A 43,265-nucleotide genomic window follows, 5' to 3' on the forward strand; every position below is an offset into this window, starting at 1 on the left:
TGCCAAAGCTTGTTTTGTGTTGGGGTCTAAATCCCCATTACAAAACGTAATTGCGAATTGCGAATTGCGAATTGCGAATTGTTTAACATAGTAACTTTTTGAAGGGCTGCTCATTTCACTCCCTTACACATCTGACTTACCAAGTGAGTGAGTTCAGGCAAAATCAGTTTTTCCATTGCCAGACGCACAGCATTACTGGAACCAGGAAGCGAGAAGATTAATTTATCTTGATAAACACCAGCAACAGCGCGAGAAGCGATCGCCCGCGAACCAATTTCTTGATAACTTAAAAAACGAAATAACTCACCAAATCCTGGTAAGGTTTTCTCCAGTAATTTCTCAATAGCATCGTAGGTGGTATCTCTTGGTGCAATACCTGTACCACCATTGAAAATTACAGCATCCAAATTTGAGCTTTCACCCAGATTTTTTATTTGCCCTTGAATTTGTGTTGGTTCATCTTTGATAATCGTGTAGGCTCCTACAGCATGGTTAGCATCAAGGAGTAACTGCTGAATTAGTTGGCCACTTTTGTCTGTTTCCAAAGTGCGTGTATCGCTGACAGTAACCACAGCACAAATTACCGTAATCCCAAGCGAGTCTGGGTGGGGTTGTAGCATTATAGGTAAGTCATGAACTTTTGATCATAGATAATTGGGCATGGCGAATGACGCATTGGGCATGACAATAATTACCGATGGCTCCATGCCCAATGCCCAATGCCCTATGCCCTATGCCCTATGCCTCATTTTTACTCAGTCCCAGATCGTTTTCTTCAGCATACCGCTCCATGAAGCGCATAAAGCGATCCCATTCCTGAGCAGATTTCATCACGTAAAGTGCTTCTAATGCTTCTGGTTTCCCGTTGATAAATTTAGCTTTAACTTCACGGGTAATTATCTCTCCTTCTTCGTCAATCAGGTACATCCCGGTAATATCTTCGGTGCTACCTTGATCTAAAATCTTAGGATTTGTAAAAATAAATGTCGCTGTGCCACTGTCACCAGTGCGCGATCGCGTCAAGCGCACCTCTGGAGTTACTTCTTCGTCAAGACCTTTAGAAAACTGGATTTTCGCCATGATGACTGAATTTAAACTTTTGTGATGGTTAATTTAATATTCTCTCATCAATTAGAACACCAAGGTCTAGAGGCTACTGTTATTCCTTTTTTAGTGTATGTACTTAAATCGCTTCTTTTTCAAGTAACAAAGTGACAGGGCCATCATTTTCAATTGTGACTTGCATCATTGCACCAAATTGGCCTGTTTCCACCTGCAAACCGCTAGCTTTTAACTTGGTAACAAAACGATTATACAAATCTTCTGCTGATTGGGGAGCGGCTGAACGGTCAAAAGAAGGACGGCGGCCTTTGCGACAGTCACCATAAAGGGTAAACTGACTGACTACTAACAAATCACCACCGATTTCTTGTACAGATTTTTGCCAGCGATCGTCTCCTTCCTCGTCAGGAAACAGGCGTAATTCCAAGCACTTACGCACCATCCAGTCGATTTCAGCATAAGTATCGGTATTGGCTACGCCTACAAGCAAATTTAGCCCCCGCCCAATTTTGCCGACAATTTCAACATTAACTGTAACTTGAGATGATTTCACTCGCTGGATAACAACGCGCATTTTAACTAATTCGTAATTCGTAATTCGTAATTATTGGTGAAACACTCCCGCGTAAATGTAGGGGAGTAAAGAAGCGATGTCTACGAAGAGCTACGCCTACGCTATTATCTTATTTCTCATTGTTCAAATCTATGGCGGAGCCATTGGGAATGCATTCCCAGGTCGAACCTGGGAACGATTACGAATATTAAACTCTTAACTTTTGTACAGACGCGATTAATCGCGTCTCTAATTATTTGCCAAAGCCTTTACCGCGAGAGGTTGAAGGTAGACAAATGCAATTTTCGAGTTGACTAATTAAAGCCTCACGATCCAAATTTTGACCAATCAGCACTAGCTGGTTCTTCAATTTACCTTGCCATTCATCATCATCCAAGGTAAAGCGTTTACCGCAAAGGTGGAAAATATGACGCTTCGGACTTTCATCAAACCACATAATCCCTTTCGCTCGGAAGATATTTGAGGGCAGCTGGTTATCTAAGAAATACTGAAACTTCCTAATAGAAAAAGGCTTGTCGCTTTGGAAAGAGATGGAAGTAAAACCATCATTTTCTAAATGGTCAGAATGATGGTGATGATCGTGGTGATCGTGATCATGGTCGTGATGATCGTGACCGCATGTTGAGTGATCGTGATCATCATGGTCGTGATGCTCATGATCATGATCGTGGTGTTCATCCACCACTGTGTCAAAATATTTATCAGACTCAAACAGACCAACACTGAGAATTAACGGAAGTGGCACTTGCGATCGCGTGGTGCGGAGAATTCTCGCTCCTTCCTTAACTTCGTTAATTTTGGTTTCTAACTCATTTAAAGTGGCTTCATCAACCAAATCAGTCTTGTTCAGCACAATTACATCGCCATAGGCAATCTGGCTGTATGCCGCCTGAGAGTTAAATAAATCTAGGCTGTAATTTGCCGCGTCTACTACGGTAATAATCGAATCCAAGCGAGTTAAATCTCGCAATTCTGTGCCCAAAAATGTTAGAGCTACTGGTAGCGGATCTGCTAATCCAGTTGTTTCCACTACTAAATAATCTAGATTTTCTTGGCGTTCTAAAACTTTGTAAACTGCATCTACCAAATCATTATTAATAGTGCAGCAGATACAACCATTATTTAGCTCCACCATGTTCTCACCAGTGGAAACAATTAGCTCGTTGTCGATGCCAATTTCGCCAAATTCATTTACTAGAACAGCGGTTTTTAAACCCTGTTGGTTGTTGAGGATATGATTGAGTAAAGTCGTCTTGCCGCTACCGAGAAAACCCGTAATAATTGTTACAGGCATTCCTTGTTTGGGCGTATCCATTGCCGAAGATTCGGATGTAACTGCTGATTGCATAGCGCTGTTATCAAATAGTCAAAAAATAGTACTGTAGCGCAGATAGTCCAGAAAACACTAGCGCCGCAAGACGGAAGTCAAAAGTTAACACTGAGCGAAGTCGAAGTGTCAAAAGTCAAAAACCCTTGATTTCTAAGCTTTCGAGATTTTGTCCAATAGTATGTTGATTTCCGCCGTGACGTACTAGCATAGGGATGCTGGACTGTCATCCCAGCTGCTTTACCCTATTATTACGTATCTCCTTATTTCAGCATTACTCTGTTATGACCCTAACCCTTTACAATAGCCTCACCCGTCGTCAAGAACCGTTTGAAACAGTCGAACCAGGCAAGGTTAAGATGTATTACTGCGGCGTGACGGTGTACGATTACTGCCATTTGGGTCATGCCAGAGCTTGCATCGTTTGGGACGTTGTGCGCCGATACCTCCAGTTTATCGGCTATGAAGTCCGATATATCCAAAATTTTACTGATATTGATGACAAGATTCTCAATCGAGCTTGTGTTGAACATTCATCAATGGAAGCTGTAGCCGATCGCTTTATCAAAGCATATTTTGAGGATATGGCACGGCTGGGAATCAAAGAAGCTGATGAATATCCCCGTGCTACCCATACCATGAATGGCATTCAACGGTTAATTCATGAGTTGGAAAATAAGGGTTTTGCTTACCCTGCTGACGGCGATGTATATTATGCAGTGCGGCAGTTTGCTGAGTATGGCAAACTTTCTGGACGCAAGTTAGAAGATATGCAAGCTGGGAAAAGCGATCGCGTTAACGTAGAAGATCCAGAGTACCAGAAAAAGAAAGACCCCTTTGATTTTGCTTTATGGAAGGCAGCAAAACCGGGAGAACCAGCTTGGGAGTCACCTTGGGGCGCAGGTCGTCCAGGGTGGCATATAGAATGCTCGGCAATGGTACGCGATCGCTTGGGCGATACCATAGATATTCATGCTGGTGGTGCTGACTTAATTTTTCCCCATCACGAAAACGAAATTGCCCAATCTGAGGCTGTAACAGGAAAACCTCTGGCGCGTTACTGGCTTCATAACGGCATGGTAAAAGTAGATGGTGAAAAAATGTCCAAATCTTTGGGCAACTTTATCACTATTCGAGAATTGCTGGATCGAGGAGTTGACCCGATGGCGGTGCGGTTATTTGTGTTGACAGCGCAATATCGCACACCAATTGATTTTACCGACGAAGCGATCGCCGCAGCAACCAACGGTTGGCACACCATTAAAGAAGGTTTACTTTTCGGCTACCAATACGGCAAAAAACTAGGATGGGGAGTGGGGAGTGGGGAGTGGGGAGTAGGAAGTGCCTCACTACTTCCTGAAACTATTGAACGCTTTCAAGAAGTTGTAAATAACGACTTTAATTTTCCTGGTGGATTAGCAGTGCTGTTTGAATTAGCCAAAGAATTGCGCCGTGAGGGAAATATTATTGTGCATGAAGGGCAAACCGAAACTTCCCCTGATGAGTTACAGCGTCAATGGCAAACTCTTGTCACATTGGCTGGAGTTTTAGGTTTAGAAGCCGAGATAGAAGCGGAAATTCCTATGAATGATAGTTTAAGCGATGCAGAAATTGAAGTGAAAATTCAGCAAAGGCAAGAAGCACGTAAAGCCAAGAATTTTGCCGAAAGCGATCGCATCCGTGACGAACTCCAAGCAGAAGGTATTACGCTAATTGATAGCCGTGATGGTACGCGCTGGCATCGGAATTAGGGAGAGTGGGGAGTAGGGGGAAATTCCCCATTCCCCATTCCCCATTCCCCATTCCCCACTTCCCCATTCCCCACTTCCCCATTCCTTAAATTATGTGGTCTGAACTTAAGAAAGCGATCGCTAGTTTCGACATTCCCGCTGATTGGATTGGTATTAGAGCCGTAAAGGAGACTTCTACTACCCGTTCAGTTCGTGACGGCTTACCCCAGCTAAATGGCAAATCCTTCACTGTCGGAGCCATGCTGGAAGTTTTGGTCAATGGCTGTCTGGGTTATGCAGCAACTAACTCTCTCGAACTGTCTTCCCTCCAAGCTGCTGCTGAAACAGCCTATAAACAGGCACTAGCAGCCAGTGAATGGTGGATACACCCCTTCCGTGAAAGTGAGCGTCCTAAAGTCGTTGGTGAATATAAATCTCCATTTCTTGAGCCATTGGATGCTTTGAGTCCGGGAGAAATCAATGATTTACTGATTCAAATTTGCCAAACGCTAAAAGTTGACGACAAGATTGTGCAAACCATAGCCAGTGCTAGCACCATCGAGAGAGAGTCTTGGTTTATTAGCAGCAATGGCTCAGAAGTCTATCAAAAAATTCTATCTATAGCCACTCATTATGGAGCCACCGCTCAAGATGGTGCGATCGTCCAGCAACGCAGCAACAACGGTTCTCAGGCAAACTGTTACCAAGGTGGCTTAGAACTTTTAAAACAAGAAAACTTATGGCATCGGGCGCGGCAAATTGGCGAACAGGCAGTAGAACTATTAACAGCAGAAGAATGCCCAACCACCCGTACCAATTTAGTTTTAGCCCCAGACCAAATGATGCTGCAAATCCATGAAAGTGTCGGGCATCCTCTAGAAATTGACCGAATTTTAGGAGATGAGCGTAACTATGCTGGGGGCAGCTTTGTTAATAAAAGTGATTTTGGCAACCTAGTATATGGTTCGCCACTGATGAATATTACCTTTGATCCCACCGTGCCTGGTGAATTTGCTAGCTATGGCTTTGATGATACTGGTGCTGTAGCAACACGGGAGTATTTGGTTAAAGAAGGTATACTCCAACGAGGTGTAGGCAGCCTAGAGAGTCAAGCAAGAGCAGGTGTAGCAGGAGTAGCCTGTGCCCGTGCTTCTTCATGGAATCGACCAGCGATTGATCGCATGGCAAACTTAAATTTAGAGCCTCTAAACGCTAGCTTTGAAGACATTATTGGCGGGATAGAACACGGCGTTTACATGGAATCTAACCGTTCTTGGTCAATTGACGATCGCCGCTACAAATTTCAATTTGGTTGCGAGTACGCTAAATTAATTGAAAATGGTAAATTCACCAAAACCCTCCGCAATCCTAACTATCGCGCCACAACACCAGAGTTTTGGCATAGTTTAATCCAAGTAGGCGATGCCACAAACTGGCAAATGTATGGTACTCCTTATTGTGGTAAAGGAGAACCAAATCAGGCCATTTGGGTAGGACACGGTTCCCCTGTTTGCGTATTTGCTAATGTCGAAGTTTTTGGTGGAGGAACTTGAAGAGGACACGGGGACACAGAGATATTTTCATTCTCCACGTCCCCACTCCCTACTCCCCACTCCCGATTAATATTTAATATCTATGAAAATTGAGGAATTATCTGCGTTAGAAGTCAGCTTTAATCGACTGATTGAAACTCTGCTGATTAAAAAAGCTGAAAGTGAACAATTCACTGTCAAACTCAGCAGTGAAAGAAGTCAATTTACTCGTTTCAATCATGCGAAAGTGCGGCAAACTGGTTGTGTTGCTGATGGTTGGATCGAACTGACTCTGATGGCAGATCAGCGCAGCAGTGTTCGACAGTTTCCTTTTACTGGAAATTGGGACGTAGATTGGCAGTTAGCATATACTGCTTTGCAAGAACTACGTGACGAACTTATTCTATTACCCATCGATCCGTATCTAGTTTTGCCATCAGGAAATAATACCAGCCGGGAAGTACATTCTGGGAATTTGTTGGCGGCGGAGGCAGTAGTACCAACTGTACTAGAACTAGTTGCTGAATTAGATTTTACTGGTATATATGCTGGAGGAATAGTCATTAAAGCTTATGGTGATTCCAGTGGTCAACAACACTGGTTTGCTACTGATTCTTTTACCTTAGATTATTCTCTATTTTCCGCTTCTGGACAAGCAGTTAAGGGCACATTTGCAGGAAGTGATTGGGATGAATCTGCTTATGTAGCCAAAATTAGCGAAGCCAAAAAGCAACTCGAATTGCTTTGTCGCCCAGCGAAAGAATTGCCACGGGGACAATACAAAACTTATTTTGCACCTGCTGCGGTTGCAGATTTATTAGCAATGCTTTCTTGGGGAGCAGTCAGCGAAGCTGATATCCAACAAGGAAACAGTGCTTTAGCTGCTTTATCGCGTCAAGAAAAACAACTTTCTCCAAGATTTAGTTTGAAAGAAAATTTTCAGCGAGGATTAGTGCCGCGATTTAATGAATTGGGAGAAATGGCAGCACCGGAGTTACCTGTAATAGAAAAAGGGCATTTAGTAAACACCTTGGTGAATTCTCGCACTGCTAAGGAATATCAAAAAATTGCCAACGGTGCTAATGGTTCAGAGACTTTACGAGCGCCAGAAGTGAGTATGGGAAATTTAGTCTTTGAGCAGATTCTTCCAAGTTTAGATACCGGACTATATGTATCTAATTTACATTACTTGAATTGGAGCGATCGCCACACTGGTAGAATCACAGGTATGACCCGTTATGCTTGTTTTTGGGTAGAAAACGGAGAAATTATCGCCCCTATTGAAAACTTACGTTTTGATGAAAGTCTTTATCGCTTTTGGGGAGAAAACTTAATAGATTTAACCAATTTTCAGGAGTTTATTCCCGAAGTAGGTACATACGAAAGCCGCCAACTGGGAGGTAGTTTAGTTCCCGGTATGCTGGTAAAAGATTTTACTTATACTCTGTAATCATTTTTAATTAAAAGCCAAAATTTTAAACCTATTACCAGTTAGGTATAGAAAATCAAGAATTTTCTTAATAAAAATTGTTGGGTTTCGCTATTGCTTAACCCAACTTATAATTTTTGCCCATCTATCGTTAGAATCTCTATTTTTTCTTACCTGGAGGTGAATTGCGCTGAGTGAGGTTATCAATTTGCAATTGTTGCCGTCCGTTGGTAATAATTCGCAACATATCCTTAAGATCCTGCTCAATATTTCCCAGGATGCCATCGGCATATGCATCAGCCCCATCTTCAATTTCTTGAGCCTGAGCGATCGCAGTTTGTCGCATTTGCTCTAACTCTTGCTGACAAGCATACCGCTTGCGGTCAATCTCGGCGAGGGTTTCTTGCATTATTCCCTCGCACTCTTTCTGCACCTGTCGCCGCAGTTGTTCAGCTTCTTGTTCTGCCTGGTGAATAATATCGCTTTCAGCTAAAATTTGCGCTCTTTTTGCTTGGGCAGCCTCAACAACCTGTTGTCCATACTCTTCAGCTTCCAGCAGAATTTCATCCTTTTGGTCGAGGATAGCTGCTGCTTCTTGAAAAAGCGATGGCAAGGCAAGCCGGATGTAATCAAGCTGATCCAGGAGCTTTTCTTCATCTATGAGAGTGCGTCCCGTCAGCGGAATCCTGAGACTAGAGAGAACCATTTCCTCTAGGCGGTTGAGTTCCTGCTGAATATCTACGCTTCCCTCTCCACCGAGATACTCTTGAGGGGGGGGATTGCTTCCGTTGAGATTGGGTTCAACATTGGAGAGTTGTGATTGTAGCATTGGTATATATCTAGGGCAATGTGTGGGGGAACGAGATGATCGATAGAGCCACCAAACCTTGCAATCTCTTTTACCACACTACTACTTAAAAAACTATACTCATTTGAGGTTGCGAGAAAAACTGTTTCTATTTCGGTAGAAAGAGTTTTATTGGTGTGAGCCATTTGCAGTTCCACTTCAAAATCTGATACAGCTCGTAAACCCCGCAGTAAAACTTGGGCTTGTCGCATTTGGGCATAGTTGACGGTAAGACCATCAAAGCTGTCTGCTTCTACATTAGGTAGATGTTGTGTAGAATGACGAATCTGATCTAGCCGTTGCTGCACGCTAAAAAGTGGCATTTTGTTGGGGTTCCGCAGTACAGCGACAATCACCCGCTCAAACAGCCGACTACTGCGCTGGATGAGGTCGAGGTGTCCCAAAGTGATGGGGTCGAAGCTACCAGGATAAATAGCAATCACAATTTTAGATATATCAAAGTTGTTTAGGTGATTATATCGAAACCGTTTTGTGTAACTTACTCAAATCTACCATCTCGCGCTCAGAGTCAGGATGCTAAACTCAATTGTTTTAGTGGCACAAGTATATGCTCAACTAGGCATTAGGAACTAGACTCCTAAATATGGATACTGGTTTTTTACCTATGTCCCTACAATTTTGTGGAGGATTTAAGTGCAGTTCCAGTATTCAAAGCCAAAGAAACTCCGTACTTAGCAAAGTGCGCGGGTAGTTAACGAACTTTTCTAGGTAATTTTTCATGGCACTGGATTTTTCCACCTTGCCCTTGGCGTTTCAATTTACTTCTCCAGGACCGATTCTGGTGAAATTAGGGCCACTAAGTATCCGCTGGTATGGCTTATTGATTGCTACAGCAGTGTTAATTGGCGTCATCCTTTCCCAGGAATTGGCAAAGCGCCGTAATGTTAATCCTGAGTTGTTAGGCGATTTATTCTTTTGGTTGTTGATTGGGGCAATTCCTGGCGCACGGCTATATTACGTTTTCTTTGAGTGGTCAAAATATGCCCCAACTCCAGAAAAAATCTTTGCCATCTGGGAAGGAGGTATTGCCATTCATGGAGCAATTCTTGGTGGCGTTTTGGCTGCCTTAATCTTTGCCAAAATCAAGCAGGTTTCTTTCTGGCAACTGGCAGATTTAGTAGCGCCTTCGCTGATTTTAGGGCAGGCGATCGGACGTTGGGGCAATTTCTTTAATTCTGAAGCTTTTGGCGATCCCACAAATTTACCTTGGAAGCTGTATATTCCACCAGACCATCGCCCTGTAGAGTATGCGAGTTTCGATTACTTCCATCCCACTTTTCTATACGAATCTTTGTGGGATTTAGCGGTGTTTGCAATACTAATAACATTGTTTTTCCGGTCTTTATCCGGTAAGCCACGTTTGAAGGTAGGCACGCTGTTTCTAGTTTACTGGCCAGCCTACAGCTTAGGACGCTTGTGGATTGAAGGTTTTCGCACTGATAGCTTGATGCTGGGGCCGTTACGGATAGCACAAATAGTCAGTAGTCTAGGAATTTTATTTGGATTAGCTGGATTAGCTTGGCTTTACTTACTCAAACGCCCTTTACCCGATGTAGTTCCTACTCCTAAGGGAGATGGGGAGATGAGGGGATGAGGGAGCAGGGGAGGCAGAGGGGGCAGGGGAGGCAGGGGGAGCAGGGGAAGAAAGAATAATAACTAATGCCCAATGCCCAATGCCCAATACCCGATTCCCAAAAAATAAAAAATGCCCCAGAATATTTTCTAGGGCTTAACCAGGGTGCATCTACCATTACTCTCTACTAGGGAAAGAGGGTGAATCCGGAAAGATACTGAGAAAATATCAAAAAAGTTTTTTGAGGAATTGCCGTGTGTTCTTCTGAAAGTGAATATACAGAAAACCTGAGTTATAAAAAAACGCTATATGCGATAGAACCATCTGTGTATATTGTCGGAGCAGGCCCTGGAGATCCTGATTTATTAACGGTAAAGGCACAGAAGCTACTAGCTGTTGCTGATGTGATTCTATTTGCTGATTCTTTAGTACCCGAACAGATTTTAGAACTTTGCCGAAAAGATGCGGAAATCATTAAGACTGCGAATCAGACTTTAGAAGAGATTTTGGCGATCATGATCGATAGGGTGCGATCGCAAAATAAATCTCTAGTCCGTCTCCATTCTGGCGATCCTAGTCTCTACAGCGCCATCCACGAGCAAATGCACCTCCTCGCAGAGGCAAATATTCCTTTTGAAGTCATCCCAGGTATCAGCGCCTTTCAAGCTGCTGCCGCCAAACTCAAAGTAGAATTAACTGTCCCTGGTTTAGTCCAAACCATCATTTTGACACGGATCAGCGGACGTACAGAAGTCCCCGCCACTGAAGAATTAGCTACTCTTGCAGCACATCAGGCTAGCCTCTGCCTGTATTTGAGTGCGCGTCACATCGAAAATGCCCAAGCCAAACTACTCGAACATTACCCAGCCGAAACCCCTATTGCAATCTGCTTTCGCGTCGGATGGCCCGATGAAAAAATCAGGGTTGTTCCCCTGAATGAAATGGCAGACTGCACTCATAAAGAAAAACTAATTCGCACTACACTTTATATAATCAGTCCCGCACTCTCGGCAAATAAAGGGCGATCGCGTTTATATCATCCCGAACATAGTCATCTATTTCGTTCATCTCATTAATAAATAATAAGCAAGAAACAATTAATCTTTCCCTATTGCCTATTGCCTATTGCCTCTTGCCTCTTGCCTCTCTCTACAAATAAATTCACAAATCAAATAGGAACGCTATATGCCATTAATTAAAGTGCAAACTTCTGCATCGGCTCCTCAAAAAGCTGAAATTGAATCAATGCTTTTAAACCTATCAGCCAAGTTAGCGAAACATTTGGGAAAACCAGAATCATACGTCATGACTGCTTTTGAGCCAGAAATTCCTATGACTTTTGCCGGGAATACAGACCCAGTTTGCTACATTGAAATTAAGAGCGTTGGTACGATGAAGCCAGACCAAACCGCAGCAATGAGCCAGGACTTTTGCCAGGAGATTAACCAAACTCTAGGTGTGCCAAAAAATCGAATTTATATAGAGTTTGCAGACGCTAAGGGTGCAATGTGGGGCTGGAACGGTACAACCTTTGGTTAATTCCCCGTCTTCTTCGGTCAAGACTAAGTTAATCTGGCAGGTGTAGGATAGAGATCCTACATCAACTCTTGATTTTTTATGTCTGCTACGCCTTTTGTATCTCAAGTTGAGTTACACAACCCAGTAAAATCAGAATTAATTCCCCCTCTTCTCGGTGCTTCTCTGGCGGAGTTAAGTGCTTGGGTGGAGCAGCAAGGACAACCTACTTACAGAGCAAAGCAGCTGCATGAATGGATCTATGATAAGGGAGTGCGATCGCTAGCTGATATTTCTGTCTTCTCCAAGCAATGGCGGAAAGAAGTAGCAGAAATCCCTATTGGGCGCTCAACTTTACATTATCGCTCTGAAGCACCCGATGGCACAGTCAAATATCTTTTGCGATTAGCAGACGATCAAATTATTGAAACTGTTGGTATCCCTACCTTTGCAGAAAGGGGAGAAGGCCCAAAAGCCCGTTTGACAGTTTGCGTCTCTACTCAGGTAGGTTGCCCAATGGCGTGTGATTTCTGCGCTACTGGTAAGGGAGGCTACAAGCGCAACCTAGCACGGCATGAAATTGTTGATCAGGTGTTAACTGTGCAAGAAGATTTTCGGCAACGGGTTAGCAATGTGGTGTTTATGGGACTGGGTGAACCGTTGTTGAATACTGAGAATGTCCTAGCAGCCCTGAAATCCCTGAATCAAGATATCGGTATTGGGCAGCGATCGCTTACTGTTTCTACAGTGGGAATTCGCGATCGTATCCGTCAGTTCGCGCAAAACAATTTGCAAATCACTCTCGCTGTTAGTCTCCACGCACCCAACCAAGCACTGCGGGAAAAACTCATCCCCAGCGCCCGCGCCTATCCTCTAGAAGATTTGCTGGCTGAATGTCGAGAATATGTAGAAATCACTGGACGCCGCGTTACCTTTGAATATGTTCTCCTGGCTGGTGTTAATGATTTACCAGAACACGCATTAGAACTTTCAAAATGTATGCGAGGATTTCAAAGTCATGTGAATTTGATTCCTTACAATCCCATCCAAGAAGTAGACTACAAACGCCCCAACCGCGATCGCATTCAAGCTTTTGTGAACGTCCTTAAACAGCAAAATACTGCCGTTAGCGTTCGTTATTCCCGTGGTTTAGAAGCTGATGCTGCTTGTGGACAACTCAGAGCAAGTAAGAATTAAACCTCTTGCAGTCAATTTTATGAATAAACATGGAACCACAGATAAACGCAGATGTAACTTGAAAATTATCTCTGTTTATCTATGGTGTAAAACTGTCTGAAATCCTATTTTTAACCTACCCGCCGCAGGTAGATGGATTACGGAAATCCGGCAACCCATGTAAAAATGTGAATGTATAATTTAATGAAGATGAATATCTAAAAAACTGGATTTTTATGCAAAATCAAGATAATGCATCAGATATAACCTTGATTTAGGTAGCCATTCTCAATGCACTGATATTTAGTGAAGGTTATGGACTGGAGGATATAAGTGCGTTGAGGAAGCTCGCCGAAACCATTACGCAAGCCTATATTCAATCCCCTACATTTATATATTGACATTTTTAGGGTTTAGCGATCGCTAAACCTAACCTATAACAATTGAGGAAATAACTGTATGTTGAATCGCTTATTAATTGTTAAAGCATGGCTACTATTGATTGTGCTTGCAAAAGCTTTATCGATTAATTCTCCTGCCTATGCACAAATCCTTCAGACGAATCCTCAGCAACCTGAGTCTTTTGACGAAAGAATGAGACGACAACAAGAGGAGCAAACTCAGCGAACACAAGAGCAATTTAAGGAAACATTGCTTCGGCAACAATTTCAGCAACCACAACTACAACAACAACTGAGACTACAACAGCAACAATTTACACAACAACGGCAAGAACTGATACGCCAGCAACAACTGAGACTACAACAAGAACAATTTACACGACAACGGCAAGAATTTACACGACAGCAACAACTAAGAATACAACAGCAACAATTCAGACAAGATCAACAAATTAGACAACAGCAACAATTAAGATTAGAACAACAGAGACGCCAGCAGGAACTCAGACAGCAAAAGAATAACTTATGAGAGTTTAAAATTATTAATAAATAACCTTTATTATTAAAAATTAGAGAAAACATTCTCCAACTTTTAATTTTTATTATCTAGCGGTGTGCGTGTATGCCAGGGGCATATGCCTCAATGACTTTGCCGGTACGAGTACAACTAATCATTAAATAGTCACAACTTGGGCATTGTGTCCGAGTTAATTGACTATCAGAAATATAATAACGCTCTGCATGGCTGCCACAATTTGGACAGTAAATCTTTTGTACTATCTGCATTTTAAAACCCCTGGTTGTAATTATTTTTTATTTGGGAAAGGTAGAAAGAAGTTAAACCAGTAAAAATTCTGGTTCGACCCAACTTAACAAACTGCTGTAATATTGTCCGATTATTTTAAACAAAATTTCAGATTTGAAAAAATTTTGAAATCTTTGTATATTATCCGAAAATTTAAGTGATTTTACCCTCCTACTTTAGATACATAAATTGTTTTTTAATCAAATGCTGCTTAGAGATTTACTGATCCCTATGAATAATGCCTTGAGAGAGCCTTGTTTTTAGTGATTTTAGACGATTACAAAAAAGCTATTCTTGTATTCAAAAACTAAACCTATAAAAATACTGTATCTTTGGTAACAAAATCTCTACCTTAAGATTTAGTTAATGTTTCCTAGCAAGATTTATGACATTAATTCTGGTGAGGTAATTTCATTAAAACTAGCGAACTTCTCAAGCAACGGCTTTTTTCGCTCGGCTCAGAACTTCAAGAGCCGCTCCAAATCTCTTGGCGTGTGATTTCTGCGCTACTACTAAAGGAGATTACAACCGCAACCTAGAGCATTGAGTCAGTAATTAAAACCTAACTCCCCAACCCTACAAGGGTTCAGGGAGGGTTCTTCCAGGATGGCTGAATTGGTGTTCTAGCAAGGGATGATATTGTCTTATCAGGTTCTGACTGTGCAAGAAGATTTTTAACAACGGGTTAGTAATGTAGTGTTTATAAGTATAACTAACCGTTGTTGAGTACTATCAGATAGCGATTGTTAAGTATTAATACAGTTAGTATTAGCGATCGCCACTCTAAGTTTGTAGGTTAAAAGATGCTTTATTGATGAGGATATCATTTTGAAATCTAAGTGTGAAACTCCAGTATGGATTGATAATATCTGCTCTTTGAGATTTGCGATCGCTCAAATAGACATCTTGATCGTTCCACTGGTAAACCTTCTCATGTATTAGTCCATCAGCAGAATCGATATTGTTTTCATAAATCAAGATACCATCCCACCCTATAATGGAACGAACTTCATCATAAGACATACCTGTAGATATAGAGTTATATAAATTTTCTCTGATTTCAGATGACAAATTTATCTGTTGAATTTGTATAGTCTTAGTTTCATTAGGATTTTCATTAAAGGCTTTGAACATAGAGTTTATAAATAAAGTAGGCATCTGAGTAATAGAAAAACCTCTATGAGAATAAATAAATACAATCCATGCCAATAAAGCAACAGCTAATAATATTGAATATTTCATAAAAAAAAGGGTGGAATAACCACCCTACAATTTTCTCCGATTATATCAAGTAGGGTAACAACTAACGAATACCTGCGCTACTTTCACGGGTAGTGGAGTAGGAATTTACAATACTATTAATTGTACCCCAGACTCTAGTTCTCATCTCTTCATAAAAACTCCCATTTAGTTCAGCACCAGAATTTTGAATAGTAAAATCTTGAAAAAATTCTCCGACTTTACCATTGTCGTATTCGGTTTCAAGCTTACCATCAATGGAAATCTTGCTAGACGAAGTGTTGTAATCTTGAGTGCGAGTTGAGTTGGTTACATTATCGATGTTTAAATCACTCTCTGTTCTGCTTTGCTGAACTGTCCACTGGTTCAAAACAAAAGTTTCACCTGCTAAAGCAGGGCTAGCAAACAAAGTAGCAAGAATAGCTAAACCGAGAACTTTCTTCATTACTTTGCCCTTATTATAAATTAGTTGCCTTTGCCAGAGAAACTAATCTTGCCAAAGGAACTAAAAGAAGTACTAGGTGGGTTAACCACCCTAGAACTTTGTCAAATTGCATCAAGCACTATTAAAAGCTAACGAACACCTGCGGTGGTTTCGTAAGAATTGGTATATGTTTTAGTTGTAGTGTTAATACTACCACTAAGATTAGTCCAATTAGTTTCACTATATGTACCATATAGCTCACTACCTGATGTATAAAGGGAAAATTTTTCAAAGAAAAGTGTTGTACCACCATCAGTTCCATCAATGATATCAATATCACCATTGACGTCAACCTTGTCAGCCCAAGAAGTGTATTCTTCGTCACGTTGTGAAAAAGTCTTAGAATCAAGTCTTAAATCAGTCTTTGTTACGCTGTCACTCCAAGAATCTTCGGTACGCACAAATGTTTCACCAGCAAAAGCAGGAGTAGCTAAGAAGATAGCAAGAATAGCAAAACCAAGAACTTTTTTCATGAGTTTATCCTCTTTGTGAATTAGTTGTTTTTTTCAGCTTCATTTTTAGGTAATTCTTGAGACTGAAACCTAGGAACTTTGTTAGGTTCATTTGTATTAGTTCTGTTTATAGCAACCCCTTTACAGACAGCAGAAATCGTAGGAAAGCTGTCGGAGCTTAGTTGGATACCAGCACTGATTAATTCAGCACAAGCACGAGCATTGATAATCTCTACATCATATTGAGTCTTACGAGAAATAGTTTCAGCCATTTGTTTGCAAGTACTCTCTAGGCTTCCACCCAGAGGGAAAACTATAGCAGCATTCATAGCATAAGAGGCGTTGTTAGAGAAACTAATCCCGTCATAGGAACTCAAAGAAGTTCCTAATATTAAAGATGGCCGCGGACATACAACATTTATTCCAGCTAATCCTTGAATCTTATAAGTAGCCGATTCACCAAGATTGTAAACTCCTGTTTGATTAATTGCAGCAGAGTTCCGTTGTTGATTATCAAGAATCTGCTCTTGATTAGGCTGAGATTGAGAATTAACAGAGTTAGTGACAGATTGCGCTTGGGTTTCGAGATTTATGCTAACTACTCCGAGTAAACATAGTAAGGAATGGTTAGTGAATAGTCGTAGAGCTTTTTTAAACATTTGAAGTTTTTTAGATATTGCAAAGGAAGGATGTTAAGAGTCATGGATTAAGTAACTTGGCAGAATAAAACCAAACTCTGCAAAGAAAGATGAATTCGTAAAAAATTGTCTTTCTTCTTGCCTCCTACCCCCTATCTCCTACTTCCTGTCTTATCCCAACGACAAATTTTTACGCTGACCTACTTGTTTTATTAATTGGGTACTTTACCTCATCAAATAATAACGAGTAACATTGCTTGTAGTATCCACCACTTGATTTACTCTTTAAAGTGTTGAGGGTTATTAAATTTTGCTGTTCGCTATTCATGACAAACTAATATTCTCAACGAACCAAAAAAAATACGAGGGGGGTTTTGTGGGATTAAGTGGGAAGTTGGCAAATTGGCAAAGATTTATATCCATCAAACGAATATAGAATTACAGGTTGATTTCTACTAATATACTGAGACTCTAAGCTTGTTTTAAGTACAGCTTTTCCTAGTGTGGCTTTTCAATAATTACATAACATTCTTATATCAAGCTTTTAGTCAACTTATTAAACTTGGCTCTGTCGTTTCCTAATTAGTACAGCACGGCAGAAATCAAGCTAAAATTAGAAGCAGTCAAAAGGTTCCATCATAAGCATTTTAAATTTTGCGTACTCCTTCCATACTGAACGCTGCGTGAAAAAAGAAGCAAGCGACACGCGCCATCTCAAAGAATTACGGTATTAGCTATTGATTTTAGCTAGAAGAGACAAGATTTTAATAATCTCTTGATATTTGTCTTTTGAGTAACTTTGTTATCCGTGGAATTTACTGCAAGCACTTGCCATTGTCAGCCCCAGAAACACCGATTTAAACTGCTGATCCTACTATCCGTTAGTAGTTGATCATTTTAATTAGGATTGATCTGCTCTAAAGGAGGAGAGAATAAACAAAAATTTTAAAGCAATGATAATAAAACTTTAAAGATAAAATGAAGCTGAAATAAGCTTTTTGGAAAGTTAGTCAATCAAGCAAATTTTTAAAGATCAAATAAACTTTCTCATAAATTATTAATACCATTGTATCATTAGTAATACTTAGATAAACAATAATTGAAATCATATAAAGTTAACAAACTTTATATGATTACTATGTGACTTTTGAAAAACATCCTACTCCTGTACCTTTCTTCTTTCGTGTTCCCTCCTGCATAAGTAAGTTGCTCAATCAAATCAGATTGCTACATCAACTATTAACAATTCAAATTCATTATCTCACGCCTCTTTCTACAACCATGAGAACCGGACGCTTGCTCCTCTCTAAGAGACGCTGCGTGTAGGTTGCTTCTCCATAGGAATTCATTGCAACGCAGTGGTTCTCTTTGGAAGAAGGGGTTTTAACCCTTTAATTTACCATAATTAAGCATCTGCATAAAATTCATTCAGATTAGTTTGACGTATGAACATTCAAGAGTTATTAACTATTGCGGACAAAGTGGTATCGAAATCATCTGGCAGACACTTGACTGATTTACAAAGTGATTTGTTAAAAGCATCTTCTGAAAATCAGACATACGAACAGTTTGCCAACGATCGCGGCTACTGCCTCGATTACATAAAGAAGGATGTAGGTTCTGCGTTATGGCAATTGCTATCTCAAGCATTAGGAGAGAAAGTTACAAAAAAGAACTTTCGGCAAGCATTAGTGCGATATCAACAGGCTGAAAAATTTGGTAATTATAACGAAAAAGAAAAACAACAATATTTTGGCATTTACCTGATGTTCTGGCTTTGTAGGCAAGCACAGAATAATTCGACAACCTTTGAGAGTTCATACTACAGCATAGATGCCGAGTAATACTGACGCCTGGGAATTAAAACTTTATTCATTGAAAATTTCAAATACTTACAAAATATGCTTTTCACCCGTATCAAGAAGGATGAAAATAATCATAAATTTCTTGAGCCAAACGCGGGCCTATTCCTGGAACCTCAGCAAGTTGTGTGGGTGCCGCTTGCCGAATATAATCAACTGAGCGAAAATGCCCTAGTAACTGCTTTTGTCGATGATGTCCTAAGCCAGGAATTTCATCTAAACGCGATCGCTTCAATTTATCACTGCGTTGCTGACGATGAAAAGTCACTGCAAATCGGTGCGCTTCATCTCGCAACCGCCGCAACAACTGCACCCCTGATTGTTCTGAATCAGTTGTTAAAGGTTTAGATTCTCCCGGTAAAAAAATCTCTTCTCGCTGCTTCGCCAGACTTACAACTCGCAAGTCTTCTAATAAATTCATCTCTTGCAAAACGGCGACAACGGATGATAATTGACCTTTACCACCATCGATCATGATTAAATCAGGCCAATCTGGATTACCCAAACGTGACAACTGTGGATCGTCGCCATACTTACGGAACCGTCGCCCAATAACTTCAGCAAGACTAGCAAAATCATCTGAATGTCCCGCCGTCACTGTGGGATTTTTAATTTTATAGTGGCGATAATGCTGTTTGGCGGGTAAACCGTCGATGAACACAACTTGCGAAGCTACTGCATTTGAACCTTGAATGTGGGAAATGTCATAACCTTCGATGCGGTGGGGTACATCTGGTAAATCAAGAATAGCTGCTAAGTCTTGCATTGCTTGGTCGTTGCGATCGCCTAATTTCTGCATTCTTTGCAATTCATACTGGGCATTTCGCTCTACCATCTCAATTAATTCTGCCTTAGTTTGCCGCAAAGGAGTCAAGATTGTGACTTTTTTCCCTTTGCGTTGAGTTAAGACATCCGCCAATATCTCGCTATCTGGTATATCATGCTGTACCAAAATTTCTAAAGGTATTTCCACTGAGTCAGCAGTTTGGTAATGTTCCTCTAAAGCTCGTTGTAAAATAGCTCCCGGTTCTGCGTGAGCATCCGCCACAAAGGCCAAGCGTCCTACCAATTGTCCAGCACGAATCTGGAATAGTTGGATGCAGGCGTGTTGTTCATTTGCTGCCAGTGCGATCGCATCCCGCGAAACTGTATCATCTGGTAAGGAAACTTTTTGATTGGCTGTCAGCGACTTTAACCCAGAAATTTGATCCCGAATCCGCGCTGCTGTCTCAAAATTCAAGTTTTCAGCTGCTGCGTTCATCTGTTGAGTCAAAATATCAATCAGTTCCTGAGTTCGCCCTTGGAAGACCATCGCTATTTTTTGCACAATTTTGCGATATTCTTCTGGTGGAATCATCTGTTGACAAACACCCGGACAACGCCCTAAATCATAATTTAAGCAAGGACGATCTTTAAAAAGTGGTTGAGGTCGTTGTCGCTGTGGGAAGATCCGCTTACACAGGCGGACAATTTCTCGTAAAAGACCAGCATCAGTATAAGGCCCGTAAAATTTATCCTTTTCTTTACCGAATTGACGTTTACGGGTAATAAAAATTCGCGGATAATCTTCTGACCAAGTGATGCAGAGATAAGGATATTTTTTATCATCTTTGAGCAGCACGTTAAAGTATGGCTGGTGCTGCTTGATCAAATTGGCTTCTAGTGCTAACGCTTCAGTTTCAGTATCAGTGACGATAAATTCAATTTCTGTCACCAACTTCACCATCGTGGCGATGCGTTCACTCTTGTTGTAGCCATCCCGAAAATAGGAACGGACACGCGATCGCAACTTACGTGATTTACCTATATATATAATGCGATCGCTACTGTCCCGCATGAAATAAACCCCCGGTTCCGGTGGAATTTCGGCTAGCCGGTTTTCCAGTCGTTCTGGCTCTTTAACCAGTGGTAGTATTTGAGTAGATATTGCCACAATTAAAATTAGGTAATCTTTCTTTATTTTAAGAAAAATTATTTTTTCGTGCCGATTTAACAAGTAAAAATAAAGTAGCCGTCATGAACTGTATACACCAGAACACATAAAAGAGGGGCTAGGGGCTAGTTTTCGACCTAGATGTTTGCCCAAAAACTTGCTGCAAGCATCAGAACTTTCGAGCAGACAGGAGTTGTGATCTTAATCATCGGCTGCTAAGTAGGACGGCGTAAATAATTAAAGGTTTGTAGTGTAACCCTTGAGGGGCCTTGCTCATGGAGAAGACTAAAGTCTCACAAAAGGCTAAAGCCGCTCACTACGAACCTATTTAAACACTTTTACGTTACTCAAATAACATATAGCGGTTCCCACATGGGTAAGGTACAGAAAAAATAATTAACCACAGATGAACACAGATATTCATAGGGAGACGACATTTCCTATTCAAATCAGAATCGCTATAGTTTGGTTTATTCACAATTCACTTACTGTCAGAATAAAAACTTTGCTTTGTGAATCCATAATTAATATTTTTTAATTGAGAATACTTGATTATTCAAAATTTTATATTTTAGATAAAAATATTTTTAATATTGAGTTTTATAACTCTAGTTTTTGATTATATATTGATTATATAAATCCTAGATAAATAATTTATTAATTAGCAATATTTAACTTTTTATAATGAACTTATAATATTAAGCGAATTAACGGATTTACTAAGGTAAATTTAAGATTATGATTGAGAATATAGCTATATATAATGTTTTCCGACAATAGATAAACTATGAATTTGCAAGACTTTGAAGCCCAGTACCGTGAAGCTATGGCTGAAACACTCAATGATCTGCAAACAGCAGTTTTGTTGTTAGCGCAAGTACAACAAAGAATTTCAAAAATTGGCAGTTCTGTGCAACATATTAGTGAACGAGTAGAAGAGTTTATTGCAGAGCAAAAAGCTGAATAAATGCACGCCCCGTAGAAAAGTTTATCTGTGGCGACAAGTCAACTCTTCTTCAATTGTAAAAATGAGATCCTTGAGTTTTAAAGGTTTGACAAAATAGCGACATGCGCCCAAACTTAGAGCTAGTTCTTGATCTGCTTTAAAAGCAAAGGCTGAAACCACAATGATAGGTGTTTTTAACAAATCAGGTTTTTCCTGGACTTGTTTTAAGAGCGAATAACCGTCAATATCTGGCAATTTCAAGTCCAATAAGATTAAATCTGGCTCAAATTTATCTATAGTTGAGAAAAAAGTAGAGCCTTCTGATAAGCTTTGGACATCGTACCCACAGTAACTTAGATAGTCACTCAGCAACATCCGATTGAGATAATGGTCTTCAACTAGCAAAACTCGTCTAACCTTGTGTGACCGCAATGGCTTATTTATATTGAGTAATTGTGCTGTCATTACTACCTATTATCTTAAGTAAAAGCCAAAAATTATTACCATAAACTATAATGGTATTGCATTTAAACGGTGAAATGAATAGAGATTTTACTTATGCAATCTACTGAAAACATTTATAAATTAAATTTACTTGTACTATAATACTTAAATAATATTAAAATTAATGTCATTTTCATGAAAACTTAAGATTTTCTTTACGTTAATTTTATATTTTATAGTATTAAATAAAATGCTGCTTTTAAAAATTGAATAGTCTAATTTTTGTGAGTAGAGGTACTTATACAAATTCTGCATGAAAATGCGCCAAACTATATGAGAAACGTAGACGCAAAGAGGTGAAGCAGCGTGAGGCTTCCGTCAACGCAGAGCGTCTGTCTGCGACACTCTCTGCGTAAGCGTCCCGCAGGGTATGACACAAAGAAAAAGGAAGCCAATAAAATTTTACTTTTAAACCAAGGATGAAAAATTTAAATCCCTAGAAAAACCGAAAAAGTTCAAAAATAATGCCTGTTTTGCTTGTATAGCAGTATTGTAAGCTTTTTAGCGGATTGTTTGAGCATACTAAATATTGAAAAGCCAAAAATTTTAACTTTGAAGTTAAAATCATCTTCTAGCTGGAAGGAAGTATCCATAAAAAAAGGGAGGTGTTAGCTCCCTTACTTAGTTGTAGTCTTGAACCCGCAATCTTAAATAGATGCTTTTTTAAATTTGCGTTGGGTAGCAAACACACCAGCAATACCTAACAGACCCAGTATTACTGATGGTTCTGGGACTGCTGCGGGAGGTACACCTTTGATAGTGACTTCGTAATTACCACTGTGGGATATTTTATCGCTTATTTCAACTAAACCAGACTTGGTAGCTTTAAAGCTATACAAGTAATCAGTTTTGCCGTCATAAGTGTATTTGACAATTTCACTTGCTTGTAATGGAAATAATGGGTTAGACGGCAGCCCTAGAAGGGGTGCGGCATCAAAGTGACCTGCTAAACCAATACTAATTAAACCACTAGTGTCATCTTGATTGACATAGGAAATATTCGGATCACTAAAGCGTTGAAATCCCCCTTTTGTAAGAAAACTGTTAAACAAAGTCTGTTGAGTATAGCCGAACGCACCGAGTAAAGGACTAGTGATACTATTAGAACTTAGAACTTGATTAAACCAGGTGTTGGCTAAGTTATTTAACCCATACGTCGTAGTTGTTTGACCGACTCCAAACCAGTCATCAGAAGTTAGGCTGCTTAGAGTCAGGGTTTTCCCACCGATTGTACCTGTCAAGGTGGTGTTTTTGCTAAAATCAAAACTAGCTTGTTCACTACTAGCAGCTAGCTCCACATTTCCAGTCGGACTGGCGGCGTTACCACTTAGAACTTTTTGTACATTTTCACTAGTATTTGCTACTGTGAAGGTATTTGTAGCATTGGAATCATAGACTAAATAATCACTGGCTGCTGTTCCACCAATAGTAGCACCAGCGAGGGTGCCGGCTTGTGCTGGTACAGTGGCAAGAGCGCTCACACCAATAGCCATTGAGGCACCAATCACAAGCTTCTGAAAAGTCATTTTCATTTTTTCAAGTCTCTATCAGTTTGGAAGTTAAGTTTTAAACTACTGCCGTTTATAGGCTTGGGCTGTTTTGACTACAGGCTTTTTGGCAATACAGGTGCTTAAAAACGCAACTTGCATTGTTAGCCATCTTTGGTAGTTGAGCGTACAAACCCAGTTTAAGAAAGGGGGAGACCTGATTGGGTAAAGTTGCTGCTGATTATCAATGAAAAGATGACAAATGTTTCTAGATTTTTATAAGTTTAATTACTTATTTTTCTGAAATAAGATAGTAATTAAGAATACAGAGAGATAATTTTAAATTCAGTATAATACGGTCATTAGCAGGGGCGCACATCTCATCTATACGCTCCTACCGCATGTTCTATCCATAAACTAAACTTGACTGCAAAAAATGTTTGGTGTTCAGCTTGAAAAGAAATTCAATGAAGGAACTGGGCAATTCTTTCCACAGCAGTTTCTAACAAAGGTGGCTCATGCACCAAAGCAAAACGGACATACCCTTCTCCAGATTTGCCAAAGCCAGCACCTGGGGAAGCGGCTACACCAGTTTGTTTGACTAGCTGTGTACAAAATTCAATGGAGTTTTGACTCCAAGCTGAGGGCAATTTTGCCCAGATGTACATTGTGGCTTTGGGAGTAGGAACGTTCCAGCCAATGCGGTGTAAAGCAGTGATGAAAGCATCACGGCGCTGCTGGAAGGTAGCGACAGTAGATTTTACCCCAGCTTGAGGACCAGTCAGGGCAGCGATCGCACCATTCAAAATTCCCCGATACTGATTAAAATCAACAGCGGCTTTTACCTGGCGTAAAGCCTTAATTAACTGGGCATTACCGATTGCGTAGCCAATACGGAATCCGCCCATATTGTAGGACTTAGAAAGGGTGAAAAATTCAATCGAGACGCTTTTCTCTGGATCAGCTTGCAGAATTGAAGGGACTAGGGATTTTGGATTAAAAGAAGAATCTGCCGACTCTCTAGTTTCCTCAAATACCAAATCTACGTAGGGGAAATCGTGAACCAAGGCGAGATTGTGTTGTTGACAGAAAGCGACAGCTTCTTGGAAGAAAGATAAAGGTGCGATCGCGGAGGTGGGATTATGAGGATAGCTTAATACCATCATCCGCGACTGGGCCAAGACTGGAGCAGGAATATCAGCAAACACTGGTAAAAAACCGTTTTCTGCCAGTAGTGGCATCGGGTAGATTTGACCACTGGCTAGGTAGACTCCCCCCGTATGGGAGGGATAACCTGGATCGAGCAAGAGAGCGAAATCTCCTGGATTGAGTATTGCTAGGGGTAAATGGGCTGTCCCTTCCTGAGAACCAATTAAAGGTAGTACCTCAGTTTGAGGATCGACTTTGATACCAAATTTTTGTTCGTACCAGTTAGCCGCGGCTTGGCGAAATCCTTGGGTACCGTTAAATAACAGATAGCCGTGGGTACTGCGATCGTGGAGTGATTGGGCGATCGCCTCAATGACATGTGCCTCAGCCGGCAAATCAGAAGACCCCAACGACAAATCAATTACTTCTTGTCCAGCTGCCAAAGCGATTGCCTTGGCTCTGTCCATATCAGCAAATACATTAGATTGCAGGGGTTGTAAACGCTTTGCAAATTGCATATTAGTCATTTGTCCTTTGTCACTAGTCATTTGTCCTTTGTCCTTTGTACTTTGTCAAATGACCAATACAACTCTTGGAGAGGCTGCGCCCTAAGCGTAGCTATGCCGCAGGCTTTACGACAACGCGGTAGTTGAGCGCAGTCGAAACTCAGTACAAGTGACCAATGACCAATGACCAATGACTAATTACTATTTAGGTGGGTATCTAAGAGTTCGAGTAATTTATCTTTGCCGATGACTCCCTCAGTCGAAATCAAAACTTCCTGGCCTTGAAATAGTCTGAGGGCTGGTACACCTTCCACTTGGTACTGCTTAACAGTAAGTGGGTTGGGGTCAATTTCCATTTTAACGATTTTGAGGCGATCGCTATATTTGGTAGCAGCTGAGTTAATCAGGGGCGACATCAATTGACAAGGCCCACACCAGGAAGCCCAAAAGTAAACTAATACAGGCTGTTCAGCTTTTAACACTTCTGTTTCAAACTCAGCATCAGTTATGGTGATTACAGCCTTACTCATTGCAGTCTCCATCAGGGGGCGATCAAAGTTGGCACACACAATACTTTATCCCAAAGTAGCCAATAGTTAATAGTCAATAATTCATAGTGATTTTGACTATTGACTATTGACTAATGACGTAAAATCCCACAACCAACAGGTGTGGGACTGGTTCAAATAAGTTTTCTACCAATTTTACAGTTGATCCAATTGCTTGCGTAAGGAATCCAACTCGGCATCAACCACCTCGTTAGACTTAGGAGCAGTGGTTTCTTGTTGCGGTGGTAGTTGCGCTTGAGTTACAGGAGTAGCGGGTGGTAGCATTTGCGCTTTTAAAGCTGCCAATTCATCATCAACATCGCTACCACCTTCCAACTGGGCAAATTGGGTTTCTAAATCTGCACCTGCTAACTCTCCTAGTGCCTGGGCCCGGGATTCTTGCATCAAGACTTTTTCTTCCATCCGCTCGAAGGCAGACATTGCACTGCTGGTATTCATCCCACGCACCATGCCTTGGAGTTGCTCTTGGGCTTTGGCAGTGGTGATCCGAGCTTTAAGCATTTCTTTCTTGGTTTTAGCTTCAGAAATCTTGCTTTCTAACTGGATTAAGTTGCGCTTGAGGGTTTCAACTTGAGTGCTTTGGGTATCCAAGCTAGCTTTGAGGGCGGCGCTGGTGTCAGTATAAGTTTTTTTGCGCTCTAGAGCTTGCCTTGCTAGGTTCTCATCACCTTTTTGTAGTGCTAGTTGGGCATTGCGTTGCCACTTATTGATTTCATTTTGGGCATCATTGTACTGTTTTTCACTGCGTTTTTGGGCAGCGATCGCCTGGGCTACTCCCTGACGCAGCTGAACCAAGTCTTCCTGCATTTCCAGGATGGCTTGTTCTAGCATTTTTTCGGGGTCTTCGGCTTTGTTAACCAAGTCGTTGAGGTTAGAACTAACTACTCGCTTAATGCGATCGAATAATCCCATAACTTTGTTTTTCCTTGTGTGGTTTACGCTTTTTGCTGGACAGTTAGCTTTTTTATTTTTTAATAGCTACCTATTTCAATGTAATCTTTCCGGTTTAAATCAGTACCTTCTAACAGTTCTTAATTGTTAAGATATCTCCAAAGTGGGGTAATTGGCCGAACTTCAACCAAGAGGTAGGGGGCATGGGGCATGGGGCATTGGGCATTGGGCATTGGGCATTGGGCATGGCGCATGGCGCATGGGGCATTAGGCATAGGCAAGAGGACTTTGAGACAAGGGGAAAGACTTGTTTCAAGTTCTCACTTCTTGTCTCCTTGTCCCCCTCATCTTCCTCATCTCCCTCATCTCCCCCTGCCCCCTGCCCCCTGCCCCCTTGCCTGTCTTCAAGAGTCCTCGGTTTTGGGTAACTGCTGTTGCGGAGGTGTCTTCTGATTTTCCTGCGTGAGGAGATTGTTGTGCTGTGTGTTTTCTGCCCCGTTTAAAACCTGTACCTTCATCGCTGCCAATTCGGCATCTACATTATTAGTAGATTCTAAGGAAGTAAATTGTGTTTCCAAGTCATCGCTACCGAGTTGAGCTATTGCTTCTGATTTAGACTCTATCTGCAAAACTTTTTCTTCCATCCGCTCAAAAGCACTCAGACTGCTGGTGGCAGAAACTCCACCAAGCATTTCCTGGAGGCGAGAAGACGCTTCAGCAGAACGGGCGCGAGCAATATACATATCTTTTTTTGTTTTCGCCTCGGAAATTTTTAACTCTAGCGATCGCATATCCTTTTTTAGCCTAGCTACGATATCGTTTTGCTGCTCTATCTGGGAAAAGAGGGCTGTAGCGGTTTCTTTGTAAGCTTGGCGCTTAGTCAAAGCTTCGCGTGCTAGAGGTTCGTTGCCTTGTTGCAGGGCTAATTGAGCGCGGCGATACCATTCTTCTGTTTGAGACTGAGCAGCAGCAGCCTGCCGTTCAGTGCGTTTCTGGGTAGCGATCGCTTGTGCTACACCCTGCCGCAATCGCACTAGATTTTCCTGCATCTCTAGGACAGTTTGCTCTAGAATCTTTTCTGGATCTTCTGCACCACCAATCAAACTATTGAGATTAGCGCGAATCACCCGCAGGATACGCTTGATTAATTCCATGTCGGCTCTCCATTCACGAAATTCAGTGCTGAGTAATGAGTTTTAATAATTACTCATCACCGCATAATGTGGATGCCACATCCCAACTAATTGAGTGCTGAGTGAAGAAAAATTACTGGGTACTAATGTACTTTGTAAGAGCTACGCAGAGCATTGCCTCAAGTGGCGTAGCACTCTTCATCCAGGACTCAGCACTCATGACTCAGGACTGTTATCTCATGGTATCGTAGATTTTTGCAACTTATGGCTGCTGAACCCGTGCCTTGATTCCCTTTCTCTCTAACAATTTCAGATGTTGTTGTACTTGCTCTTTAGTCTTAAAAGCACCCAGATAAATCAATTCTTTGCTGGGTGATAAATAAGCATCAGGAATTATTTCTCGTGCTGAGGCTAAAGCTGCGCCTTTATTATCTATCACTACATGATAGAACCCATCTGTTGCTGGTTTGATTTCTGAATCCGGCTTTGGTGAGGGTGTGATTGCCTGGGGCGATATTTTCGCCGTTGAAGCGGGAGGCAAATTCAAAGGAGGCAAGGGTTGTACCCTTGGTACTCGTGCTAAAGCGATCGGATCTCTAGGTTTTACGGCTGTATTGGTGTCAGGCAATGCCGCTTGAGGATTTGCGGGGTTTTGCGGAACGACTGGATTAGGTACTACTGCCAGGGTTGGTTGGACTTTGGGTTTTAAGCCAACTAAATCATTGGGGCCTCTCACCTCAGGAAATTCTTCAGCAGCTAGATTGGGATACTTGGGTATGGATGTACTTGGTGGCTTGATCTGAGGTTGGACATTACTCGCAACTTGCTCAGTATTTTCTGGTGCAGGAGACGAGTTACCGTTAAATAACTTGCCTAAATTTAATTGTGACAAGCTTTTGGGATTGAAGACTACATAACCCAAGGTAAGACTTGCTACCAATAGGAGCAACATCGAGCCGATACCCAAAGGTGATAGTAGACTGTCGCTAGAATTGCTTGGTTTCTTGGTTTCTAGTTGTTCTTCTGTCAGACTTCGCAGCAGTGCTTCACTAGATTCCAAATAGTCATCTGGGTGCTTAGGGGTGTCATCTGGCTGCAAGAGATTTTCGCTCTTATTATCTTTAACGAGGGCTGGCACTATGCTGCTACTAAAGTTGGGCGGTGGCGGTGGAAGTTGAGTTTGTGTTTTAGCAGCATCATGGGTGGAGGGCAAATTGAGATTATTTAGTTCCTCGGTGTTTGCCGCAGCTGGTGCTGGTTGCTTTTGAGGATTTACGGGTACAGATGCGGGTGGTACGTCAATTTTTGCCGTATCTGGCGCTGGGGTTCCCTGATGATTCACAGTTAAAGCTCCAGGCGGCACGTTGCTTTTAATTTCTGTTACTAATGACTGAGTTGTAACTGATGTTGTAGGGATAGCAGTCAAAGACTGGGATTGACTACTCATGTAGCTTACAACACGGGGCTGCTTCGATGACCCCAAACCAGTTCGCGTGCGTCGGTATCGAGCTAACTCTTGATCGAGAGGTACCTCTAAACTCGCTAGTGCTGCTGCTAGTACTGGTTTCAATCCAGATGTTTTAGACGATTGAGTACCGGAATCGTTCAGGGGGTTTTGAGTCATTGCCTCTGCGCCTCAAACTTAGATTGTTGGAATTAACTTTAGATAGATATATTTGTGACAATAGTAGCGAAAATTATCTAAATAGATAGATTGGGCATGGGGCATTGGGCATAGGGCATTGGGAAGAGGACTTGGGGACAAGGTGACTTGTTCAAGTTCTCACAAGTCACCTTGTCCCCCTGCTCCCCTGCTCCCCACTCCCCACTCCAAACTTTTAACGATGTCGTTGAAATCAATTAATGATATTTTAGGTGTTCTGGAAAAGCAGGCGAAATGGCAAGAACAACCATTTCAACGCCTGCTCAAGTGTTGGGCAGAAGTTGTTGGGCCAGTGGTTGCCGCACATACTCGACCATTGTCGATTCAACGCGATGTTTTGTCGGTAGCAACTTCTAGTGCTGCTTGGGCGCAAAACCTGACTTTTGGCCGCACGTCTCTGCTTTTAAAGTTGAATAAAAAACTGCCAACGCCTTTGGTTGATATTCGCTTCTCTACTGCTGGCTGGCAAAATCCGTCTGTGGAGATAAAACAGCAACAAACGATTTCGCCCCATGAGCATCCCAGTTACCTTGGTGATGAGATTAGCTGCCCTGATATTACACCCACCAAGGATGTGAATGCTGCTTTTGGAAATTGGGCTAAGATCATGCGATCGCGATCGCATGGCTTACCCCTTTGTCCTCAATGTGAATCTCCTACCCCACCCGGTGAACTCCAGCGCTGGACAGTCTGTTCTATCTGTGCTGCTAAACAGTTTTGAAGGGAGTCATACCAATTCACAATTCGCAATTCGCAATTCGCAATTAAAAAACTTAGATGCAGCAAAGCTTTCAGGGGTTACATCTGTATCAGATTTTTCGTGAAATGGTATTCAGTCCCGATCTAAATTAAAAGCAAAATAGTTTTGTGATTATTCGTTGAGCAGAATTTATTTTAAAGTAAGTTGCTGCTGCCATATAAATAGAAAAGTTTTAATTCTTGAGAAAAAAGATGTTTTATGGCTAGAATATGTCGAATGTGGTATACGAAGTAGACGATTTATCACAAATTATCTGCCTTAACCTATCCTTAAGGAGGAATTTAAAAGGCTGAATAAATCAAAATCTTTACTTTTACTCTTGATCCCTAATAAGTTTTAGCCAAAATCTATAGGTAAGCACTATCAGGATTATTTAAAAATATAACAAGATTATAAAAATATCCTAAAGTTTATTTTTTCGTCGGGATCGCTGAAACCTATAGAAAATAATGACTTTTTGGCTTTTCTCCGTCTTTATATATAGAAGCAAAATATAAAGATGAAATTCAGCCAGAAACGGCACTAAAGATAAATCTAATGAAACCAATTAAATTTTTAGCATCTGCCTGTAGATATTGCCGTCATTACCAGCCAGAAGGTCGCCGTGGCGGAACGTGCCAGCAGTTGGGAGCACCTGTTCAAGCAACTTGGAAGGCTTGCTCTTTGGCACTCCCGCCTTTTGCACCTTCTTGGGAAACCTTGGAAGATGCTTGGAGTTTGCCAGATGCAGCCCCAGTTTTAACATCATCTCACTCCTTAGCCTCAGATTTAGACAATGCTGCTCTTACCCCTGTTGAGGAAATAACTGCCTCTATCTGCGAACAGGTAAAGACTAAAGCAGTGGTTATTTAGTCATCCATTATTACTGAACTCAGTTTGTAGTTTGCTTAAGATAAGATTTGTTTTTAAGATATTTAGTGCCGTAAATGTTGACATCTACAAAAATCGCACCCTTTAGCTTGGTGCGATTTTTGCAATTTTAAGGTAGCCAAGGAAAAGAGCGAAAATCTGGTGGACGCTTTTCGAGAAAGGCTTGTTTGCCCTCAGACCCCTCTTCTGTCATGTAATAAAGTAGGGTGGCATTGCCAGCTAACTCTTGTAAACCAGCTTGTCCGTCACAATCAGCATTGAACGCGGCTTTGAGACACCGAATTGCGATCGGGCTTTTTTCTAAAATCTCCTGCGCCCATTGAATACCTTCCGCTTCTAGTTGTTCGATTGGGACGACGCAATTAATTAAGCCCATTTCTAGCGCTTGTTGTGCATCATATTGACGGCAGAGAAACCAAATTTCTCTAGCTTTCTTTTGTCCTACAATGCGGGCGAGATAGCTAGCTCCAAAACCACCGTCGAAACTGCCGACTTTCGGGCCAGTCTGCCCAAAAATAGCGTTATCAGCAGCGATAGTAAGGTCGCAAATCAAGTGTAGGACATGTCCACCACCGATCGCATATCCAGCTACTAAAGCAATCACAACTTTCGGCATGGAACGAATCAGGCGTTGTAAGTCCAACACATTCAAGCGAGGGATGCCAGTATCGTCTACATAACCCGCATGTCCCCGCACACTTTGATCGCCACCAGAACAGAAAGCATATTTGCCATCAGTGTGTGGACCATAGCCCGTAAATAGGACGACACCAATAGTAGTATCTTCACGAGCATTACAGAAAGCGTCGTACAGTTCAAAGACTGTTTCAGGACGAAAAGCATTGCGTTTATGGGGACGGTTGATGGTGATTTTTGCAATACCATCAGTTTTTTGATACAGAATATCTTCGTAGGTTTTGGCGGTTTCCCAGTTAATTTGCATTGTATAGAGTGCGCTGTTGTGCTTGAGAATTTTATCGCGGACGTAGGGACATGCGATACCTGCGGTGGTCACTGAGCTAAGTCGAAGTGTGGGCTACGCCTACGCTAAAATTGGTATCTCAACCCTTTACAATCTGGTAATCGTCTGGGTGTTGAGGAATAAAAATGCGACGTGACACCATTTTCTATAAATTATTTAAGCAATTCCCCGGTTTGCTGTTTGAATTAGTAGATGAACCACCCCCAGAAGCGGAAAATTACCAGTTTGAATCAGTTGAAGTGAAAGAAACCGCGTTTCGGATTGATGGAGTATTTTTACCTCCGGCTGATGCAGTTTCCAAAACCGTCTTTTTTGCTGAAGTGCAGTTTCAGAAGGACGAAGACTTATATCACCGCTTCTTTAGCGAATTGTTTTTGTTTCTCTACCGCAACTCTATTCGTTACGATGACTGGTTTGGGGTAATAATTTTTGCTTCTCGCAGTCTTGAACCTTCTAACTCAACAATTCACCGCGCTTTATTGGAAAGTGGTCAAGTCAGGCGGGTTTATCTGGATGAATTGGGGGATTTGCGACAACAACCTTTGGGATTGGGTTTGATGTTGCTGACAAATGTTACCTCTGAAACCGAAGCAGTGGAAGGGGCGCGGTTTTTGCTGGAGCAAGCACGGCAACAGTCAGAGCAAGCGATAATTGATTTAGTTACGACAATAATTGTTTACAAGTTTTCTAACCTGAGTCGAGAGGAGATTCAAGCGATGTTGGGACTGAATTTGGAAGAACCACGGGCTATTCTGGAAGCGAAGGAAGAAGGGAAGGTTGAAGGACGAGAGGAAGGAAAAGTCGAAGGAAAGGTTGAAGGAGAAAGAACGATCGTTTTACGACTATTAAATCGGCGCGTGGGTAATATTCCTGATACGCTTCTGTTCCAGATTCAAGGATTATCAACAGAACAGTTGGAAGCTTTAGGTGATGCTTTATTGGATTTCTCCACTCTTGCTGATTTGGAAGGGTGGTTACAAGGTGAAGTAAGCGGGTAAGTTTCGCGTAGAGGATAAGGCGATACCTGCGGTGGGCTACGCCTACGCACTCCGTAAAATAATTATGGTTACAAATAAAGTTTCCCGAAGTGAAGAAGTATTTGCAGACACGCGAGTATATCAGAAGCGGTGGAAGAAAAAGTGCGATCGCTCGTCCTCCCACTGTTAAAACGACTATTTGGTGAAATTGCTTAAGAAAGTTGTTGGAATTGAGATTGCGATCGTGGACTTGAAAGGGTGGTTACAAGATCAATTAAAAGGGGAAAATTTACACAGAGACGCTGAACTAAAATTTAAAGTTTTAATAAACAAGGCTATTTTAGCTTGCACTTAATTTTAAATGGCCTTATTATTTGTTTATTGGGCAACGCCCCGGGGTTTTCGTATGAAAGCCGAAATTTTAAAGACTCGGAAAAACTCCGGGTCTTTAGTTTTATATATCGTCAAAACAGCTATATTTTATACCCATCTGAGGTATTTTGTCCGGCTCTAGAACGCAATCGACAAGTTTTAACTTACTTTTAAGGGACTCATAAGTTCGGTAGCTTGGGTCATAACGTCCCTTTATTATTGGATACAAGACTAGATCAGCAAGCTGTATCATTGGTGATTTTTTAGTTTTACGCTGTGGTTCTCCTAACCAATTGATTTTAAATTTCTCTGCTGTTAGTCCCACATAAGCTGCTGAACTATGTGGGTCAAAATACATTCCTTGAGTTTTAAGTTCTTTCGCATATTCTAGAATTGCTCTATCTGCATCTTTCCCACTTTCCTCAAAAAAAATGCGTAGCTTGCGTTCTTTGTAAATCGCATATTTTACTGAACGTTCAGCTAAAATAGTGAAGGCAGTTTTACACATCATCCAAATATCGTTATTGTATTTGTTTTTATAACGAGCATTGTAACCTGGTCGGTGGATAGCACATGCAATGATAGTAAAGGGTAAATCGAGCATCAGCATTTCTAAGTCGCTTAAAAAATCCTGAGATTTATCTTTATTCTCTTCCTTACCTAACCAAGCAAAAGCTTTCTGTCGAGAACGAATTTTAGTAGAATGCAATGGTTCAGTAACATTCCATTTATTACAGAATTCTCGATGCGTTATTATAGTATGTTCTATATTCTCTTCCTCCACTAAAATTCCACCTAAAGCAAAGCAATCAATACCATCACGGCGCGGTATTGCTTCTGAATCTGGATTACGGCTACCAGAGTCATCAAAATAAAGATGAAGTTCATTTGTCATATTTTAAGCAATCTTGTGAACGCGCACTATTTTAATGTACTACATAGAGTAATAAATAATATTCAGTAAATTTAAGCTAAGGCATTTGTTGAAGCTATAACTGAACCAGATCGGTTATCGTTATTAGCAAGTAAAATACTTTTGGTAAATAATTATTAACTTTAATTTTACAAGCATTCTATTTAATCAGCAGATTCAATCCTGCGATTATAAAACACCTAACAGAATAGTTAAATTGTAATAACTGTGGCAAACCTACTCAAATTATCTTGTCGCCACTTTGCATCATTTTTGCGATCTGTCTGCAACTCCAAAACCCGAATTCCCTTAGTTGGGAGCGGGTTTAATCTTTGCTGCAACTGCTGCCAAGAAGTAATCAATTCATGCTGCACATTATAAGTAGCGCATAACTGAGCAAAATCAATATCCTGGGGAGTGCCGAAAAACTCTTCAAATGGTGGGTCAAACTTGGCAATGGGTAACATTTCAAAAATACCACCGCCATTGTTATTGATTAACACAATCGTGAGATGTCCCACGAACTTATTGCGGATTAAAAAACCATTTGTGTCATGCAACAGTGCTAAATCTCCCGTTAACATCACACTACTTTGCTGGCGATGGGCGATTCCTAAAGCTGTGGACAATGTGCCATCTATACCATTTGCACCCCGGTTAAAGTACGATCGCACTCCTAAATTATTCGGTTTCCAGAAATATTCCACATCCCGCACAGGCATACTATTGGCAATAAACAGAGGTGTTCCTGGCGGTAAAATCTGAGAAATTAACCAAGCTGCTTTACTCTCAATGATTTCATCTATTTTTCCCATTGTCTCGTCAACAGCTAACCTGACTTTAGTTTCTGCATCACACCATTGCTTTCCATAGTCTGAGGAGAAAGATAAATTTACCTCCTCTACTTTTATGTCTTCTACAGATATCCTTAAATGCGTCGTTCTCCCGTGTAAAGGGTCGAGGTTTTGATCACTCTTGTCAATTATCCAGCGTCGCGGTTGGGTTGCATCTATCCAGCTACGTAGTTCTTTACTTGTAGGCATTTCACCCACCTGAATCACCATTTCAGGCGCTAACTGCTTTGCTAGTTGCTGATTTCGCAAAATCAAGTCATAAGTGGAAATCAAATAAGGGTTGAGTTCAGCATAATTTCTCACTGGGGAAAGTCCCTCTGCTAGCACAGGCCATTTGAGAGTCTGGGAAAGGCGCGCGATCGCTTTACAATATTCCTGTGGTTGCGACGGTTGGGCAACACCTGCGATAATAATGCCGCGATCGCATTGTTTCCATTGTTGAGGAATGGGGAGTAGGGAACTTGTACTGAGCGCAGTCGTTGGCGCAGCCTCTCGTAGAGAAGTATGAGGAGTAGGGAATGGGGTAGTGTTTGCTATTCCTGCGAAAAAGTCTTCTGGTTGAAACTGCGATCGCAAATAACTCAAGTCAGTTCCATCAGGAAGAGGCGCTAGAGGATCGCGAAAGGGAATATTTAAATGTACTGGCCCCTTTGTAGGAGTTTGCGCTCTTTCCCAGCTATGAATTACCGTTTGTCGCAAGTAAGCTAACATTCCCATATCAGCAGAGGGTAAGGCTAACTCTGCTTGCCAATTTGGGTAGTTTCCATATAATCTCAATTGATCTACAGTTTGCCCAGAGTGACAATCTCGCAATTCTGGCGGCCTATCGGTGGTTAATATCAACAGTGGTACGTGGCTATATGAGGCTTCGATTACTGCTGAATAAAAATTAGCTCCTGCTGTACCAGAGGTGCAAACTAATACCACAGGGCGTCCGGTTGCTTTAGCTTGCCCCAAGGCAAAAAAGGCGGCAGAACGTTCATCGAGAATGGAAATCGCTTCAATTTCAGGTGCTTGTTGAGCAAAGGCGACTGCTAAGGGTGTGGAGCGTGATCCTGGACAAATGATGGCACAAGTCAATCCCAACCGCTTTAGCGTCTCTGTTAAGATATAAGCCCAAAGTTGATTAACATTCCTATAAGCGATCGGCATTAAATCAAACATAGCTATAAAACAATCTTAAATTTTAGATTTTATTTAGGGAAATTCAATTTAAAATCCATCTGGGAAAGTGGAGCAAGGAGAAGTCCGAAAATCGGCTTTTGACTCTCGAAATTTCTTTTTCAAAGACGCTGCGCGAACGGAAATAGCTTTCCGTAAGGGTGGATTGCAAGCGAACCCTCACAAATGCGGTGAGGTAACTCAACACCACTATGCAAGTTTACGAGAAAGAAAATCTCCAAGTAAACTTGCTCCACTTTCTACAAAATGCACAATTTGCTCTCAAACTTTTATGGACTGCATTCATTTAACGGGAATTCGCTGCTATGGCTACACTGGGTATCTGCCAGAAGAACAGGTACTAGGACAATGGTTTGAGGTTGATGTAAGGTTATGGTTAGATATCTCCACAGCGGCCAAGACTGACGCGATCGAAGACACTTTAGATTATCGCAGCGTCATTAGCTTGATACAACATCTGGTCAAAACGTCTAAGTTTGCTTTGATAGAGAAATTGGTAGCAACGATCGCAGATTCTATTCTCCAAGAATGTGATCGTGTAACACAAGTCCAAGTTATTCTGAGCAAACCTGCTGCACCTATTCCAGACTTTGGTGGCAAAATTAGCATTGAACTGACTAAACGTAAGTCCAATCTCTAAAGCACAAAACGTGTTTTTTTTGAATGTCTATTAAGCTAACAAACAGAGGGGGCTTATATGGAGCACAGAAGTATTTGACAAAGAGAACCTTTCCTGCAATTGCCTTCAGCACCCGCTCCTTCTCATAAATCTAAAAAATCATGTGATCTGCTGATGAGCATTTAACTTGCATATTTTCAGATCACAGGGTTTGTAATTAAGTATTAACCAAAAGTTATAAATAATTTGAAGTAATACTATTTTATTGACAATTTAAAATTCAATGCCAATTCTTTGTTCAATTGCACTAAATAAAGCTTGCTTGGTGAGGCAAGGTGCTTAAGCCACAAGTTCTAGAGCAATCTCACGGGTAATTGGTATAAGACAATTTTAGATGAGAATTTAAACTCCGACTGAGACAAAAATATTAATATAGGACTAGTATTTGATTTATGAACAAAATTAGGTGTTGTAGGGTGTGTTAGAACGGAGTTCGTAACGCACCATTATAGAGGGTTTGGTGCGTTACGCTGTCGCTAACACACCCTACGTATGTTTTCATAAATCAAACCGGATTCCTATAGTGAAAGCAGTACGAAACTCTTTAATCCCCAATTATGATTAAATTTTAGTAGTATTTATCGAATAAAATACTATTATATTACATATAGGCCACACTATTAAATTTTTCGATCTTGATGAAAGTGATGTACTGTAGTTTACCCAACTTTCATTCTTGATTAATTTGTACATAAATACTATACTTAATATTTATTTTCTTCAGAAAAGCTATTACATCTTCTTGAGAACAGCTTTTTGATTGTTAGTAATTACATGCTAATTTGTGTTTAATGCTATTAGCATGATATTAGCTGACTTAATTAAACAGAATTAGCTTTGACAACCACATAAATCTCAGAGGTTAATAACATGATGCTATTGGATAATTAGCTAGTATCTATTTCAAGCCAGAAGACAGAATAGTTAAATATTGTTTATGATAAGATAATGAATTTTAGATCGAATTGACACTGACAACAAAAATCTTAACCTTAGCAAACAGGTTACTGTAACATGTTCGCCCGCAAAATCCTAGTTGTTGAGGATGAAAAAATCCTAGCCTCAAATATTATAAAAAGTTTACAAAAATTAGGTTATTCTGTTTCAGAAACAACTAAGTCTGGTGAAGAAGCAATAAAAAAGATAGCAGAAACTCATCCACATTTAGTTCTAATTGATATTTGCCTAGCTGGAAAAATTGACGGTGTGCAGTTAGCGAATATTATTCAGAATCAGTTCCATCTTCCTGTATTATATCTAACAGATAGTTCTGAATATAAAGCATTACATACAAGTGAGCCTTTTAGTTACATAGCCAAACCATTTATTGAAAGTGATTTACATTTTGCAATTGAAATGGCGCTTTACAAACACCAGAGCAAAAAAATATTATATGAAGAAAAACAGAGGCTAACAGCAATTATTAACAGTATGGGCTGTGCAGTGATTGTTACCTATGCAAATGGTTGTATTCAAATGATGAATCCTCTAGCAGAACTAATCACTGGTTGGAAGCAAAGTGAAGCGTTTGGTAAAGATTTAGTAGAAGTTGTTAAGTTAGTTGATAAAGATATAGGAGAAACAATTGAAAATTTAATCGTAGATGTCATCGAATCAGGTGAAGTTTTGAATTTACCAGAAAATTGTACGCTGATTACTAAAGATGGCAAAGAAATAGCGATTGGCGATAACGTTGCACCTATCCGCGATCAAAATGGCAATATTACTGGCACGGTTTTAATTTTTCAAGACATCACCAAACGCAAGCAAACAGAGGCACAACTGATCCGCAATGCTTTTTATGATGGGCTGACAGCATTACCGAATCGTGTTTTATTTTTAGATCGCCTCAAACAAACCATCGAACGTAGTAAACGCAGAAGCGATTATTATTTTGCAGTTTTATTTTTGGATTTGGATGGCTTCAAAGAGATTAACGATCGCTTTGGGCATGGAATAGGGGATGATTTTTTAGTAGCGATCGCTAGACGTTTAGAGTCGTGCTTACGCAGTGGGGATACTGTAGCACGATTTGGTGGTGATGAATTTACAGTTCTTTTGGAGGATATTAAAGACATTACCGATGCTATTAATGTTGCCAAACGTATTCAAGACTCCTTAAAATTGCCAGTTAACCTCAATGGATATCAATTATCCACTACAGCTAGCATTGGTATCACTTGGAATTTTAGTAGTTATGAGGAGCCTGCAACTCTGCTGCGAGATGCTGATATTGCTATGTACCGAGCTAAACGACAGGGAAAAGCTACTTATTCCATATTTAGTTAAATATGTCAAAGACATACCTGAGAATGTTGTCGCTGCTGGTAATCCCTGCCGCGTTATTCGGTATTTATCCTAAAGTTTAAAACTTATATCCTCTAGCAATCCAATAGAGCCAGTCTGCGATCGCTTCTTGAGTTTCGCTGTCAGCATCGATAGCTGCTATTTCAGATAACTTTGCAGAATATACATCTTCATCCTTACCATTAATGTAAGCTACTTCTACAAGCATATCCTTTAAGCACTCATCATCTGGGGCCATACCCAGCACTTCCACTTCTTTCTCCTCTACAGAACCTGATTTGCGTCCCTTTTTAGTCCATTTAGCCATAAAGGGAAAATTCAGAGCCTCTTCGAGGTAGTAATACCAACCCATAGCCCGATCTTCTTTGTCTTCAGCATCTACAATGATTTCTGTTTTAATGCGATGCTCTCGGTTTTCGTCGGCTTCAACACTAGGCATAAATTAACGCTTTACGTATAATGCATTTTGATAATATTACCAAAGTCTTGGCTAAAAATAATTTTTATATATAGTTAAGTCTATAGAATTTCCCTATAAGAGATTCCCCAACCCCATTATAATAAAGGCTTTTAGGGTTCCCTGTTTTTAAGGAGGATCTAGGTTTTGGTTTTCAGTGCGTAAGTCCTGGCCTATCTAAGTTATACAAAAAACCGCTTGTCATTAACAAACGGTTTTCTAGTTATTGCCCTCAAAGGGGAACTTATTTGTTGCGCCAACATAGAAAGTTATTTCTTAGCAGGGAAGCGCGAAATTTTTGAGAGATTAAACAAGTCTCAAATCAGGATAATTTGCCAACACATCATCAGATGTCAGGGTATCACTTTCAGCTTGCGGAGTCCAAAGAACTTCAATTGCTAGAAGTTTCTCACTTGGGATACTACCAATTTGGCGCAAAGCTTGACGCAAATCATCAGCACTGTTAATCGCTGTGGGGATGTCAAACTTGCCTAGTGTCGCCGCTAGCAAGGTGACGATAATGTATTCACCAGGACCTTCGGTAAATAGGCGGGTGGGGTTGTCGAGTTCACCAGCCGGGGGTAAAGCATCTTTGGCAAGGGCTGCTTTTAACTGGTTGTTGACGTTAGAAAGAGTTTCTTCGTTAAACTTGCTGCGTTCTGCCAGTGATAGGCGGTTGAACTGAGACTCTGCTGAATTTAAACTAGCTTGTTGAGTGCCACCACCTGCATATACAAAGTATTCGGGATGACGGAGTAAAGCTAGGCTTGTTTCTTGGAGAATTTCTGCTCTTCCCTCTGGGCTGTTAGTATCAGCAGTTTCAGCAATGTGGTTGAGTTCATTTTGCAAACCACGGGCTTGAGCTAACAAACCTACTTGCAAACGAGTGACAGAAACAGAGGGGTTGCTGCTGTATCCTACTTCTTCTGTTTCACCGCCAGAGACACGGCGGAAAGTTTGCAATAAGAAATTAGCGATCGCAAAGAAGATTAAGATCCCAAATAGACCACCAAATCCTCCGCCAATACCCCAGAAGGGAAGTAGGAAGGGAAAGCCAAAACCACCACCAAAACCACCACCAGGATAGTATCCGCCGCCTCCGCCAGGAGGTGCATAGGTGCGCGGTGTATAGGTGCGGCTGGAAGGTACTCTAAAGGAGCCACCACCGATTCGACCCCCACTGCGGGCCGCTAATGCTCCATCGGCGTGACTAAAAGCCAAAGTTAACACCAAACTTAGGGCTAAGAAGGCTTTTAATAGCGGTTTGATGGTTTGTTGTAGTTTTTTACGCATAATACAATCGCTTGGAAAACGGAATTATTTATGATTTCTCCCCATGCTGGTAGGAGTGCTGCAATCTGTCGCTAACGCCAGCCCGTAACAAGCAAGCTTTGTAGCTTTCACGTAGCATAGGCTTTTAAAGGCTACATATTCAATCTACCGCGTCTTCTCTTGAGTAGGCAGCGATCGCAGGGGGGATTTCTCGACTGGGGAACCGAACCTTAAGATATGTTCATCATTACACAAAACCTATTGGACTAGCACTTCCAGACTAAGTTTTGAATTATACAGATGATTCAAAATTAGAATCATTATTTTGACTAATTATTTAATACTTAACCCTACTTGTTTTATCAGAAGACTAGGAGGATATTTCTCAAAAATAAGTAATATTTGATACATACAATACCTTGTTATTTATGCATACTTAGCAGGTTGACAAATGGATGTGATGCTTATCAGTAAGCGCAGATAGACACCAGATAGCTATCAAATACTTATCCACCTTTCTGGCATTTTGGCACAACACTTTAGACTAGACAGGATATTCTATTGAAGTAAGTAATTTTCGCAACAGTTCTTCACTGAGCAATTTGGCTACAAGTGCAAGATTTTATTTACTGCTCATCATGCACAGAAATTCTCAATTAGTGGGATAGTGGGAAATTTGCAGCAAAAATAAAATCAAAACAATCTTCCTGACTAATCTTCTAGAATAGCCTTCAAATTTGTCTACCACATCGGTTTTAAAAGAAATAAAATAAGAATTATAGTTTTGAAAGTAATCCTAATTGTAAATAAATTAAAAATTATTTGAAGTAAAATTATCAACTTGATTATGGAACATATTTCTCAACTAACAGCCGAAATCAGAGACAAAGCCGCATACCCAGATATCCTAGTTATATCCCGGATCTTCCTGCCGAAAGAAGCTGTAATTGGGGAATATATCTACAATCGTTGTCTCCAAGATCCAGAACGAGTAATTGTGCTAGCGGCTAGTTGCTCAGGAGATCAAATATTTGATGAAGGTCAACAATTTCCCATATATCGCTGGTTTTATCCTAAATACTGGCGTAGTGGCTGTGTGGGAAGTATTTTGAAGCCTTTGCTCAATATCATCTGCTCATTTGTCCTAGCAATTAAACTCTATTTTCGTTATCACTACCGTTATATAGAGTGGGGCCACGGCTATGACTTTCCTTCACTGTTGCTATTGAGCTATTTCTTACCTATTCGCTTTTTTATCTATCTACACGGGGATGATCTTCATTGTACTTTACATAATCCCGTGCTGCGATCGCTATTTAAACTAACACTCAAACGAGCCGAAGGTATTGTTTGTAACAGTTCTTATACACGAGACTATCTTAGAACTGCTTTCCGATTAAATACTCCTACCCACGTTATAAACCCAGTAATCAGACCAGAAAAATTTGGTAATAATGTAGCCAGTCCCAGTAGCCTTGATGATTTACGTGTTCGTGTGCGTCAGGCGTACAATATCCCCGATTCAGCAATAGTTATTCTCTCTATAGGAAGGCTAGTAAAACATAAAGGTTTCGACCGAGTAATTGATAATATCCCACTATTGCTAACCTTTGGGGTGGATGTTCACTATATAATCTGCGGCCAAGGGCCAAGTGAATCTGAACTGAAATCTCTGGCGTATCGTTTGCGGGTACATAAACGCGTCCATTTTGCGGGATATGTGCCGGAGCGGGAATTAGCAGGTTATTATGCAGCTTGCGATATTTTTGCCATGCTGAGTTTATTAGATGCTAAAGCTGATAATATCGAAGGTTTTGGTATGGTTTATTTAGAAGCAAGTTACTTCGGTAAGCCTATAATTACCTCTCGCTTAGGCAGTGTTCTAGACACAGTTCAGCATGAGGAGAATGGGATACTGGTTAATTCCAATTCTGGTTATGAAGTTTTTCAAGCTTTTAATCGGTTATGCAAAGACCAACAACTACGTGAGCAGCTTGGTCGCAAAGGTAAAGAACTAGCCAAGCGTAGAACCCTTCATCGATCGCTTTATAAATCAGAGGAGTAAAACGCGGTTTTGTCAACTTAAGGTGAAAGCTATGTCCCGCAAGGAACTGAAGTTCCTTGCGGGACATAGCTCAAGTCATCTAAAGATGACTAAATAATCCGAATAATCTTTAGTCTACTTTAGTAGA

General features: G+C 40.9%; 41 protein-coding genes. 16 read left to right on the top strand and 25 right to left on the bottom strand.

The window, feature by feature from the left end; genetic code table 11:
• Positions 1-110: 110 nt before the first annotated feature.
• The 4 genes from VB740_RS04775 to VB740_RS04790 all read right to left on the bottom strand — a co-directional run bounded on the left by VB740_RS04775 (position 111) and on the right by VB740_RS04790 (position 2,984).
• A complete protein-coding gene (locus VB740_RS04775; protein ID WP_416289215.1) occupies positions 111-620 on the bottom strand; it encodes a MogA/MoaB family molybdenum cofactor biosynthesis protein in 510 nt (169 codons plus the stop codon).
• A gap of 118 nt (positions 621-738) precedes the next feature.
• Positions 739-1,080 (bottom strand): photosystem II reaction center protein Psb28, encoded by a 342-nt coding sequence (gene psb28, locus VB740_RS04780; protein ID WP_323198918.1) that lies wholly within the window; start codon positions 1,078-1,080, stop codon positions 739-741.
• A gap of 103 nt (positions 1,081-1,183) precedes the next feature.
• Positions 1,184-1,636 (bottom strand): D-aminoacyl-tRNA deacylase, encoded by a 453-nt coding sequence (gene dtd, locus VB740_RS04785; RefSeq protein WP_323198919.1) that lies wholly within the window; start codon positions 1,634-1,636, stop codon positions 1,184-1,186.
• 232 nt (positions 1,637-1,868) lie between these two features.
• Positions 1,869-2,984 carry a GTP-binding protein gene (locus tag VB740_RS04790; RefSeq protein WP_323198920.1) on the bottom strand — a complete coding sequence of 372 codons (1,116 nt, stop codon included), beginning with the start codon at positions 2,982-2,984 and terminating at the stop codon, positions 1,869-1,871.
• Positions 2,985-3,247: 263 nt separating this feature from the next.
• On the opposite strand from VB740_RS04790, the gene cysS reads away from it, so the two are divergent.
• The 3 genes from cysS (at position 3,248) to VB740_RS04805 (ending at position 7,675) form a co-directional block, all read left to right on the top strand.
• Complete coding sequence (gene cysS, locus VB740_RS04795) at positions 3,248-4,714, top strand: cysteine--tRNA ligase (RefSeq protein ID WP_323198921.1); 1,467 nt, start codon at positions 3,248-3,250, stop codon at positions 4,712-4,714.
• Positions 4,715-4,806: 92 nt separating this feature from the next.
• Entirely contained in the window at positions 4,807-6,246 is a 1,440-nt protein-coding gene (locus tag VB740_RS04800) for a TldD/PmbA family protein (RefSeq protein ID WP_323198922.1), read from the top strand.
• Between the two features lie 82 nt (positions 6,247-6,328).
• Positions 6,329-7,675 (top strand): TldD/PmbA family protein, encoded by a 1,347-nt coding sequence (locus tag VB740_RS04805; protein ID WP_323198923.1) that lies wholly within the window; start codon positions 6,329-6,331, stop codon positions 7,673-7,675.
• A 139-nt stretch (positions 7,676-7,814) separates the two neighbouring features.
• On the opposite strand, the gene VB740_RS04810 is transcribed toward VB740_RS04805, so the two are convergent.
• Together VB740_RS04810 and coaD are read right to left on the bottom strand one after the other, a co-directional pair.
• A complete protein-coding gene (locus tag VB740_RS04810) occupies positions 7,815-8,483 on the bottom strand; it encodes a DivIVA domain-containing protein (protein WP_323198924.1) in 669 nt (222 codons plus the stop codon).
• Positions 8,393-8,944, bottom strand: a complete 552-nt coding sequence (gene coaD, locus VB740_RS04815) for a pantetheine-phosphate adenylyltransferase (protein WP_323198925.1) — start codon at positions 8,942-8,944, stop codon at positions 8,393-8,395. Before coaD ends, VB740_RS04810 begins: the two co-directional genes overlap by 91 nt.
• A gap of 296 nt (positions 8,945-9,240) precedes the next feature.
• Between coaD and lgt the strand changes: the two genes are divergently transcribed.
• The 5 genes from lgt (at position 9,241) to VB740_RS04840 (ending at position 13,716) form a co-directional block, all read left to right on the top strand.
• Positions 9,241-10,116: a prolipoprotein diacylglyceryl transferase gene (lgt, locus tag VB740_RS04820; RefSeq protein ID WP_323198926.1), complete on the top strand. Its 876-nt coding sequence runs from the start codon at positions 9,241-9,243 to the stop codon at positions 10,114-10,116.
• A 266-nt stretch (positions 10,117-10,382) separates the two neighbouring features.
• Positions 10,383-11,171 carry a precorrin-4 C(11)-methyltransferase gene (gene cobM / locus VB740_RS04825; protein WP_323198953.1) on the top strand — a complete coding sequence of 263 codons (789 nt, stop codon included), beginning with the start codon at positions 10,383-10,385 and terminating at the stop codon, positions 11,169-11,171.
• 109 nt (positions 11,172-11,280) lie between these two features.
• On the top strand, positions 11,281-11,634 hold the full coding sequence (locus tag VB740_RS04830; protein WP_323198927.1) for a phenylpyruvate tautomerase MIF-related protein: 354 nt from the start codon (positions 11,281-11,283) through the stop codon (positions 11,632-11,634).
• Positions 11,635-11,712: 78 nt separating this feature from the next.
• Positions 11,713-12,807, top strand: a complete 1,095-nt coding sequence (gene rlmN / locus VB740_RS04835; RefSeq protein WP_323198928.1) for a 23S rRNA (adenine(2503)-C(2))-methyltransferase RlmN — start codon at positions 11,713-11,715, stop codon at positions 12,805-12,807.
• Positions 12,808-13,245: 438 nt separating this feature from the next.
• On the top strand, positions 13,246-13,716 hold the full coding sequence (locus VB740_RS04840; protein WP_323198929.1) for a hypothetical protein: 471 nt from the start codon (positions 13,246-13,248) through the stop codon (positions 13,714-13,716).
• A 77-nt stretch (positions 13,717-13,793) separates the two neighbouring features.
• Here the strand turns inward: VB740_RS04840 and VB740_RS04845 are convergent, their stop codons facing one another.
• The 5 genes from VB740_RS04845 to VB740_RS04865 form a co-directional block, all read right to left on the bottom strand.
• Positions 13,794-13,973 carry a replication restart DNA helicase PriA gene (locus VB740_RS04845; RefSeq protein WP_229465180.1) on the bottom strand — a complete coding sequence of 60 codons (180 nt, stop codon included), beginning with the start codon at positions 13,971-13,973 and terminating at the stop codon, positions 13,794-13,796.
• Positions 13,974-14,775: 802 nt separating this feature from the next.
• Complete coding sequence (locus VB740_RS04850; protein ID WP_323198930.1) at positions 14,776-15,126, bottom strand: hypothetical protein; 351 nt, start codon at positions 15,124-15,126, stop codon at positions 14,776-14,778.
• A 169-nt stretch (positions 15,127-15,295) separates the two neighbouring features.
• Complete coding sequence (locus VB740_RS04855) at positions 15,296-15,676, bottom strand: hypothetical protein (RefSeq protein ID WP_323198931.1); 381 nt, start codon at positions 15,674-15,676, stop codon at positions 15,296-15,298.
• 128 nt (positions 15,677-15,804) lie between these two features.
• Positions 15,805-16,188 (bottom strand): hypothetical protein, encoded by a 384-nt coding sequence (locus tag VB740_RS04860; protein ID WP_323198932.1) that lies wholly within the window; start codon positions 16,186-16,188, stop codon positions 15,805-15,807.
• Positions 16,189-16,208: 20 nt separating this feature from the next.
• Positions 16,209-16,826 carry a hypothetical protein gene (locus VB740_RS04865; RefSeq protein WP_323198933.1) on the bottom strand — a complete coding sequence of 206 codons (618 nt, stop codon included), beginning with the start codon at positions 16,824-16,826 and terminating at the stop codon, positions 16,209-16,211.
• 1,424 nt (positions 16,827-18,250) lie between these two features.
• Here VB740_RS04865 and VB740_RS04870 point away from each other — a divergent pair.
• The gene (locus VB740_RS04870) at positions 18,251-18,649 is read left to right on the top strand and encodes a hypothetical protein (RefSeq protein ID WP_323198934.1); all 399 of its coding nucleotides are present in this window, start codon (positions 18,251-18,253) and stop codon (positions 18,647-18,649) included.
• A gap of 73 nt (positions 18,650-18,722) precedes the next feature.
• On the opposite strand, the gene uvrC is transcribed toward VB740_RS04870, so the two are convergent.
• Positions 18,723-20,600 (bottom strand): excinuclease ABC subunit UvrC, encoded by a 1,878-nt coding sequence (uvrC, locus tag VB740_RS04875; protein ID WP_323198935.1) that lies wholly within the window; start codon positions 20,598-20,600, stop codon positions 18,723-18,725.
• A gap of 787 nt (positions 20,601-21,387) precedes the next feature.
• Between uvrC and VB740_RS04880 the strand changes: the two genes are divergently transcribed.
• The gene (locus tag VB740_RS04880; RefSeq protein WP_323198936.1) at positions 21,388-21,567 is read left to right on the top strand and encodes a hypothetical protein; all 180 of its coding nucleotides are present in this window, start codon (positions 21,388-21,390) and stop codon (positions 21,565-21,567) included.
• Positions 21,568-21,588: 21 nt separating this feature from the next.
• Here the strand turns inward: VB740_RS04880 and VB740_RS04885 are convergent, their stop codons facing one another.
• The 8 genes from VB740_RS04885 to VB740_RS04920 all read right to left on the bottom strand — a co-directional run bounded on the left by VB740_RS04885 (position 21,589) and on the right by VB740_RS04920 (position 29,409).
• Positions 21,589-22,011: a response regulator gene (locus VB740_RS04885; protein WP_323198937.1), complete on the bottom strand. Its 423-nt coding sequence runs from the start codon at positions 22,009-22,011 to the stop codon at positions 21,589-21,591.
• Positions 22,012-22,697: 686 nt separating this feature from the next.
• On the bottom strand, positions 22,698-23,576 hold the full coding sequence (locus VB740_RS04890) for an NF038130 family PEP-CTERM protein (protein ID WP_323198938.1): 879 nt from the start codon (positions 23,574-23,576) through the stop codon (positions 22,698-22,700).
• Between the two features lie 425 nt (positions 23,577-24,001).
• A complete protein-coding gene (locus tag VB740_RS04895) occupies positions 24,002-25,204 on the bottom strand; it encodes an LL-diaminopimelate aminotransferase (RefSeq protein WP_323198954.1) in 1,203 nt (400 codons plus the stop codon).
• A gap of 182 nt (positions 25,205-25,386) precedes the next feature.
• Positions 25,387-25,722, bottom strand: a complete 336-nt coding sequence (locus tag VB740_RS04900) for a thioredoxin family protein (RefSeq protein ID WP_323198939.1) — start codon at positions 25,720-25,722, stop codon at positions 25,387-25,389.
• A 174-nt stretch (positions 25,723-25,896) separates the two neighbouring features.
• Positions 25,897-26,673, bottom strand: coding sequence for a PspA/IM30 family protein (locus VB740_RS04905; RefSeq protein WP_190728225.1), 777 nt, complete (start codon positions 26,671-26,673; stop codon positions 25,897-25,899).
• Positions 26,674-26,792: 119 nt separating this feature from the next.
• The gene (locus tag VB740_RS04910; protein WP_323198940.1) at positions 26,793-26,927 is read right to left on the bottom strand and encodes a hypothetical protein; all 135 of its coding nucleotides are present in this window, start codon (positions 26,925-26,927) and stop codon (positions 26,793-26,795) included.
• A gap of 129 nt (positions 26,928-27,056) precedes the next feature.
• Complete coding sequence (locus VB740_RS04915; RefSeq protein ID WP_323198941.1) at positions 27,057-27,806, bottom strand: PspA/IM30 family protein; 750 nt, start codon at positions 27,804-27,806, stop codon at positions 27,057-27,059.
• A 241-nt stretch (positions 27,807-28,047) separates the two neighbouring features.
• Positions 28,048-29,409, bottom strand: coding sequence for a hypothetical protein (locus VB740_RS04920; RefSeq protein WP_323198942.1), 1,362 nt, complete (start codon positions 29,407-29,409; stop codon positions 28,048-28,050).
• 220 nt (positions 29,410-29,629) lie between these two features.
• Between VB740_RS04920 and VB740_RS04925 the strand changes: the two genes are divergently transcribed.
• Both VB740_RS04925 and VB740_RS04930 read left to right on the top strand, forming a co-directional pair.
• Positions 29,630-30,169 carry a DUF721 domain-containing protein gene (locus tag VB740_RS04925; RefSeq protein WP_323198943.1) on the top strand — a complete coding sequence of 180 codons (540 nt, stop codon included), beginning with the start codon at positions 29,630-29,632 and terminating at the stop codon, positions 30,167-30,169.
• A 576-nt stretch (positions 30,170-30,745) separates the two neighbouring features.
• Complete coding sequence (locus VB740_RS04930) at positions 30,746-31,060, top strand: hypothetical protein (RefSeq protein WP_323198944.1); 315 nt, start codon at positions 30,746-30,748, stop codon at positions 31,058-31,060.
• A 127-nt stretch (positions 31,061-31,187) separates the two neighbouring features.
• Here VB740_RS04930 and menB read toward each other — a convergent pair whose 3' ends face one another.
• Positions 31,188-32,021 (bottom strand): 1,4-dihydroxy-2-naphthoyl-CoA synthase, encoded by an 834-nt coding sequence (gene menB / locus VB740_RS04935; protein WP_323198955.1) that lies wholly within the window; start codon positions 32,019-32,021, stop codon positions 31,188-31,190.
• Between the two features lie 164 nt (positions 32,022-32,185).
• On the opposite strand from menB, the gene VB740_RS04940 reads away from it, so the two are divergent.
• Positions 32,186-33,058 carry an Rpn family recombination-promoting nuclease/putative transposase gene (locus tag VB740_RS04940; RefSeq protein ID WP_323198945.1) on the top strand — a complete coding sequence of 291 codons (873 nt, stop codon included), beginning with the start codon at positions 32,186-32,188 and terminating at the stop codon, positions 33,056-33,058.
• A gap of 433 nt (positions 33,059-33,491) precedes the next feature.
• Here VB740_RS04940 and VB740_RS04945 read toward each other — a convergent pair whose 3' ends face one another.
• The gene (locus VB740_RS04945; RefSeq protein WP_323198946.1) at positions 33,492-34,304 is read right to left on the bottom strand and encodes a DUF3800 domain-containing protein; all 813 of its coding nucleotides are present in this window, start codon (positions 34,302-34,304) and stop codon (positions 33,492-33,494) included.
• A 230-nt stretch (positions 34,305-34,534) separates the two neighbouring features.
• On the bottom strand, positions 34,535-36,340 hold the full coding sequence (gene menD, locus VB740_RS04950; protein WP_323198947.1) for a 2-succinyl-5-enolpyruvyl-6-hydroxy-3-cyclohexene-1-carboxylic-acid synthase: 1,806 nt from the start codon (positions 36,338-36,340) through the stop codon (positions 34,535-34,537).
• A gap of 289 nt (positions 36,341-36,629) precedes the next feature.
• Here menD and folB point away from each other — a divergent pair, with 289 nt between their 5' ends.
• Both folB and VB740_RS04960 read left to right on the top strand, forming a co-directional pair.
• The gene (gene folB / locus VB740_RS04955; RefSeq protein WP_323198956.1) at positions 36,630-36,998 is read left to right on the top strand and encodes a dihydroneopterin aldolase; all 369 of its coding nucleotides are present in this window, start codon (positions 36,630-36,632) and stop codon (positions 36,996-36,998) included.
• A gap of 1,053 nt (positions 36,999-38,051) precedes the next feature.
• Positions 38,052-39,326 carry a diguanylate cyclase domain-containing protein gene (locus tag VB740_RS04960; RefSeq protein WP_323198948.1) on the top strand — a complete coding sequence of 425 codons (1,275 nt, stop codon included), beginning with the start codon at positions 38,052-38,054 and terminating at the stop codon, positions 39,324-39,326.
• A gap of 76 nt (positions 39,327-39,402) precedes the next feature.
• On the opposite strand, the gene VB740_RS04965 is transcribed toward VB740_RS04960, so the two are convergent.
• Both VB740_RS04965 and VB740_RS04970 read right to left on the bottom strand, forming a co-directional pair.
• Entirely contained in the window at positions 39,403-39,783 is a 381-nt protein-coding gene (locus VB740_RS04965) for a calcium-binding protein (RefSeq protein WP_323198949.1), read from the bottom strand.
• A gap of 324 nt (positions 39,784-40,107) precedes the next feature.
• Positions 40,108-41,094, bottom strand: a complete 987-nt coding sequence (locus tag VB740_RS04970) for a DUF1517 domain-containing protein (protein WP_323198950.1) — start codon at positions 41,092-41,094, stop codon at positions 40,108-40,110.
• A gap of 826 nt (positions 41,095-41,920) precedes the next feature.
• Between VB740_RS04970 and VB740_RS04975 the strand changes: the two genes are divergently transcribed.
• Positions 41,921-43,138: a glycosyltransferase family 4 protein gene (locus VB740_RS04975; protein ID WP_323198951.1), complete on the top strand. Its 1,218-nt coding sequence runs from the start codon at positions 41,921-41,923 to the stop codon at positions 43,136-43,138.
• Positions 43,139-43,265: the final 127 nt, after the last annotated feature.

The sequence above is a fragment of the Nostoc sp. UHCC 0251 genome, from assembly GCF_034932245.1.
GTDB lineage: Bacteria > Cyanobacteriota > Cyanobacteriia > Cyanobacteriales > Nostocaceae > Nostoc.

Excerpts from the sequence above, each read along its gene's own strand:
- VB740_RS04775 (WP_416289215.1), bottom strand. The coding sequence starts at position 620 with ATGCTACAACCCCACCCAGACTCGCTTGGGATTACGGTAATTTGTGCT.
- psb28 (WP_323198918.1), bottom strand. The coding sequence starts at position 1,080 with ATGGCGAAAATCCAGTTTTCTAAAGGTCTTGACGAAGAAGTAACTCCA.
- dtd (WP_323198919.1), bottom strand. The coding sequence starts at position 1,636 with ATGCGCGTTGTTATCCAGCGAGTGAAATCATCTCAAGTTACAGTTAAT.
- VB740_RS04790 (WP_323198920.1), bottom strand. The coding sequence starts at position 2,984 with ATGCAATCAGCAGTTACATCCGAATCTTCGGCAATGGATACGCCCAAA.
- cysS (WP_323198921.1), top strand. The coding sequence starts at position 3,248 with ATGACCCTAACCCTTTACAATAGCCTCACCCGTCGTCAAGAACCGTTT.
- VB740_RS04800 (WP_323198922.1), top strand. The coding sequence starts at position 4,807 with ATGTGGTCTGAACTTAAGAAAGCGATCGCTAGTTTCGACATTCCCGCT.
- VB740_RS04805 (WP_323198923.1), top strand. The coding sequence starts at position 6,329 with ATGAAAATTGAGGAATTATCTGCGTTAGAAGTCAGCTTTAATCGACTG.
- VB740_RS04810 (WP_323198924.1), bottom strand. The coding sequence starts at position 8,483 with ATGCTACAATCACAACTCTCCAATGTTGAACCCAATCTCAACGGAAGC.
- lgt (WP_323198926.1), top strand. The coding sequence starts at position 9,241 with ATGGCACTGGATTTTTCCACCTTGCCCTTGGCGTTTCAATTTACTTCT.
- VB740_RS04830 (WP_323198927.1), top strand. The coding sequence starts at position 11,281 with ATGCCATTAATTAAAGTGCAAACTTCTGCATCGGCTCCTCAAAAAGCT.
- rlmN (WP_323198928.1), top strand. The coding sequence starts at position 11,713 with ATGTCTGCTACGCCTTTTGTATCTCAAGTTGAGTTACACAACCCAGTA.
- VB740_RS04840 (WP_323198929.1), top strand. The coding sequence starts at position 13,246 with ATGTTGAATCGCTTATTAATTGTTAAAGCATGGCTACTATTGATTGTG.
- VB740_RS04845 (WP_229465180.1), bottom strand. The coding sequence starts at position 13,973 with ATGCAGATAGTACAAAAGATTTACTGTCCAAATTGTGGCAGCCATGCA.
- VB740_RS04850 (WP_323198930.1), bottom strand. The coding sequence starts at position 15,126 with ATGTTCAAAGCCTTTAATGAAAATCCTAATGAAACTAAGACTATACAA.
- VB740_RS04855 (WP_323198931.1), bottom strand. The coding sequence starts at position 15,676 with ATGAAGAAAGTTCTCGGTTTAGCTATTCTTGCTACTTTGTTTGCTAGC.
- VB740_RS04860 (WP_323198932.1), bottom strand. The coding sequence starts at position 16,188 with ATGAAAAAAGTTCTTGGTTTTGCTATTCTTGCTATCTTCTTAGCTACT.
- VB740_RS04865 (WP_323198933.1), bottom strand. The coding sequence starts at position 16,826 with ATGTTTAAAAAAGCTCTACGACTATTCACTAACCATTCCTTACTATGT.
- VB740_RS04870 (WP_323198934.1), top strand. The coding sequence starts at position 18,251 with ATGAACATTCAAGAGTTATTAACTATTGCGGACAAAGTGGTATCGAAA.
- VB740_RS04880 (WP_323198936.1), top strand. The coding sequence starts at position 21,388 with ATGAATTTGCAAGACTTTGAAGCCCAGTACCGTGAAGCTATGGCTGAA.
- VB740_RS04885 (WP_323198937.1), bottom strand. The coding sequence starts at position 22,011 with ATGACAGCACAATTACTCAATATAAATAAGCCATTGCGGTCACACAAG.
- VB740_RS04890 (WP_323198938.1), bottom strand. The coding sequence starts at position 23,576 with ATGACTTTTCAGAAGCTTGTGATTGGTGCCTCAATGGCTATTGGTGTG.
- VB740_RS04895 (WP_323198954.1), bottom strand. The coding sequence starts at position 25,204 with ATGCAATTTGCAAAGCGTTTACAACCCCTGCAATCTAATGTATTTGCT.
- VB740_RS04900 (WP_323198939.1), bottom strand. The coding sequence starts at position 25,722 with ATGAGTAAGGCTGTAATCACCATAACTGATGCTGAGTTTGAAACAGAA.
- VB740_RS04905 (WP_190728225.1), bottom strand. The coding sequence starts at position 26,673 with ATGGGATTATTCGATCGCATTAAGCGAGTAGTTAGTTCTAACCTCAAC.
- VB740_RS04910 (WP_323198940.1), bottom strand. The coding sequence starts at position 26,927 with ATGCCTAATGCCCCATGCGCCATGCGCCATGCCCAATGCCCAATGCCC.
- VB740_RS04915 (WP_323198941.1), bottom strand. The coding sequence starts at position 27,806 with ATGGAATTAATCAAGCGTATCCTGCGGGTGATTCGCGCTAATCTCAAT.
- VB740_RS04920 (WP_323198942.1), bottom strand. The coding sequence starts at position 29,409 with ATGACTCAAAACCCCCTGAACGATTCCGGTACTCAATCGTCTAAAACA.
- VB740_RS04925 (WP_323198943.1), top strand. The coding sequence starts at position 29,630 with ATGTCGTTGAAATCAATTAATGATATTTTAGGTGTTCTGGAAAAGCAG.
- VB740_RS04930 (WP_323198944.1), top strand. The coding sequence starts at position 30,746 with ATGAAACCAATTAAATTTTTAGCATCTGCCTGTAGATATTGCCGTCAT.
- menB (WP_323198955.1), bottom strand. The coding sequence starts at position 32,021 with ATGCAAATTAACTGGGAAACCGCCAAAACCTACGAAGATATTCTGTAT.
- VB740_RS04940 (WP_323198945.1), top strand. The coding sequence starts at position 32,186 with ATGCGACGTGACACCATTTTCTATAAATTATTTAAGCAATTCCCCGGT.
- VB740_RS04945 (WP_323198946.1), bottom strand. The coding sequence starts at position 34,304 with ATGACAAATGAACTTCATCTTTATTTTGATGACTCTGGTAGCCGTAAT.
- menD (WP_323198947.1), bottom strand. The coding sequence starts at position 36,340 with ATGTTTGATTTAATGCCGATCGCTTATAGGAATGTTAATCAACTTTGG.
- folB (WP_323198956.1), top strand. The coding sequence starts at position 36,630 with ATGGACTGCATTCATTTAACGGGAATTCGCTGCTATGGCTACACTGGG.
- VB740_RS04960 (WP_323198948.1), top strand. The coding sequence starts at position 38,052 with ATGTTCGCCCGCAAAATCCTAGTTGTTGAGGATGAAAAAATCCTAGCC.
- VB740_RS04965 (WP_323198949.1), bottom strand. The coding sequence starts at position 39,783 with ATGCCTAGTGTTGAAGCCGACGAAAACCGAGAGCATCGCATTAAAACA.
- VB740_RS04970 (WP_323198950.1), bottom strand. The coding sequence starts at position 41,094 with ATGCGTAAAAAACTACAACAAACCATCAAACCGCTATTAAAAGCCTTC.
- VB740_RS04975 (WP_323198951.1), top strand. The coding sequence starts at position 41,921 with ATGGAACATATTTCTCAACTAACAGCCGAAATCAGAGACAAAGCCGCA.